Annotated in this window: 47 protein-coding genes and 3 pseudogenes (1 of these 50 running past the window's edge); 21 read left to right on the forward strand and 29 right to left on the reverse strand. The window is 70.9% G+C overall.

Translation table 11 applies throughout. The annotated features are described in order from the left end of the window. Positions 1–88 precede the first annotated feature (88 nt). Positions 89–586 (reverse strand): MarR family winged helix-turn-helix transcriptional regulator, encoded by a 498-nt coding sequence (locus B4N89_RS32825; RefSeq protein ID WP_078980103.1) that lies wholly within the window; start codon positions 584–586, stop codon positions 89–91. A 126-nt stretch (positions 587–712) separates the two neighbouring features. Between B4N89_RS32825 and B4N89_RS32830 the strand changes: the two genes are divergently transcribed. Then, a complete protein-coding gene (locus B4N89_RS32830) occupies positions 713–1,354 on the forward strand; it encodes an NAD(P)-dependent oxidoreductase (protein ID WP_078980104.1) in 642 nt (213 codons plus the stop codon). Positions 1,355–1,472: 118 nt separating this feature from the next. Here the strand turns inward: B4N89_RS32830 and B4N89_RS32835 are convergent, their stop codons facing one another. Together B4N89_RS32835 and B4N89_RS32840 are read right to left on the reverse strand one after the other, a co-directional pair. Then, positions 1,473–2,066 carry a cysteine hydrolase family protein gene (locus B4N89_RS32835; protein ID WP_078980105.1) on the reverse strand — a complete coding sequence of 198 codons (594 nt, stop codon included), beginning with the start codon at positions 2,064–2,066 and terminating at the stop codon, positions 1,473–1,475. Between the two features lie 2 nt (positions 2,067–2,068). Further along, positions 2,069–3,418: an MFS transporter gene (locus B4N89_RS32840; protein ID WP_078980106.1), complete on the reverse strand. Its 1,350-nt coding sequence runs from the start codon at positions 3,416–3,418 to the stop codon at positions 2,069–2,071. Positions 3,419–3,818: 400 nt separating this feature from the next. Between B4N89_RS32840 and B4N89_RS32845 the strand changes: the two genes are divergently transcribed. From B4N89_RS32845 to B4N89_RS32860, 4 genes are all read left to right on the forward strand, one after another. Beyond that, entirely contained in the window at positions 3,819–4,274 is a 456-nt protein-coding gene (locus B4N89_RS32845; protein WP_143658166.1) for a hypothetical protein, read from the forward strand. A gap of 79 nt (positions 4,275–4,353) precedes the next feature. Continuing rightward, positions 4,354–5,322 (forward strand): LysR family transcriptional regulator, encoded by a 969-nt coding sequence (locus tag B4N89_RS32850; protein ID WP_101897443.1) that lies wholly within the window; start codon positions 4,354–4,356, stop codon positions 5,320–5,322. Positions 5,323–5,378: 56 nt separating this feature from the next. Next, on the forward strand, positions 5,379–6,104 hold the full coding sequence (locus B4N89_RS32855; RefSeq protein ID WP_161500899.1) for a haloacid dehalogenase-like hydrolase: 726 nt from the start codon (positions 5,379–5,381) through the stop codon (positions 6,102–6,104). Between the two features lie 89 nt (positions 6,105–6,193). Next, positions 6,194–7,186 (forward strand): ADP-ribosylglycohydrolase family protein, encoded by a 993-nt coding sequence (locus B4N89_RS32860; protein WP_078980110.1) that lies wholly within the window; start codon positions 6,194–6,196, stop codon positions 7,184–7,186. Positions 7,187–7,234: 48 nt separating this feature from the next. On the opposite strand, the gene B4N89_RS32865 is transcribed toward B4N89_RS32860, so the two are convergent. Then, entirely contained in the window at positions 7,235–7,891 is a 657-nt protein-coding gene (locus B4N89_RS32865) for a CGNR zinc finger domain-containing protein (RefSeq protein WP_078980111.1), read from the reverse strand. 86 nt (positions 7,892–7,977) lie between these two features. Between B4N89_RS32865 and B4N89_RS32870 the strand changes: the two genes are divergently transcribed. Then, positions 7,978–8,748, forward strand: coding sequence for an MBL fold metallo-hydrolase (locus B4N89_RS32870; RefSeq protein WP_078980112.1), 771 nt, complete (start codon positions 7,978–7,980; stop codon positions 8,746–8,748). Positions 8,749–9,041: 293 nt separating this feature from the next. Here the strand turns inward: B4N89_RS32870 and B4N89_RS53115 are convergent. Together B4N89_RS53115 and B4N89_RS32880 are read right to left on the reverse strand one after the other, a co-directional pair. After that, positions 9,042–9,659, reverse strand: a pseudogene (locus B4N89_RS53115) (alpha/beta hydrolase); the annotation flags it as partial. 138 nt (positions 9,660–9,797) lie between these two features. After that, positions 9,798–10,448, reverse strand: a complete 651-nt coding sequence (locus tag B4N89_RS32880) for a hypothetical protein (RefSeq protein ID WP_078980113.1) — start codon at positions 10,446–10,448, stop codon at positions 9,798–9,800. A 211-nt stretch (positions 10,449–10,659) separates the two neighbouring features. Here B4N89_RS32880 and B4N89_RS32885 point away from each other — a divergent pair, with 211 nt between their 5' ends. The 3 genes from B4N89_RS32885 to dnaN all read left to right on the forward strand — a co-directional run bounded on the left by B4N89_RS32885 (position 10,660) and on the right by dnaN (position 14,382). Then, entirely contained in the window at positions 10,660–11,730 is a 1,071-nt protein-coding gene (locus B4N89_RS32885; RefSeq protein ID WP_078980114.1) for a DUF4328 domain-containing protein, read from the forward strand. 460 nt (positions 11,731–12,190) lie between these two features. Next, positions 12,191–12,973, forward strand: coding sequence for a sigma factor-like helix-turn-helix DNA-binding protein (locus tag B4N89_RS32890; RefSeq protein WP_078980115.1), 783 nt, complete (start codon positions 12,191–12,193; stop codon positions 12,971–12,973). A gap of 206 nt (positions 12,974–13,179) precedes the next feature. Next, positions 13,180–14,382 (forward strand): DNA polymerase III subunit beta, encoded by a 1,203-nt coding sequence (gene dnaN, locus B4N89_RS32895; RefSeq protein ID WP_161500900.1) that lies wholly within the window; start codon positions 13,180–13,182, stop codon positions 14,380–14,382. Positions 14,383–16,662: 2,280 nt separating this feature from the next. Here dnaN and B4N89_RS32900 read toward each other — a convergent pair. Continuing rightward, on the reverse strand, positions 16,663–17,397 hold the full coding sequence (locus B4N89_RS32900; RefSeq protein ID WP_161500901.1) for an HAD family hydrolase: 735 nt from the start codon (positions 17,395–17,397) through the stop codon (positions 16,663–16,665). A 1,021-nt stretch (positions 17,398–18,418) separates the two neighbouring features. Here B4N89_RS32900 and B4N89_RS50135 point away from each other — a divergent pair. From B4N89_RS50135 to B4N89_RS32910, 3 genes are all read left to right on the forward strand, one after another. Next, positions 18,419–18,559, forward strand: coding sequence for a hypothetical protein (locus B4N89_RS50135; RefSeq protein ID WP_161500902.1), 141 nt, complete (start codon positions 18,419–18,421; stop codon positions 18,557–18,559). Positions 18,560–18,574: 15 nt separating this feature from the next. After that, positions 18,575–19,042 carry a hypothetical protein gene (locus B4N89_RS32905; RefSeq protein WP_020554288.1) on the forward strand — a complete coding sequence of 156 codons (468 nt, stop codon included), beginning with the start codon at positions 18,575–18,577 and terminating at the stop codon, positions 19,040–19,042. A gap of 391 nt (positions 19,043–19,433) precedes the next feature. Further along, positions 19,434–21,335, forward strand: coding sequence for a hypothetical protein (locus B4N89_RS32910; RefSeq protein WP_078980118.1), 1,902 nt, complete (start codon positions 19,434–19,436; stop codon positions 21,333–21,335). A 325-nt stretch (positions 21,336–21,660) separates the two neighbouring features. Here the strand turns inward: B4N89_RS32910 and B4N89_RS32915 are convergent, their stop codons facing one another. Continuing rightward, complete coding sequence (locus tag B4N89_RS32915; RefSeq protein ID WP_078980119.1) at positions 21,661–22,941, reverse strand: hypothetical protein; 1,281 nt, start codon at positions 22,939–22,941, stop codon at positions 21,661–21,663. Then, entirely contained in the window at positions 22,941–23,756 is an 816-nt protein-coding gene (locus tag B4N89_RS32920; protein WP_161500903.1) for a ParA family protein, read from the reverse strand. The genes B4N89_RS32915 and B4N89_RS32920 overlap by 1 nt, the downstream gene beginning before the upstream one ends. Positions 23,757–28,148: 4,392 nt before the next feature. Between B4N89_RS32920 and B4N89_RS50140 the strand changes: the two genes are divergently transcribed. Beyond that, entirely contained in the window at positions 28,149–28,328 is a 180-nt protein-coding gene (locus tag B4N89_RS50140; RefSeq protein ID WP_161500904.1) for a hypothetical protein, read from the forward strand. 1,198 nt (positions 28,329–29,526) lie between these two features. Beyond that, positions 29,527–29,925 (forward strand): annotated as a pseudogene (locus B4N89_RS32925) (dihydrofolate reductase family protein); the annotation flags it as partial. A 210-nt stretch (positions 29,926–30,135) separates the two neighbouring features. Here B4N89_RS32925 and B4N89_RS32930 read toward each other — a convergent pair. Beyond that, a complete protein-coding gene (locus B4N89_RS32930; protein WP_078980121.1) occupies positions 30,136–30,705 on the reverse strand; it encodes a GNAT family N-acetyltransferase in 570 nt (189 codons plus the stop codon). A gap of 206 nt (positions 30,706–30,911) precedes the next feature. Between B4N89_RS32930 and B4N89_RS51845 the strand changes: the two are divergent. Beyond that, positions 30,912–31,292: pseudogene (locus B4N89_RS51845) on the forward strand (nuclear transport factor 2 family protein); the annotation flags it as partial. Between the two features lie 14 nt (positions 31,293–31,306). Here the strand turns inward: B4N89_RS51845 and rox are convergent. The 6 genes from rox to B4N89_RS32965 form a co-directional block, all read right to left on the reverse strand. Beyond that, positions 31,307–32,908 (reverse strand): rifampin monooxygenase, encoded by a 1,602-nt coding sequence (rox, locus tag B4N89_RS32940; RefSeq protein WP_201261046.1) that lies wholly within the window; start codon positions 32,906–32,908, stop codon positions 31,307–31,309. 230 nt (positions 32,909–33,138) lie between these two features. Beyond that, positions 33,139–33,546, reverse strand: coding sequence for a RidA family protein (locus tag B4N89_RS32945; RefSeq protein WP_078980123.1), 408 nt, complete (start codon positions 33,544–33,546; stop codon positions 33,139–33,141). 128 nt (positions 33,547–33,674) lie between these two features. Continuing rightward, entirely contained in the window at positions 33,675–34,835 is a 1,161-nt protein-coding gene (locus B4N89_RS32950) for an MFS transporter (RefSeq protein WP_078980687.1), read from the reverse strand. A gap of 487 nt (positions 34,836–35,322) precedes the next feature. Beyond that, positions 35,323–35,838, reverse strand: coding sequence for a hypothetical protein (locus B4N89_RS32955; RefSeq protein WP_235619052.1), 516 nt, complete (start codon positions 35,836–35,838; stop codon positions 35,323–35,325). Further along, entirely contained in the window at positions 35,835–36,368 is a 534-nt protein-coding gene (locus B4N89_RS32960) for an RNA polymerase sigma factor (RefSeq protein WP_235619053.1), read from the reverse strand. The genes B4N89_RS32955 and B4N89_RS32960 overlap by 4 nt, the downstream gene beginning before the upstream one ends. An 8-nt stretch (positions 36,369–36,376) precedes the next feature. Next, positions 36,377–36,949, reverse strand: coding sequence for a DUF3995 domain-containing protein (locus tag B4N89_RS32965; RefSeq protein WP_078980126.1), 573 nt, complete (start codon positions 36,947–36,949; stop codon positions 36,377–36,379). A gap of 240 nt (positions 36,950–37,189) precedes the next feature. Here B4N89_RS32965 and B4N89_RS32970 point away from each other — a divergent pair, with 240 nt between their 5' ends. Together B4N89_RS32970 and B4N89_RS32975 are read left to right on the forward strand one after the other, a co-directional pair. Continuing rightward, entirely contained in the window at positions 37,190–37,657 is a 468-nt protein-coding gene (locus tag B4N89_RS32970) for a nuclear transport factor 2 family protein (RefSeq protein WP_078980127.1), read from the forward strand. A gap of 159 nt (positions 37,658–37,816) precedes the next feature. Continuing rightward, on the forward strand, positions 37,817–38,206 hold the full coding sequence (locus B4N89_RS32975; RefSeq protein ID WP_235619054.1) for a hypothetical protein: 390 nt from the start codon (positions 37,817–37,819) through the stop codon (positions 38,204–38,206). A gap of 84 nt (positions 38,207–38,290) precedes the next feature. Here the strand turns inward: B4N89_RS32975 and B4N89_RS32980 are convergent, their stop codons facing one another. From B4N89_RS32980 to B4N89_RS32990, 3 genes are all read right to left on the reverse strand, one after another. Beyond that, complete coding sequence (locus B4N89_RS32980; RefSeq protein ID WP_078980128.1) at positions 38,291–38,779, reverse strand: DUF3291 domain-containing protein; 489 nt, start codon at positions 38,777–38,779, stop codon at positions 38,291–38,293. A gap of 83 nt (positions 38,780–38,862) precedes the next feature. After that, on the reverse strand, positions 38,863–39,561 hold the full coding sequence (locus B4N89_RS32985) for a helix-turn-helix transcriptional regulator (protein ID WP_078980690.1): 699 nt from the start codon (positions 39,559–39,561) through the stop codon (positions 38,863–38,865). A 144-nt stretch (positions 39,562–39,705) separates the two neighbouring features. Continuing rightward, positions 39,706–40,599, reverse strand: coding sequence for a LysR family transcriptional regulator (locus B4N89_RS32990; RefSeq protein WP_078980129.1), 894 nt, complete (start codon positions 40,597–40,599; stop codon positions 39,706–39,708). Positions 40,600–40,868: 269 nt separating this feature from the next. On the opposite strand from B4N89_RS32990, the gene B4N89_RS32995 reads away from it, so the two are divergent. Beyond that, positions 40,869–41,699, forward strand: a complete 831-nt coding sequence (locus B4N89_RS32995) for an SDR family NAD(P)-dependent oxidoreductase (protein WP_143658168.1) — start codon at positions 40,869–40,871, stop codon at positions 41,697–41,699. A gap of 190 nt (positions 41,700–41,889) precedes the next feature. After that, entirely contained in the window at positions 41,890–42,648 is a 759-nt protein-coding gene (gene snpA / locus B4N89_RS33000) for a snapalysin (protein ID WP_078980131.1), read from the forward strand. Between the two features lie 295 nt (positions 42,649–42,943). On the opposite strand, the gene B4N89_RS33005 is transcribed toward snpA, so the two are convergent. From B4N89_RS33005 to B4N89_RS33045, 9 genes are all read right to left on the reverse strand, one after another. Then, positions 42,944–45,076 carry a phosphocholine-specific phospholipase C gene (locus B4N89_RS33005; protein ID WP_078980132.1) on the reverse strand — a complete coding sequence of 711 codons (2,133 nt, stop codon included), beginning with the start codon at positions 45,074–45,076 and terminating at the stop codon, positions 42,944–42,946. A gap of 841 nt (positions 45,077–45,917) precedes the next feature. Further along, the gene (locus B4N89_RS50145) at positions 45,918–47,453 is read right to left on the reverse strand and encodes a hypothetical protein (protein ID WP_161500905.1); all 1,536 of its coding nucleotides are present in this window, start codon (positions 47,451–47,453) and stop codon (positions 45,918–45,920) included. A 323-nt stretch (positions 47,454–47,776) separates the two neighbouring features. Beyond that, positions 47,777–49,360 (reverse strand): class I adenylate-forming enzyme family protein, encoded by a 1,584-nt coding sequence (locus tag B4N89_RS33015; protein ID WP_078980134.1) that lies wholly within the window; start codon positions 49,358–49,360, stop codon positions 47,777–47,779. Positions 49,361–49,405: 45 nt separating this feature from the next. Then, the gene (locus B4N89_RS33020; RefSeq protein WP_078980135.1) at positions 49,406–49,762 is read right to left on the reverse strand and encodes a hypothetical protein; all 357 of its coding nucleotides are present in this window, start codon (positions 49,760–49,762) and stop codon (positions 49,406–49,408) included. A 60-nt stretch (positions 49,763–49,822) separates the two neighbouring features. Next, complete coding sequence (locus tag B4N89_RS33025; protein ID WP_078980136.1) at positions 49,823–50,902, reverse strand: D-2-hydroxyacid dehydrogenase; 1,080 nt, start codon at positions 50,900–50,902, stop codon at positions 49,823–49,825. Continuing rightward, positions 50,890–51,783 carry a thiamine pyrophosphate-dependent enzyme gene (locus B4N89_RS33030; protein ID WP_078980137.1) on the reverse strand — a complete coding sequence of 298 codons (894 nt, stop codon included), beginning with the start codon at positions 51,781–51,783 and terminating at the stop codon, positions 50,890–50,892. Before B4N89_RS33030 ends, B4N89_RS33025 begins: the two co-directional genes overlap by 13 nt. Further along, positions 51,780–52,928 carry a thiamine pyrophosphate-binding protein gene (locus tag B4N89_RS33035; protein ID WP_078980138.1) on the reverse strand — a complete coding sequence of 383 codons (1,149 nt, stop codon included), beginning with the start codon at positions 52,926–52,928 and terminating at the stop codon, positions 51,780–51,782. Before B4N89_RS33035 ends, B4N89_RS33030 begins: the two co-directional genes overlap by 4 nt. Beyond that, complete coding sequence (locus B4N89_RS33040; RefSeq protein ID WP_201261047.1) at positions 52,925–53,230, reverse strand: 4Fe-4S dicluster domain-containing protein; 306 nt, start codon at positions 53,228–53,230, stop codon at positions 52,925–52,927. Before B4N89_RS33040 ends, B4N89_RS33035 begins: the two co-directional genes overlap by 4 nt. After that, positions 53,227–53,796, reverse strand: a complete 570-nt coding sequence (locus tag B4N89_RS33045; protein ID WP_078980139.1) for a 2-oxoacid:acceptor oxidoreductase family protein — start codon at positions 53,794–53,796, stop codon at positions 53,227–53,229. Before B4N89_RS33045 ends, B4N89_RS33040 begins: the two co-directional genes overlap by 4 nt. 197 nt (positions 53,797–53,993) lie before the next feature. Between B4N89_RS33045 and B4N89_RS33050 the strand changes: the two genes are divergently transcribed. Further along, complete coding sequence (locus B4N89_RS33050; RefSeq protein ID WP_078980140.1) at positions 53,994–54,665, forward strand: TetR/AcrR family transcriptional regulator; 672 nt, start codon at positions 53,994–53,996, stop codon at positions 54,663–54,665. A 397-nt stretch (positions 54,666–55,062) separates the two neighbouring features. On the opposite strand, the gene ispG is transcribed toward B4N89_RS33050, so the two are convergent. Next, on the reverse strand, positions 55,063–56,232 hold the full coding sequence (gene ispG / locus B4N89_RS33055) for a flavodoxin-dependent (E)-4-hydroxy-3-methylbut-2-enyl-diphosphate synthase (RefSeq protein ID WP_078980141.1): 1,170 nt from the start codon (positions 56,230–56,232) through the stop codon (positions 55,063–55,065). A gap of 792 nt (positions 56,233–57,024) precedes the next feature. Between ispG and B4N89_RS33065 the strand changes: the two genes are divergently transcribed. After that, positions 57,025–57,671, forward strand: partial view of an alpha/beta hydrolase gene (locus B4N89_RS33065; protein ID WP_235619055.1) — the 5' portion only. The gene runs 349 nt beyond the window's last position; the window shows 647 of its 996 coding nt (coding positions 1–647); its start codon is at positions 57,025–57,027; its stop codon lies off the right edge, out of view.

A 57,671-nucleotide genomic window follows, 5' to 3' on the forward strand; every position in this document is an offset into this window, starting at 1 on the left:
TCCCGCGCCTTCCGACGCTGCCGCCTCTTCGCCAGGCGCTCCATGCTTCCGCCCCGGCACCCCCGACCCGACCCGCCCCGACCCGCGCTCACCCCCTCGCGTCGCCGAGGGATTCCAGCAGCACTCGCAGGCCGTCCGCGACGGCGGCCCGTTGTTTGGGGGTGAGCGCGGCGAGGAGGCGTTGTTCGGTGTCGATGTGGGCCGGCAGCGCCTCGTCGATCAACTCCCGGCCCGCGTCCGTGAGGGCGACCAGGACGCTGCGGCCGTCCGACTCGTCGGCGCTGCGGGACACCAGGCCGCGTGCCTCGAGGCGGTCCAGGCGCTGGGTGATCGCGCCCGAGGTGACCATGGACGACCGCATCAGCTCGGTGGGGCTCAGTCGATGCGGCGGCGGGTTGCGGCGCAGGGTCGCCAATACGTCGAACGACGAGGCGTCGAGGCCGTGTTCGGCGAACGTCCGGGTCAGCTCGGTGCCGACCAGACGCGCGGCGCGGGACAGTCGGGCGAGCACCGCCATGGGTGACGCGTCCAGATCGGGGCGCTGCGTACCCCATTGCTCCAGCACAAGGTCGACGTGATCTGCCACGGCGTCAGGCTAGCCGAATCCGCGCGCCCAAGCGGATCGCGACGCCCCTCGCATTTACCTTAGCGGTGAGGTACATTTCCCTTAGCGTTAAGAAATCCAATCGGCCCCGGGAAGGAACACCCCACCATGCGCATCACCGTATTCGGAGCAGCCGGCAGCGTAGGCGGCCGCGTCGTCTCGGAAGCCCTGTTCCGGGGCCACGAGGTCACCGCCGTGGTCCGCGACCCGGCCCGCTTCCCCGACCTGGACCCCCGCGCCGAGGCCCGGGTCGGAGACGCCGCCCGCGCCGACGACGTCGCCGCCCTCGGCGCCGACCGGGACTTGGTGATCAGCGCCACCCGGCCGCCCCACGGCAGCGAACGGGAACTGGCCGCGACCGCCGAGGCGCTGCTGTCCGGCCTGGCCGGCACCGACGTTCGGCTCCTGACCGTCGGCGGCGCCGGCAGCCTGCGCGTCCCGGGCGGCGGCGACACGATGGCGGTCGACGACCCGAGGTTCGTCCCCACCGCGTGGCGCGGCATCGCGCTGGCCTGCAACGCCCAGTTCGACGTCTTCCGCGCCGACTCCGCCGTGAACTGGACCTACCTGAGCCCGCCGGCCCACCTGCAACCGGGCGCCCGTACCGGAACCTTCCGCGTCGGCGGCGACGAACTCCTCGTCGACGACGACGGCGTCTCCGCCATCTCGATGGAGGACCTGGCCGTGGCCCTGGTCGACGAGGCGGAAAACCCCCGCCACCACCGCGCGCGCTTCACGGTGGCGTACTGACATGGGCGGCGGAACGGTACGCCGGCGCCGGCGGAGCGAAACAGGGGCCTCGCCCGCTTCGGCCGGCAGGATCGCCGCGGCGCGACCCTCCCGGCCGCGGATCGGGTCGGCGGCGGGCTCAGCCGGCCCGCAACAGGGTGCGCAACTCGGCGGTGTCGACGACGCAGGCCCGGGTCGGGAACACGTGGTCGAGCAGGGCCCGATGGACCTCGGGATCCGGGTCGGCGACGCCGTCGGAGAGCACGTACAGCCGATAGTCGCGGTCGGCCGCGTCGACGACGGTGGACAACACGGCGCCGCCGGTACTGACGCCGGCCACGACCAGGGTGTCGATACCGCGTTCGCGTAGGCGCCGGTCCAGGTCGGTGGTGGACATCGCGCCATAGCGCACCTTGCGGACCACGATGTCGCCCTCGCGCGGAGCCAACCGCTCGTGAATGGCGACGGCGGGGTCCTCGTGGTGCATGAGCCGGTGTCGGGCCACCGGTGCGAAGGACTTGTTCGCGGCGGGAATCGTGTCCCAGTCCGCCGCGGTGAAGCCGACCCGGACATGGGCGATCATGCCGCCGGCGGCCCGCATGTCGGAGACGATCCCCTCCACACGAGCGAGGAGCGCGGCGCGATGCCCGTACTCCTCCCCGTCGGGCAGCGCGGCGAGGATGGCGGGCTGGTAGTCCAGCACGAGCAGGGCGGTGTGTACGGGATCGAGCATGGTCACGTGGAGGTCTTCCCTTCCGATGATGCGTGGTCGCTGGCCGCCCGATCGGGAGCCAGGCTTCCCGGCACCCGATCGCCGGCTTCGTGGGATGCCTGGTCGGCGGCTTCGCGGAGTGCCGGTTCGACGACTTCACCGGCCTGGGGCATCTCGCACCTGGGAAGCAGCAGCGGGGTCGCCAGGAGCAGCATCCCGGCGACGGCGATCGCGGTGCGGGTTCCCGCGGCGGCGGCCAGCACGCCCGCCGACGCGGTCAGCACCGCGATGGAGGCGGTACTGCCGACCGACCACGCGGTCAGCGTGCGCGCAACCCGCCCGGGATCGGTGTGCTCCAACCGATAGGTGGCCTGTACGGGGTTGAACACACCACAACAGGCCACCAGGCCGAACTGAAGCACGACAACGAGCACCATCCCGGAAACCCCGGGCCGGACGAACGCCAGCCCCACCGGCCAGCACGCGCGCAGCATCCCGGACACGAGCAACACCTCACGCCGCCCGAACCGCGCCACGAGTCGCCGCGCCGACCGCGCACCGACCAGCCCACCCACACACGGTGCCGCGAACATCAGCCCGTACTGCCACGGTTCGAACCGGAGGGGACCCAACAGGAGTACGGCGAGCAGCGGTTCACCGGCCATGATCAATCCGTTGACCACGACCGTATTGAAGAACAGCGGCCGCAATACGGGATGACCGAGGATGTAGCTCCACCCGTCGAGCAGATCACCGGCCCGCAACCGCGACGCGCCGGTCCGCTCGGGAGGCGACTCCGTACCGCCGATGGCGCGAATGCCCAACGCCGACAACAGATAGCTGACCGCGTCGGCCATCACCGTCGTCACCGGACCGAAGTACCCGATCGCGGCCCCACCGAGCGGCGGCCCGACCGTGATGGCGGTCCAACTCGTGGACTCGAAGCGGCTGTTCGCAACGAGCAGGTCGGCCGGCGGCAGCAGCGACTTCAGATACGCCCCGCTCGCCGCCTTGAACGCGATATCGGCGGCGGCCACGACCACCGAAACCACGAGAAGTTGTACAAAGCTCAGCAGGCCGAACGCAAACGCGACCGGAACGCTCGTCAGCGCCGCGAACCGGACCAGGTCCATCGCCACCATGACCGACCGCTTGCGCCGAAACTCCACCCAGGGCCCGAGCGGCACCGCGATCACCGCCCCCACCACCCGCCCGGCAGCCGCCAACACCGCCACCTGAGCCGGCCCCGAGTGCAACACCAGCACCGCAATCAGCGGAAACGCCCCAAATCCGAACGCCGTCCCATACGCACTGACGGCATAGGCCCCCCAGAGCCACCCGAACCCGCGCCCCAACCCCGGCCCACCCGCCATCCACGCCCACCCCTCACCACCCGAACTCCCCAGCACCAGCCCCAACCATCAAAGCGACCAACGACCCCCGACTTCAAACAACAACCCAGCACCCACCCCACAACCAACGGTTGTGCACCAGCCCCCGCCCGCCCGCAGCACCCGCAGCACCCACAGCACCCGCGCCACGCCGGCCATGGCCGTGTAGATGCGCAAGTCGTGCGTCCGACCGGGGACTTCAGGTGGCGCGCGGTGGCCCGTGCTGCAACCCGTACCTAGAACGATGGAATCGACCTCCGCCGGAGCACTTCCTCCGGATCGATGAACGAACCAGCGGCGGAATCCCACCCGTTCGACGGCAGGCCGAGCACCCCGACCGCGATGGTCCGTCGAGCCTTCCCACCGTGCGAAGCTGCACGCCGTGACGCCTTCGACGGTCCGCGGACTTGCCCTCCCCACCCCATTGACCTCTCTCATCGAGCGCGGCCTCTGGCGGCATCCCGGCGATGCCGTATTGGCGGAAGTCATCCCGTGGTTCGAGAGCCCGCTCGTCTTCGTATCGGGCCCGGAGCAGATGGAGTTCGAGTCCCAGTCAATGGACATGTTCGCCGACGACCCGCACCGCGCCTTCTTTCGCGAGGCGCGCGGAAGCACCTCCACCGGCCCCCTCGAACTCCCCTGGCTCGACGTCGAACAGGCAGTGCTGATCGCCGTCAATCGCAACCCTGGCGACGACATCGCCTTGGCGCTCGACTACCGGACCGACCCAACGGATCCCCGCGTCGTCGGCAGTGACTTCTGGACAAACCCCTGTATGTGCGAGTGGCGGGTCGCAGCACCCACCTTCTCGGCCTTCGCGGCGAGGTTGGGCCTGTAGATCCGGCCGGTCCCGGTGGCATCGGGTCGGGTCGCGTCGCCTGGTGTCGATTCGGCGCGCAGGGCCTAGCATGCGCCGGGTGGATCTCGATGCCGTTCGGACCTTCGTCGCCGTCGTGGATGCGGGGAGGTTTCGGGACGCCGCCGCCGAGTTGTCGGTCACCCAGCAGGCGGTGTCCAAGCGGGTCGCCGCGCTGGAGAAGTCCCTGGGCGTACGGCTGTTCACCCGCACCGCGCAAGGCGCGAAGCTCACCGTCGACGGGCAGGCGTTTCTGCCGCACGCCCGCGACGTCGTTCGGGCCGAGGCGCGGGCGGTGGCCTCCGTAGCCCCCGGTCACCGCCCCCTGCGCATCGACGTGATCGGTCGGCGCCTCGCCCCCGCCGGGCGACTGGGCGAATTCCATCGGGCGCACCCCGGGCTCGAACTCGACGTGGTGACGCTCTTCGACGCCGACGCGGCCATCGCCGGCATCCGGGCCGGGACGATCGACGCGTCCTTCCGTGCCGTCACCATGCCGGGCCGGCGACTCCCCGACGACATCCGGGCCACCCGCGCCTTCGCCGAGCCCATCGAGTTGCTCACGGGACCGGACCACGAGTTGGCCGGCGCCCGCGCGGTCACCCCCGCCGACCTCGCCGGGCACCGGATTTGGATGCCCGGCATCGTGGCCGGAACCGAGTGGGCCGCCTACTACGACGCGCTCGCCGCGACATTCGGCCTCACCATCGAGGTCACCGGCCCCGACTTCGGCACCGAGCCCTTGCTCGACACGATCGCCGACTCCCGGACCCTGGCCACCTTGGTCGGCGAACAGACCCGCCTGGTGTGGCCCGCCGATCAGGGCCTACGCCGCATCCCCGTACGGGCGCCGACCCCGATCTACCCCCACTCCCTGCTCTCCCACCGCGACAGCCCACACCCGACGGTCACGATGCTCCGTACGCACCTCCACACCCGCCGCCCCACCGACCCCGACGCCGAAACCTGGACCCCGGCGTGGGCAAGGTGGCCGCGCCAAACCCGGAACACGGCCTCGACGCCGGGGTGAACGGGCAGGTCCGGCCGACGTCGGCGACGTCCCGAAGACCCAAGGAGCGCACCCCCGTGCCCCACGTCCCATCCCCTCCCCGCCCCGTCGCCGTCTTCGATCTCGACGGCACCCTCGTCCGAGGCGACACCTTCACCCATTTCACCCGCGCGCTGCTGCGCCGATCCCCTTGGCGCGCCGTCGCCGCGACCCTGTGCGTACCGATACTCGCCCCCCTGTACGCCCTCCACCCCACCCGTCGCCGCGCCTTCGCCCTGCTCCTCCGACTCGCCACCATCGGGCTGCCCCCGCACCGATTCGCGGCGCTCGCAACGGAGTTCGCCGCCGAACGCGCATCCGACGGCAACCGAATCCCGCACACCGTCGACCGCGCCCGAGCGCACCTCGCCGCCGGCGATCGTGTGGTGATCGCGACGTCCTGCGCCGAACCCCTCGCCGCCGCCATCTGCCGCGAACTCGGCCTGGCCCCGGTGGACGTGATCGCCTCCCGGCTGACCGCGAGCCGCACCGGCATGCGGCCGCTGCCGGCGTGCCGGGGCGTCCGCAAGGTCGAGCGGATCCGCGCGGCCGGCATCACCGGCCCGATCACCCATGCCTACACGGACAGTTCCGTCGACCTCCCCCTGCTGACCACCGCCGCCCACCGCTATCTCATCGACCCCTCCCCCGCCCACCTCACCCGGATCCACACCCACCTCGGCCCCACCTACGTGGTGCTGCGCTCCCCCGGACCGTCCGAACCAGGCGCACCGCCCGCGCCGCCCACGCCGCCCGCGCCGTAGCGCGGACCGCGGCGACCCCCGACCGCCCGGCGCCGGTCATCGCACACACCCCCGAACCCGACCCGCGCGTCGACCTCTACGCTGCCCGCATGGACATCACCCAGCGCGCCGCCGGGGCCGTCGTCGGCTCGGCGGTCGGGGACGCGCTGGGCGCGCCCTTCGAGTTCGGCCTTCCGGGCGGCTTCGGCACCCGGTTTCCCCAGGCCCCGCCCGGGAGTTCGCGGGCCGAGGCACGCTACGCGAACGAGATGTGCGGTGGCGGCGGTTGGGACGCGGGCGAGGCCACGGACGACACCCAGATGGCCGTGCACGTGGCGTACTCCCTCCTGGAACGCGGTGAATTGGACCCGCCCGACATCTTCGACCGCTTTCGCCGCTGGGCCCGTTCCGAACCCAAGGACATCGGTCTCCAGACCGAGGACGTACTCACCAACGGCCTGCCCTGGGACCTCGCCGCCGGCGTGCACTTCCAGACCACCGGACGCGCGGCCGGCAACGGCTCGCTGATGCGCGCGACCACCCCCGCCGTCTGGTTCGCGGCCGACGGCCGTACCGCCACCATGGCCGCCGCCCGCCGCATCGCCGCGCTGACCCACGGCGACCGCGCGGCGTGGGAGGGCACCGCGATCTTCCACGAGCTGCTGCGGGTGGCCCTGGACGGCGACGACCCGGCGGCCGCGCTGCCCCCGACCCTCGACGAGGTACACCCCGACCATCGCGACCGCTACGCCGTCGTGCTGTCTCCGACCTGGCATCCCGCCGACGCCACCGAGTTCAACGGCGCGGTCTGGCCCTGCCTCGGCTCGGCGGTCTGGGCGCTGCGGACGACGACGTCGTACGAACACGCCCTGCGCGCCGCCGTCGACCTCGGCGGCGACACCGACACGGTCGGCGCGGTCACCGGGGCGCTCGCCGGCGCGGTATACGGCCTCGCGGCCATCCCGACCCGCTGGACCGACCGGCTGCATGTACCGATCCCGGGCTCGGCCGGCGAAGTCCTGCGCCAGGCCGACCTGTTGCGCCTGTCCCACGACCTGCTGAACCGTACGCCGCGCGACTCGCCGACGCCGCCCGTGAGCTGACGCGGGCCGCCGGGCAACGCGGCCCACGGCCCGCCGGCCGCCCGCCGTCTAGTCCGCCTTGCCCTGGGTCCGACGCGCGTAGGCCCGCGCTGCCCGGACCCGGTCGCCGCATCGCGTCGAGCACCACTGCCGGGACGCGTGCGTACGGACCAGGAAGCGGCGGCAGGGGGTGGCGCCGCACGGGGTGAGCCGTGCTGCGTCGGGCGCGGTCAGCAGGTCTGCGGCGTCGGCGGCCAGCACGGCGATCGCGTGGTTGACGATCTGGTCGATCGGATGCGCCTGGGCGCGATACGGGCCCCGTACGTCGTCCCAGTGCAGCAGCGCGGCCGACGGCGCGCCGGTGAGCGCGTCGTTGACGGCGCGTACCGCGTCGGCGGGCGCCACCACATCCTCGACCCGAGCCGACAGCAGCGCTCGCACCGCGTCGCGAAGCGCCCGCAGGCGTCCCGCGCACACGTCGTAGAGCACGGTCTCCGCCGGTGCCAGCTCGCGCGTGATCAGCCACTCCCTCGCCGACTCGGGCGTGCCGAGCAGATCCACGTCCCGGCCGCCGGGGAAGGCGAGATCGCTGTTCGCCAGGTCCAGGGCCAGGTATCGCTCCGCACCCGGCGCGAGCGGCGGGCCCGAGCGCGCGGGACGGGCGGCCGGGTCGGCGGCGCGATCGGCGGCGGGGTCGGCGGGATCGACCGGCGCGGTCTCCTTCATGAGTCTCATGTTAAGCCTTGCCGTTCTCCATGAGAATCGGCTAGCTTTTCTCACGGCAAACACAACCATTATCCGTGAGGTGTGCAGTGACCGGTATCAATGCGACCAACGAGCAGATCGCCATTCGGGTCTTCGGCGGCCCCTCCGCCCTGATCGAGTACGGCGGCCTCACGTTCCTCACCGACCCCGCCTTCGACGCCCCCGGCGAGTACCCCGTCGGCGACGGCCGCGTCCTCACCAAGACCGCCCCGGCCTCGGTCGACCCGGCCGACCTGGGCCCGATCGACGTGGTCCTGCTCTCCCACGACCAACACCCGGACAACCTCGACCACTCCGGCCGCGCGCTGCTCGCCGACGTCCCGCTCGTACTGACCACCCCGGGCGGCGCGGGCCGACTCGGCGGCACCGCCCGCCCGCTGGCCCCGTGGGCGACGATCGAGGTCCCCCGCCCCGACGGCGGCACCGTGACCGTCACGGCCACCCCCGCCCAGCACGGTCCGGACGGCTGCGAGCCGATCACCGGCGAGGTCGTGGGCTTCGTCCTGACCGCCGCCGACCTCCCGACCGTCTACGTCAGCGGCGACAACGCGTCCCTGCCCGTGGTCGAGAAGATCGCGGCCCGCGTCGGCCCGGTCGACACGGCCGTGCTCTTCGCCGGCGCCGCCCGCACCCCGCTGTTCGACGGCGCCCTGCTCACCCTGGACAGCGCCCAGGCCGCCGAGGCCGCCGCCATCCTCGGCGCGCGCCGAGTCGTCCCGGTCCACTTCGACAGCTGGGGCCACTTCACGGAGGGCCGCGCCGCCCTCGTCGAGGCTTTCACCGCGGCCGGCCTGATCGACCGCCTGCAACTCGCCTGAGCACCAGGCGAACCGGCCGGCGCGGCGCCGAATCGAAACAAGCCGCCCGCGTCACAGGGTCCGGTGCACGAAGTGGTCGGCCCCGAAGCCCGGTTCGCCATGCGGGTTTCGGGGCGGTCCGGCCAGGACGGCATCAAGGAACTGAGCGCGCGCCGCCGCGTTCGCCCGGAACCACAACCCGAGCTTGTGATCCGCCTGTGGGAACACCAGCCGGGTGAACCGCGAAGCCGACGCACCGAGCGCATCCGCGATGGCCTCCGTGACGGCCTCGGGGATGACCTCGTCGACCGCCGGAGTCGAATGATCTCGGTGAAGCCCGCCGCGAACGGAACACTCCACGCCTCGGCGGCATAGACGGCGGGCGTGCACAGCCCGATGGCACGCACCCGGTCGCCGTAGTGGGCCGCCAGATCCGCAACGGTGTGACCGCTCATGCTGAACCCGACCAGAATCAGCCGGTGATCCGCAGGCACAACCGCGTCGACAACCGCGCGGGCCTGTACGAACCGGCGTTCCAGGCTCAGTTCACCAAGGGCCCCGGAACTGTCGCCGTGCCCCGAGAAGTCGAGCGCGCAAGCGGCGAAGCCGCGACCGGCACAGTCGCTCATCAACTCGACGAAGTGCCCTTTACTCCCGGCCCCGGCACCGTGCATCAGGACGACAGGCGACGACGGCATCCCGAGATCGTGCGCACCCTGGACCGCAGCACCGGGAACGACTCGCACACAACTCAGCCGCTCACCATCGCACTCCACCACGAAGCGTTCGAACACCGCCGAACCGCCCGGGGATTGCTCACCGCTCACGCAGGCTCTCCTCCGTGGAATCCGATCGTGCCGAACACGATCGTTCCACAGCAATCTCAGACATCGAGATATCCAGACATCCGGATATCCAGATATCCCAGACATCTCGACGCCCAGCGGCAACCCGGGAGCCCGAGCGGTCCGGGTGGCTCAAGCAGCCGGAGCAGCCGGAGCAGCCGGAGCAGCCGAAAGATTCCAAACGGCCCAGCAACTCTCAGGGAAGCCCGACCGACCCCCGCCCCCCTACCTCACTCCACCACCCAAACGCTCGGCCCGCCCCGCGTTCCCCACCGCCGCCCGGGCAACGGCGTGCCCGATCCGCTCGGTCAAGGTGCCCCACGGTCGGCATTCGACGACGGGCAGCCCATACCGGGCCGCCTCCTCCGCCAGCCAGCGCGAGTATCGAACCCCGACCTCCGCCCGCTGCGTCTGGACCCCGCCCTCCGGCTCCCGCTCGGCGTAGTTGGCGACGATTCGGGCACCGTCGTCCTCGTGCAGGAACACCCCCCGCACGCTGCGCCCGGCCTCGACGCCCTCCCGCATGGCCTGGGCCACGGCGGCCGGCGTGAGGTAGTCGCCCTCGACCACCGCCGGGACATCGACGGTGAGCCGATTGCGCACCACGCCGACGACGGCGGGTTCCAGCGCTCGGGCGGTGGCGATCTGGAGTTCCAGTACACGACCGACATCGAGCCCGTCGACATCGGCGATCCCGTCGAAGAGATGCAGCCCGGGATGCCCCTCGGCCGTCGTGATGTGCTGCACCGCGCTCACCACGTCATCGAACTCCACCACGAACGCCCCGGCCGACACGGCCAGTTCCGCCGCCGCACGACTCTTGCCCACCCCGGAGGCCCCGCCGACGAGCAGCACATCCCACCACGTCCCGATCACCCCCCGACCGTACCGCCAACCACCCATGTCGTTACGCACCCCCGCGGTGTCGCGCGGTGCGATGTACCGGCGTTGTCGCCACGCCCATCACCGTGCGTATTCGCGGTTCTTCGGATCGTGACATGGGAAGGTACTCACGGCATGATGCCCGTTACGCGGCGATGCCGGTGCGGTCGGCCGTGATGGCGTCGCCCGCCGGCTCGTCCGGTCGGTGCCGAGGACTGTCGACGGGGGATACGAACTCGTGTTGTGCTCAGCCTGCGGTGCCCGATCGACGTTGCCGGATCGCTGTACCAACTGCGGCCATCGCGAGTACGCCCCACCCACCGCCCCGACCGACGCCGCCCTCGACGCGCGTTTCGCCCGGTTCGGGCCCGCCGGGACGCCGGTGCGGGTTCCGCGGCTTCGGCCCGGTCCCATCTTCCGGTCGCTGCGCGGGCCGGCCATCGCGCTCTACGTCCTGTTGGGCGTCACGGCCGTCGCCTGTCTGCTCGCCGCCATCGCGTTCTTCCACCGCGCGAGCCTGGTCGACCAGTTGTTGCGCAGCAAGTGGTCCGCGCCCGATGCGGACGGGGCGAACCACTCCATCGCCGTGTGGTGGGGGCTCGCAACCCTGGCCATGGTCGCGAGTGCGGTGGTCTTCGTGGTCTGGTTCCATCGCGCACGGCGCAACGTCGAGCTGTTCCCGCCGTCCGTGCAGCGCCTGTCCGGCGGCTGGGCGATCGGCGGCTGGTTCTGCCCGGTGGTCAACCTGTGGTTCCCGCCGCTGATCGCACACGACATCTGGAAGGCCAGCGATCCCCGTGCACCGATGCGCGGCGGTGCCACTCCCGGGCGGCATCCGCTGCTCTGGGCCTGGTGGTCGACCTATCTCGCCGCGAACGTCGTCCTCGCCGTCGGCCTGACCGGCCGCGAGAGCGACGGCGGCGACGCGATGACCGGCAGTGACGCGTGGGTCGCCTACCACGAGTCCTACCGCACCGCGGACACCGCGGCGGGCTGGGCCTTCCTTTTGATGATCATCGCCGCCGGCACGGCCATCGCGGTCGTGGCCCGGATCACCGGGTTCCAGATCGAGCGCGAATACGCCTTCCTCGTGCCGCCGACGATGCACCCGGCGCACCCCATGCATCCGATGCACACCCTGTACGCGGCCCAGCCGACCCACCCCGAAGTCGCCCCATCCGGCCCGGTCCCCGGCTCGACGCAGCCCGCGGCACCACCGATCCCACGCCAACCACCACCCCCGCCCCGCCCAAAGGACCCACCCGCCCCGCTCTGAACGGACAGGCACCGACTCCCCTTCTCGAGCGGACCCCACCCGGCACGCAGCGCCCGACCGGTCAGGCTCCGCGCCGCGTCGGTGGCCGCAGCGATCTCGCGCAGCGCGTGCATCGCCGCCTCGATCGCCGCCGCCGGGGCGCCCCGCCAGACCTCGGCGTGCGACGCGACGGCGTTCGCCCGGACCGCGTCCTCGGCGACCCGTATCCCGTGCGGCGTCAGACACATCAGCGCGCCCCGACCGTCACCGTGATCCGGTGCGGCGCACGACTCGACTTCATCGGCTTGAGCCATTACGGCGCGCCCGCACGCCGAACTGGGCCGGGGTCAGGCCCAATTCGGGCAGTCCACGGCGGGCCTGGCCTCATCCAGGTCAGCCGCGAGCAGCATGATCCGCTTACTCGACTCCGTCGTCGCATCGACCACGTCGGCAGTTCCGCCTGCCATATCCCCCACCCATCATGCTGCCGAGCTTCGCCGACACCCATCGCCACGTCCGGCAATCCGTACTGCACGCGGTGGCCGTCGACAGCGACCCCGGCAACCCGCTCGCCACGCTCGAATGCCTCGACGGCGGCATCACCACGGTTCAGGACTTCTCCCACGTACGGCACATGCGGCACCGGGCCGCACACGGCACCGCGGCGGTGCACGGACTGCGCGCCGCAGGCACCCGGGCGGTGTCCGGATACAGCTACCCACCGTTCAACCCGGCCACCCACAACCCACAACACGTCCGCAACCTGCTCAAACGGGCCGGCCTGCGGCTCGCCCTGATCGCCGCCCTGCAATACCTGCCGCCGAGGCAGCGTGCCGTACTCATCCTGCGCAACGTACCGGCGCTGCGCGCGGCGGAAGTCGCCGCCCTGCTCGGCTTCTCCGCCCCGGTGGCCAAAAGCACCCTGCAACGCGCGCGCACCCGACCCGGCCGAGTAGCGCCCTCCCAGGACGACACGTTCGAGGTCTTCGGCGCACGCGAACGGGAGTTGCCCGACCGCTGTGTCGCGGCGTTCGAAACCGCCCACGACAACGCCCTGACGGCGCTGCTCCCACGGACGCCATCCTCGAAATGCCGCCCACTGCCTCGTGGTTCGCCGGTCGCGAGTCCATCACCCGATGCCTGGCGTCCAGGGTTCCCACCGCGCCGGGCGCCTTCCGGATGGTCCCGACCTCGGCGAATGGCCGGCCCGCTTCCGCGATGTACCAGCGCGGCCCGGACGGCGTCCACCACGAACACGCGCTGACGATCCCGACCACCTCCGACGCGGGCATCACCCGAATCTGCGCGTTCCGCGAGCCGGGCCTGTTCGAACTCTTGTCGTGCTGTCCGGCCTCGGTGGGCCGGGCGCGCTGTCCGAGCGCCACGGTAGTGTCGCCCTTCCTGAAATCGAACAAATATTCGATCACTCCGCGACCATCCTCCTCGTCGAGTTCTCGGAAAGGGCCCGTTGTGAAGGTTCGAATAACACGCGACCGCCTCGTCGAGGGCATCGCCTGGGCCGTCCGCGCCCTGCCCGCCCGGCCGGTCGTCCCCGCCCTCGCCGCCTTCCGACTCGAGGCGGACGGCGCCACCCTCACGATCTCGGCGTACAACTACGAGGTCTCGACCGGGATCGAGGTCCCGGCCGAGGTCACCCGCCCCGGGAGGATCCTGGTCCCGGGGCGACTGCTCGCCGAGATCGCCCGATCCCTGCCCCGCGAGCACCCTGTGGACCTCACCGTCGACGCGAGAAGAGTCACCCGCTCGTCGTCGCCGTCCCCGGCAAGTCGGGCCCGACTGACCTGCGCCGGCGCATACTTCGCACTACCCCTGACGGCCCTCACCGACTATCCGGCCACCCCGCTGCTCCCGGAAACCGTCGGAATGGTGGGCGCGTCCGCCTTCGCCGAGGCCGTCGCGCAGGTGACGATCGCGGCGTCCCGAGACGAGAGCGTGCCCGTACTCACCGCCGTCCGACTCCACCTGACCCACGACTCGCTCGTCCTGGCCGCCACCGATCGTTATCGCCTGGCGATCCGCCGCATGCCCTGGCTGCCCATCACCGAGGACCCCGCCCGCACCGCTTTGATCCCGGCCCGAGTCCTGGCCGAACTCACCCGCAACCCGGACGCCGGCGCTGACCTGCGCCTGGCCCTCGGTCCGGAGGCCGGCCGCCGCGGCCTGCTCGGGCTGGTCTCCGCCGGACGGCAGGCCACCACACGGCTACTCGACTACGAGTTCCCGCGCTACGACTGGCTGTTCGACAACGAAACCACCGCCGTGGCGACCATCGACACGGCAGCGCTGATCGAGGCAGTACGGCGGGTATCCCTCGTGGTCACCCGCAACGCGCCCATCCGACTGACGTTCGAACACGACGCCCTGCGAGTGGAGGCCGGCACCACCGACGAGGCCGAGGCAGGCGCAACCGTCCCGCTACACCTGACGGGCGAACCCACCAGATCCGCCTTCAACCCGACCCACCTCCTGGACGGCCTGACCGCCCTCCGCACCCCAACCGCCCAAATGCTGTTCAGCACCCCAACCAAGCCGACAGTACTCACAGAAGGCCCACCAACAACCCCAAACCCCCAAAAAACCCCCACCCAAAACACTACAAACAAACACACCCAGGACTATCGCTACCTACTAATGCCAATGCGCACCACATGACCCCCAGCCACCCACACACCCCCTCCCTTATATAGGGACGCACACAACACCCCACCCACGCACACCCAGCCGGACGCACAGCGGCCCATCCGTACACGTATATGCGGCCGATCATCGCGTCGAAGCGCGCCGAAGCCCACCCCCACCAACCAACACCCACAGACGCACGCGCCCCACCACGACCCCACCGGCCGTCACAGACCCCGTCCCAAACCGAGTCCCCACCAGACACCAAACTCACCTTCACGCAAGCCCAACCCACCGCCATCCAAGCTCCGCCGCGCACCGATCCCCCTGCTGGGGTTTGCGCTGTCGGTTGCGGGATGCTGGTGCGGGGGCGGGTCCAGCACGTGGGTGGGCCGCCGCCGACGTTCGGGACTCCGAGACCGGGGATTCCCAACGAGACGGGCACATCGGTCGGCGAAAAGGCGGCCGGCAACGGGTGGCGGGGAGGGCGGTTCGGTCGCGTCCGCCGAGGAGCCTTCCTGGCAAGTCAGGGCGTTTGCGAGAATTTAGGATCCAAATTCGGTTGTGATGAGATGGCCTGGCGTTTCCTCTGTCCATGACCTGCGGTTTTGCGATGCAGGCGCGGTTGGGCGGCTGTCGAGTGCCGGTTTCGTGTGCTCCGCCTCGTGAACGCCGCTGCGGGAACGGAAAGCGCCCAGCGGGACTCGGAACCGGTTCTCGAAGCCCTCGAAACCGCGCCCTCACGCGCCGACCTGCGGTTTCCGAGCGCCACGCGACCGCAGCACCCCGCGCAATCCGGGTTCGTAAACCCGAAACCACCCCCATGCCCACCGCACGCCGAAGACACCCCACCCACTCGAAAACGCTCCCCGGCGAACTCAACCCGACCACCCTCCCCGCCACCCGCTGCCCGCCGTTTTTCCGCCGAGCAACGCGCCCGTCCCGCCGGGACCCCCCGATCTCAGAGCCCCGAACGCCAGCGGCGGCCCACCCCACGTGCCGAACCAACCCGCACCGGCACCTCGCAACCAAAAGCACAAACCTCAGCAGTGCTCCCAGCGAGACGAGCGCGTTGCTTAGCGAAAACCGGCCGGCAGCGGCGGAGAGGGCGGTCCGGTCGAGTCCGTCGAGGGACCTTCCGGACGGGTCGGGGCGTTTCGGAGGACTTTTCGAGAGGGACTGGGTTTCGAAGCCGGATCTCGGCGCGTGGTTGCGGACTTCGGGCTTCGGTGACCTGCGTTTTTGTGGTATCGGGTGGAAAGTCGGGCGTCGGGTGCCGGCTTCATGCCTCAACACCGGGACGGGGACCGAAACACCCAGTTGGAGCCCGCTGCGGGCACTGTGAACCACAGAGACCAGCCGTCGAGAAGTCCGAGTGCTCAGCAGGAGCCATAACCGGTTCCTGGGACCCTCCCACCAGCCGCCCGCTCGCGCTGACCTGCGGTTCTCTCTCAGACCGAAGCAACAGCACTCCACACGATCCGGTTCCGCAATTCGTCGTCACCCACACGCCTACCGCTCCCCCAAGCCACCCGACCCACCCGGGAGGGCACCTCGGAGGGCTCGACCCGAGCCCTTTCCCGCTCCCCCGCTGCCGGCCGGTTTTCGCCGAGCAACGCAGTCGTCTCACCGAAACCCCAGGTCTCAGAGCCCCAAACACCGGCGGCGGCCCACCACCGACTCGGACAAGCCCCGAACCGGCCACCCACAACCAAGCGCGCAAACCTGGGTCGCCACCGCACACAACGGCCGATCCACACGCGGCCCCGCCCTCACCACCGCCTCGGCTACAAGCCCCGCCCCGAGCGCGATCTCCACCGGACATGCATGCAACGCCTCGACGGCGCAAGCGTGTACGCCTCCCCACCGCTTCGGCCGCCGTCACCAAGCCCCGACCCGAGTCCGGAACGCTCAGGCCGCGCAAGCAAGCCCTGCCCACCACCGCCTGGATCGCGCCACAAGCCCGGCCCGAACCCAGCCCCTACCAGGCAACCAACTCAACATCTCGGTCGCGCACGTATTTACGACCCACCACCGCCCCGTCGCCCCACCGCCCCCAAACCGCGGCTCGAATCAGTCCTCACCGGACGGGCAGCGAACCCAACACCCCTCGGTCGCCGCCACAAGCCCAGCCCGAACCCACCCTCCACCAGGCGACGAACCCCACATCTCGGTCGCACACGTATGTACGGCCCACCGCCGCCCACCGCGCACCGACCGTCGCCAAGCCGCGCCCCGAACCCGTCCGCACCGAGCAGCGAACCCGACACCCCGTCCGCGCAGCCGGGCCGCCCACCACCGCCTCGCCCGCCGTCACCCTCCCGAGCCGCGACCCGGCCCGCCGCCCAGCAGCGCACTCAGCACCTTCTCCGTGTCGGCGAGGTCGGTGAGGACGACATCGGCACCCGCCGCCGTCAGCGCGGCCGCGCTCGTCGAGCCGGTCGCCACCGCCACACATCGCGCGCCCGCCGCGCGGGCCGTGGCCACGTCGCGCAGGGTGTCGCCGACGATCACGGTGTCGGCGCCCACGTGCCGCCGGCCCAAGTGCTCCTCGGTCCGCGCGAACGCCCTGGCCGGCAGGTCGATTCGCTCATAGGCGTCCTCGCCGTACGCGCCGACCCGGAAGTCCACGTGGTCGGCCAGGCCGAAGACGTTCATCTTCAATACGGCGAGCGTGTACAGGTTGCCGGTCAGCACCGACTGCCGCACATCGGACATCGTCCCAAGCGCCGTCAGGGCCTCCAGCGCCCCCGCCAACACCCGCCCCTCCGCCGCCAACTCGGCTTCACGCTGCCGTAGTTCGGCAACGATCAGGTCCAGGAAAGCAGCCAACAGGCCATCCTCGGGCGACAGGCCGTGCAGCCGCAGGACCTCGCTCGCCGCAGCCAACTCGGTACGGCCGTCGAATTGCCACGGTTGTTCCAGAGCCCGCCCGGCCACCTGCCGAAACGCGGCCGCGTACGCCCGCCGCGACACCTTCCCACCGTCGATCAGGGTGTGATCGATGTCCCACAGCACCAGCCGGGGGCCGGATCCACCAGTCGCCATCAGTACTCCGATCCTCCCGACCACCCCGCGCGGCCACTGCCCAGAGCATCGCATCCGCCCACCCGAGGCGGACCCGCCGAGCCGACCGCAGTCGGAAAACGCCCCGCAACGGGCCATCGGATGAAACGGAGGAGGCACTGAAACCCAACCAACTGTTTTTTGACAGTGGCAGCACGAGCTCCGACACCGGAATCACCGCACAACCGGTCCACCGGCACGTCGCGACATCACGCCCGCCGCTCGCCCCCTCCCACCCTCCGAGCCCGCGCCCTTCTCGAGAGCCCAACCGCCCACCCTGCCCCCAAGCCCCGTACACGGCAGCACACCGCGACACGGCAGCCCGCCCCAACCGTCCCGTCGGTTCGTTGTATGCCATCCATCCCTTCCACCACTTTGTTCCTGAGCCGACCTGCCGTCCTCTTCCCAGTGACGGCAAAAGCCGGCTTCCCTACCTTTTAAGGTGATTTTCACTCCCGTCATAATTCCTCTCCCCAGCCCTCGGAAGCCCCTTCTTCAAGCCCTCCCATCGCTTCAGCGGGCCGTTCCCGCAACGCCCTCAAATAGCTTTTGACCTGCAACTTGCATGGCAAGTTGTCCGGCGACCCGGAGCGGGATCTGTGCGTGTTGCTGTGCGGTGAGATGTCCTTTGATATGTCCGGCACAGTGCAGCCCAACACGTTCGTCAATCCGCAGCGCTGTACGGGCGGGTGTGCGGGCGGATGTACGGCGCGAACGACGAACGCTCGGTGTCATGGGCGGCCGGCCGGAGCAGTGGGCGGAACTGCGGCCCGCGCGCTGAAGCCGCCGATGGCTCCGGCGGTGGCTCTCACGCCGGCTCTGACGACGGGCCACGCAGTGGGCGTGGCAGCGGATCGCACGATCGGTCGCACGGTCGCTCTCGCGATAGTCCGAACGGCGGAACCGACGGCCGGTCGAGCACTGGATCACGCGACGGAACACACACTCGACGCCTGGGTATTCATGCGTGACAGGGGATGGGTGGCTGGGCAGATCTTCCAACATGCAGATCGAACACACCGGTAATGCCTTATTTTCCGGGCTTTTGTGCCGCCGCCGTGCCGGCTTCACTGCATTGAGCGACACGCCGACTCTCCTGACAGGAAGTTATTTGCCGGAGATCGCGATAGGCTTCGGTCGTTGACACGAAAGGACGGTCATGGCCACTTCCCGGGAGCGTTGGACCGTGGCAAGGCTCGCGGCCATCGCGGGTCTGCCCAGCAAGGTGGGCTACGAGGCACGGGACCGAAACGTGCTGCACCCGACGGTGCTCTCGCCCAGCGATGTATTGCCCCTGCTCACCTTCGAGGCCCTGCGAAGGATCAGCTGGCCGGGTGAGAACTATGCGCGCAACACACCGCAGCGCCTGCGCCTCTGGGAGCACCTGGCCATCGAACACTCACGCGTCGGCGACCTCGCCGACGTCGACCCGATGACCGGCCTCTACGTCCACCCGTCGGGTGCCGACCTGGCCGTTCGACCGAGTGAACACGCCGCGCTCGCACTGCGGTTCGTCGAGGAGAACACGCCGTACCAGTACCTCACCCTCGGCGCGTGGGCCCAGCAGGCCCTGCGCGCCCTGGCAGCCGAACAGGAACAGGTCGGACGACGGCATGGTGCGGCCTGAGCGCCGGGCAGCGCCGTCGGAAGTCCACAAAAGCAGAGCGAGTGGCCTAGGAGTCCAGCCCTAGTCCACTCGCTCGCAGCTCAGCGCCCCTAGGGGCGCCGTCGGAGAAAGGAGGCCTGCCGGCCGCTTACACAACCGAACAGTGAGACCCAGCCGTTCCGGTACTTCCACGCGCCGAACGGTCGGGTCGCCCATACCTCTTTCTCTTCACCAGCTTCAGGAGCAGATCATACCTGCGATCCCCGAGGCAGGCCCAGTGCTGTCTTCAGCCAGGTCCTTGCCCTCTTCAAGTGTGCCCGAATCCTCTGGATTCACGATGCAGGCTCGGGTGCGTGCCGCCTTGCGTGCGGCCCGAGTTCGGGTCAGCGGTGCCCGCGGCATCGACCCGACCATGCCGGACTCGGTCCGCCGTGCCTCGGTCAAGGTCCCGCTGCGCGTGGTGACCGGCGAGGCGTACAGCGACCTGGCCTTCGTCTTCGCCGCCAAGGTCGGCCACCTGGCGGCCGGCCCGAACCAGCCCGGCTGCATCGCCGACCTGACGACCATCGCCCGCTACCTGGGCCTGACCGTACGCTCGGTCACCCAGCCCGACGGCCGCATCGCGCTCAAGGCCCCGTCGTCCCTGTACGCCGCGCAGAAGCAGCTCACCGCCGGCGAGGAACTGACCGTCGTCCGCCGCACCAAGCCCTCCGGCACCGGGACCTCGGCCGTACGCCGCCTGCGCACCCCGGAAAAGGGCGAGCCGTGGGTGATGGTGCCCGTCGCGCTCCTGGGCGCGGTCCCGCATCGGCATGCCCGGGCGTACGCCGTCATCAGCTACGCCCGCGCCCGCGGCCACCACCTGACCTACGCCGAACTCGCCGACGTGCTGCGCCACCAGTCGGGACGTCGGATCGGCGAGCCGGTGAGTGTACGCGCCGCTCGTGGCGTGGTGTCCGACCTGGAGCGATGGGGCTGGGTCGAGGTTGGCCGCCGGGAGGGGTGGCAGGGGCGCAACATGATGGTCCCGCTCCGACCGTTCGAACCGGGGAGCGACGACGAGTCGATCGCCGAGGCCGGTGTGGCTGACATGACAGGCGTGGCCGGTGTGGCGGCCAAGGCCGATGAGGCGGATGAGACCGCGGACATCTTTGCCGGGCATGCGTTCGGGGAAGCGGACGAGGCGCCTGCGGAGGCTGGGACGGACAAAACCGGCGCGGCGGCAACGGCGGGGGAGACCTCGGCGGACTCGCGGTCCGACCGTCCGGTCGGCCTCGGCGCGGCCTTTCACGTGGGCACCGGAACAGCGGGCTTCCCGACCCTCGGGTCAATCATCAACCAGGTTGTCGAACCGCCTGCCGGAGCACTGTCCGAGGCCGCCTCGGGAACCGTCGTCCGAACGTCGTCCAGGCCGTCGGAGAACGGCATTTCGGCAGCTCAAAACCCAGGTGCGGAGGGTCAATGGACGTCGGGTCCGCAGGGGGTTCGGACCTCCGTCACGTATAAGGAAGACACTCCGATTGACCTACAGATGAACGCGGCTTCCCCAGGGGGTTCCGCCCGAAGGGCGCTCTCGGTGGTAGACGTGCCCCAGCCCGCGAACAACGGCCGAACCGGCTTCGCGACGCTTCCGGCGAACGAGGCGCCTGCGGCGGAACCCCGTCGATTGCGACACGTGACGGTCCCGAACCATCGGACCACCATCTCCCCGGCGGCGGCGAGGGCGTTCGCCGGAATCAGGCCGCTGGTGGAGCGGATGAGCATCGGCCAGCGGGTCGTGGCGGCGGCTCTGGTGGACCGCGCCGTGGCCGAAGTCGGCGACGCGGACCGGGTCTTCGCCCGGCTGGCGGACCGGTGGCGGACGCAGCACGGGCCCGTGGGCAGCCCCATCGGCTGGCTGAGCGGCCGCGGGCTGCCCCGGCGGGGGTGCGCCGACCCGAACTGCGAGGACGGCCGCCTGTGGCTGCCCACGGCCGGTCCCGGGGTGGGCGTGGCGGACGACCCGTTCGCCTGCCGCAACTGCGCCCGGCAGGACCAGGATCGGCGGGCCGCGGCGGACGAGCGGTTCGGCGCGGACCGGCGGGCGGCGAACCGGGCCCGGACGGGGCAGGAGCCGATCGCGGCGATGGGGCCGGCGGTCGGGGCGATGGCCCACCGGGCGGCCGCGCCGGCGCCGATCGGGACCTGCGACGACTGCGACCGGGCGGTCCGGGGCCTGCGGGCCGACGGGGTGTGCGCCGATTGCCGGGAGGACCGGGAGGCCGCCGCCGTGGCCGCCGAACGGACCTCCGGAGCGCTCCAGGCGGCGTTCTGAGCGCCTGTGGAGCCGCCGGCGGGTTGATCGACGGCCGGCGGACTGCGGAGCCGCAGGAGGACCGCTCAGCGACTCGGCGACTGGTGGGCCTGCCTGGAACTCCGGCGAACAGAACGAATCGGACGGAGTGTTCGAAGCCGGCGGGGCAGCAAGGTGCCAGGCGGCAACGTGTCGGCGACGCAGACGCAGGCACGAGCACGGCTACGGCCGTCACCGGAAGCGGAGACCGCGGCCTGCCACGCCGTTGTCTCCGTCCCGACCCCGCACGCAAAACGCCGTCGGCGGGCGCGGGGGACCGAAGCCCTCCACGCCCGCCGACGGCGGATTACTGCTGGGGCGAGAAGATCTCGGGCCGACCGAGGGCGCCCTCGGCGTCGAGGCGTTCGAGGAACAGTTCGACGGCGGCCGAGAACAGGTACACGACCAGACCGCGCTTCTCCGTCGCGGTGAGTTCGGTGTCGAGATCGCGGGCGAGTTCGTACACGGCCGGGCTGACCCGGTAGCTGGAGGACTGGCTGGGGTCGGTGATACCGCCCCTGGCACGCAGGAACGAGCGGATCATCTCGATCTGCTCGTCGTTGTTCTCGGGAAGTTCGAGCAACGCGGCGTTGAGGTAGTGCCCCAGCGCCAGGCGCCGATTCTGCGACGAACGCTTGTCGGCGGTGAGCCGCTTGCCCAGGCGCGCCTTCACGTCGGGCAGGAGCCGGAATCCCCAGGTTTCCCAGCCCTTGGAGTTTATCCGCGCGTCGAGAAAGCTCTCCAGGAGCGCGGCATGCGCCGACTGCTCGTCGGCGGAGCCGGCGGCGACCGGAGCCGGCGCGGCAGGCGCGGCAGGTGTGGGAGCGCTGCGCCGGGACGCACGCGGAGCCGGGGCGGCCTTCGCGGACGCGGACGCCTTCGCGGGCTGGGCGGACGAGGCGGCCCGCGTCGGTGCGGCCGCTCGGGGCGCGGGTTCGGGGGCCTGTTCCGACGTCCGCTCCGCCTGCGCGGCCGGCGCCGGAGCCGGGGTCGAGACCGGCTCCGGCCGCGGCGTCGGAGCCTGGGCCGACTCCTCGCGGGCCACCTCGAGCCGGGCCAACTGGGCGAGCGGGGCCTCCTCGTCGGGTTCGATTTCCCGCCGAGGCCTGGGAGTCGACGCTTCGGCAGGCACGGACGACACCGAAACCGAGGCCGCAGCCGTGGACGCCGCCGCGCGCGCGAATTCCGGCTCCGGAGTCGACGCCTGCACCGATTCCGAAGCCGCCACGGGCTGCGTGTCCGACAGGGGCTCCACAGCCGGCTCCGCGCTCGCCGGCGCGGCCTCGACGACGGACGCGGCCGCGGCGGGTACCGGCTCGGGCTCGGGCTCCGGTTCGGGCTCGGCCGCCGGTGCCGGTACAGCGGCCGCGGCGGTCTTGAACGGCGGCCCCGAGGACGTGGCGCCGGAACCGCCACCGCTGCCGCCGCCGCCCATCTGGGCCAGCAGCGCGGCCGTCGAGTCGGTGCCCGAGTTCAGGAAGCTGCCGTTCATGGCGTCCTGCAGCGCCGCCGCCAGGACGGACGACTGAACAGCGGGTGCCTTCCTCGCTTTTGCCTTGGACTTGGGCACGGGCTTCTCGTCGGTCATCAGGCGGCCTGCTTCACACGGTCGAACAGTTCGATGGCCAGCTCGGTGTAGGCAACGCTCGCGGCGATGTTCGGTTGCTCTATGCAGACGGGGCGCCCGATCTCGTACGCCTGCGAGATCCGGCTGTCCCGGCGGATCTGCGTCTGGAAGGGGTCGAGGCCGTAGTCGGCCAGCCGCTGCTCGACCTGGTCGTCCTCGCTGGTGCGCCGGGACGGGGCGTTGGCCTTGTTGATCACGGTGCCGAGGAAGCGCGGCTCACACTCGCCGAGGGTGCGCTCGGAGGTGGCGGCCGTCAGCCCCTTGATCACGGCGGCGCCCTGAACGGTCGCGTACAGCGGTTCGCACACCGCGACCACGAAGTCGGCGGCGGCGAGCGCGACGGCGGACAGGGCGCTCACGCTGGGCGGCGTGTCGATCAGGATGATCGTCGGAGTCCGGCGGATCGGCTCGAGGATGCGGCGGAGAATCCCGGTGGTGGAGAAGTCCATCCCGGCGATCTTGCGCTCGGCGTCGACCATGGTGCTCTGCACCGAGCCGAAGAGGCTGAGGCTGCCGGTGGTCTCGAACGACTTGAGCAGTTCGCTGCGGTCGAAGATCATTTCCGGCACATCGGGCGTCATGCCGTTGAGCTGGGCGTAGAGCGCGAAGCCGACCGAGCGCTGAGGCTGCGGCACCACACCGAGGGCAACGCCGGCCTGCGCCTGCGGCTCGAGGTCGACCACGAGGGCGTGGAAGCCGTTGATGGCCAGAGCACTCGCAAGGTTCACCGTCGTCGTCGTCTTCCCGGGACCCCCCTTCTGGCTGGCCACCGCCACAACTGCACCCATCGTGCGTCCTCTCGGAGTAGAGCGGCCGAACGCCTGCGTGAGCCGGGGTTCCGCCCGGTGGCCTGTCAGAGCCGTCCACTGAACCTGACAGGGAAGACGACGTACCTCCGGGATAGCTGCTCGATACTTCCGCCGGAAGCCCGAAAACGCAACGAACCAGGATCTAGCGGGCAGAACCTCCAAGGTGTCCTTGAGGGGTCCGACCTAAGTTTTGTCTGTCAGGTTAGCAGCGGAATCCCAAAATTCACTGTGACACTCGGAAAACCCACCCGTATGTCCCGGTTAACCCGTTTGGTCGGCCCGATCTACGCCCCCAACAGACTCTTTTGGCGCACCAATTCCCCTCAACCTCTCGTTTTCCGAACCACCTGTACGACATATCGAGACACCCAGCCGACCCTCTCCGGCCCCGACCGTCGCCGCCCCGGCCCGCCAAGCCCGGAGCCCTACCCCGCCGGCTCGCTCCCGCGGCCCACCCACCCGAACCAAGCGCCCAAGCGCCCAAGCAACGAACACCCGACCCAGCACGCGGCACCGCAGCCTCCCCGCCTCGGTCTGTGCATTCCTGGCGTGTGCATTCCTGGCGTGTGCATCCCTGGCTTGCGTGTCCTCGGCCTGTGCGTCTCGGCTTGCGCACCTCGTACCCGGCCCCGCGGCCTGTGTGCCTTTGCCCTGCCCGCGCCTGGCTGGCTCGGTCTGCGTGTGCTGCCCCGCGCGTCCCTGCCCCTGGATGGCCTGCCCGCTGGCCCTCGTCTGCCGGCCGCGCTCGTCCCGACGCAGGTCCACCGCCGTTGCCTGCTCGCCTCAATGCGGGCCCACCCCTGTTGCGCGCGTATCTCGGTGCCAACTCCCGCCTGCCGGTGGGCTCTTGGCCACCTCGCATGGGGGATGCCGGTGGGGCATCGCTGTCCCACACGGCGTGCCGGATGGCGCTGCTGCCTGCTGTTCGCCCAATGCCACGTGCACCCGCTACCGGCTGCTCGCCGTCTGCCGTCTGCCGTCTGCTGCCGGTCACCTGCTGCCCGCCTGCCGAGCGTCGAGCGCTGCCCCACCGCTCGCCGTGCTCACCCACTTCGCCCGTTAGGTGCGCCCACCCTCCACCCGCTCTCCGGCATACCGCTGGGCCATTGGTGTCGCGCACGGCGTGTCGAACCGCAACGTCATCCCACCCGGCCGCCGACGGGTGGCTGACCGGCCCGGTTGCCTGTTGGCCGCAGGCTGGCCGCCTATGGCCTGTCGCGCGCCGGCCCCACCCGCTGCCCGTGTCTGCAACTCGTGGAGTGTCCCGTCCATCGACCCGCCGCTCGCCTGCCACAGGCGCCCTACCTGGCGACCGCTCACACCCGGTCCCGGCATACGAAGACCGCCCATAGGCCGCCCGCAGCCCGCGCGGCCTGCGCAAAGGCAGTCGACCCACTGCCGGCCGGGCCGTGGCTCCGCCTCCTGCCTCATTCGCTACCTGCTCGTTGAACTGCCTGGTGGCCGTTCGCTCGCCCGTCGTTGGCCTGTCGTCGCCCGCCTTCGCGGGCAGTGGCCCGGCCACCGCAAGCCCGGCCATTCGACGTCGGCGGTTCGTCGTGCGCCACGTTGTTTGCGGCTCCGGCCGCTCGACTCCCGCATACCGCATCGGGTGCGGACAGGGCGAAGCAGCCGAGTCCACGCGGAGGTCATTTCCGGAGGAAGTCGCGATGTCCACCGGACCCATCCGTCAGCCACAAATCGTCAACTTACGTCCGTAGGGCTGTCGAAGACGCACTGACCGCGCCGTCCCACGCCGTGCCGGCAGCATCCCGTCGAGCGCATCCGCTCGTCGGGGTTCCCCGGCCGGGCCGAGCAGACGGATTCGGATGTTGTACTCCGCCGAGTCGTCCAGGCCGCGCCGGCCCATCCGTCCCGACACGGCCTCACCCGGTTATCCGGGGCACCGGTCCCGACACACCTGATCCGGTCCTCCAACCAGTCCGCTCCGACGCAACCTTGCTCGGCCGCCCCGTCCGGCCCGCCCGCTCTCCGTCAGGCAGCCTGGCTTGCGGTCCCAGCGGTCCAGGTGGACCCGGTCGTCCAGGGCGCCGGTTTTTGGTCCGCCCATTTTGTGGCGGGGCGATGTTGTGCGTCGGGCGGTTCGGGTGGGCGCGTATCCGGTGATCGGGGAAGCGGGGCTCGAGCGGCCGCTCGCGTGCCAGGTGACGTGTTTTGCCGAGCCGGCAACGTCCCGTGCGGGGCTCGGTGAGGTTGGGGAGGCGGCCGAGAAGCCGCGTGCGGGGCGCCGTTCGGCCCGAAAGTCACATGTGCGGTTGCGACGCCGGACGTTCGCGGGATCGCTCTGTCGGCCCTGAGAGGCGCGGTGTGTGCGCTCGCTTGCTCGTGGGTGCCCGCTGCCCGAACGTCCCGGCACGGAGCCGCTGAGAGGTCGTCTCGGCCACGGATCCACCCGCCGGCGCGTCGAGTGTCGCGACCGCATGCCGAGTCGTTGCCGGATCCGCGCGCCCGCGCGTTCGTCCACCGAACCTTCGTGCGCGCCGAAGTCCGAGCGTTCCGCAGCTTTGACCGCCCGGTGGGCCGTAGCCGGATCGTGTGTGGGAGTGTCGGAGCGCACCGCAGGCAGACCGTCCCGAAGGCAGGTCCGCCCGGGGATTCGGCCACCCACCGCGCGGTCCGGGGGCAGACCGATCGGCCCACCGGCCGCCACAGCCGACCGGGCATCCACCCGCCGCTTCACCGAAACACCCAGGACTTCGGCCGCCCGTCCGTCGCTGCGAATGCAGACCGGTCCGCCCGCAGGACCGCCCGCCCGTCCGACCGTCGAGCCAGCGCTCTGTCTGATCGAATGCCTGCCCATCGTTCCGCACACAGGAACACCGAGGCCTCGGCACACCGACCTGCCCGCCGTACGCTCCGGCCGTCTGCCCGTCCATCCGTAGTTCCGGCCGTTCATCGATACGTCCGCCCAGCCGTACATCTGTCGTTCGTTCCGACCGTAGAGCTATGTATCCGTCGTTCGATCCATCGTTTCGACCATAAATCCGAACGACCACCGATCGATCCGCCCAGAGCAACGCCCGTTGTTCTATCCATCCAGCTATCCATCCATCATTCCGTGCACCCGTACATACATCCATGCGCTCATCGATAGATCTAGCCGTACGTCCGTTGTTTGCTCTGCCCAGTCATCGCTTCGAACGCCCAACCATAGTTCCATCCATCCATCCCAACACCTGGAGATCCATCCATGCATAGCAACATCCATAGCAAGACCCCTACCTACATCCACAGATTGAGCCATCCGCACACCTCTACGTCCGTCGAAACACCTGTACAGCTACCCACCCATACAACCAAAGACAGTTCCGTAGATCCGCTTACACATCGCTCTACCTATCCGCCGATCCGACCGTTGCTCCATCCATGCAGCAATCCACCCGTCGGTACGCCCCAACACCCGCCGTCAGAGACACCCGCACACCCGCACATACAGGCGCCGTTTTAGTGTTGCAGCTTCTCGAACTTCTTTTGTTGCAGTGAAACGAACTTGTTGTGTTCTATGATCCAGCACCTACTGCCATGCAGCATACGTTGCAGCTGCCTATATATCTTGATGAATATGTAGCCGTGCGTGCTCACGTGCAACTGGCGCTACATATTGACGGACATCATGCGTTGTATGAGTTGTGAACTTGTGAAAGTAGCAGGTCAGGAGCCATCATCCGATGCGAAGGAAGGTTTCTGCTCTGAGGAGCGCTAGCCCGAAACTTCACTCCAGGCTCGCGGATCCAACGGCCTTCGTTCACATTGAACGGTGACTGGAGTGTCGATCTGGCAAGAGTCGAATCGCGTAGTAGATGGACAGCCTGGGGACAGGCACGAGCTCATGTGAGTTGCCAGAGTGCACCAGAGAGAACGGTGCTCACGGGCGTGCGGGCTGCGGAGTGTACCTCGATGGGATTCCATGATTTCGTCATCGGTTCATCGGAGCGGATGGGGTCTGACGAGGGCGCAGACGAAGAGGTGCCCTTGAGTGGAGGTGCGGGAAAGCGGACGTGGCTTTTCGGTTTCGTTCCTGGCGCTTACCGAGGTTTGCGCTTTCGGTTGCGGGGTGATGGTGCGGGGTGTGTCCGAGTTGGTGGTGGGTCGCCGCTGGCGTTCGGAGCTCGGAGACTTGGGGCTTCGGGCGGGGCGGGTGTGTTGCTCGGCGAAAATCGGCTGGCAGTGGTGGGTAGGTTGGGCGCCCGAGTTGAGTCCGCCAGGAAGGGTTCCCGGGTGGGTTGGGGCGTTTCGCGGGTGTTGGACATCAGGGCTCGAAGCCGGATCTCGGCGGGGTAGTTGGGGGTTTCGGGCTTCGGTGGCCTGCGGTTCCGTAGTGTCGGGGTGGAGAGTCGGGCGTTGAGCGTCGGTTTCGTGTGCTCCGATTCCCTGGACGCCTGCGTGGAGAGCGAAATCGTCCGGTGGGATCCTGCTTCGAGCACTGTGAGCCGTGCAGAGGCCGTCGAGGCGACCGATAATGCCCAGCAGAGTTCAAAACCGGATGCCGAGGCGCTCGAAGCAGTTATCCGTCAGCGCTGACCTGCGGTTTTCTCTCAGGCCGAGGCGACAGCATCCTGGGCGATCCGGACTTGTACCCCTTCGTCATCCACACTCCCACCGCACCTGAAGCCACTCGACGTCCTCGGGAGGCCCCTCGGAGGTCTAGACCCGGGCGCCCTCCTGCTCCCCCGTTGCCGGCCGGTTTTCGCCAAGCGGTGCGGCTGTGTTACCGGGAACCCCGGTCTCGGAGTTCGGAACGCCGGTGGCGGCCATTTGCCGACTCGGACAGAACCCACACCCCACGTAGCCAAAGGCGCAACGCGCACCGGAGGCGCCCGGCCCATTCGGAAAGGCCCCACAGGCGGCTCGACTTGGCCCGCACCTGCTCCCTTGTTGCCGGCCGGGTTTCGCCGACCCGTGCGCCCGGCTCGTCGGAGGCGCCGGGTCTCGGAGCGCCGAACGCCTGTGGCGGCCCACCACCGACTCGGACAGACCCTGCACCGGCGCCCCGCGACCAGGAGCGCGAGCCTCGGTAGGTCAGGCGATCTTCGGCCCCGCGGGTGCTGCCGTTGTGCGTGGTAGTTCCGAGTATTGGGTGCGTGAGGCGGGATGGGGCCGGTCGATCGCTGACTGGGACTGGTTTGTGTTTGGGGCCGGGCTGCCGGAGAAGCGGCTTCGGGTGCCGTGGGTGGGTGTTACGAAGGACGTTTGCGTGCGATGTGTGCGGCGAGCCGGCTGTGGTTGGCCACACCCCTTGCTGGTGATGTTCCGGGAGTGGTCCGTTCGGAGAGTTCGGGATCGCTTGTTGTATCGATGTCGGACGGTTCGACTTGCGTGGCGGCCTCCGCTCCCCTGCTGCCGAGGCCTGTTCGCGTGATGGTGGCGGCGGTGTGCTCCGGTGTCTGGGTGCTCCGGGTTCGGGCTATGGGGGCGGGTCGTTGTTGGCTATGGGGCGCCGGGCGGAGACTTGGTCGTCGCTGTTGCCGCTGGCACCCTGTCTGACCTGCGCATTTGCGGGAATTCGCTGGTGAGCCACGAAATCTCATTGCCTGGCATGATCGGATGCACATGATCTTGTTCGGCCCTTAGAACGCCGTCTGTGGCATCGTTGCAGGTCAGCGGGTTGCTCTAGCGGGGGGAAGGGCGTGCTTGGCCAGTTGCCCGGCTGAGCGTGATGGTTGGTCAGGTCGTTTCCCCGTTCCTCCACAGCGCGGCGCCGACGAGTTTCTTGCTCCCGTTCGGCCCCGAGAAAGAGGCGTCCGTCGATGGGCTCACGCGGGTGTTGAAGGTGGTGTTCTCCTCCTCGTTCGAGGAGCCGCTGACGTGGGCCAACTCCACGCTCGTCCGCGACGACGCCGTCGAGACGGTCCGCGCGATGAAGTCGAGCGGCTCGGGGCTTCTCGGAACGATCGGCAGCCTGAGCCTGTGTCGGTCCCTGCTGCGCGCCGGACTCGTCGACCGCTTCCGGGTCATGATGTTTCCGGTAATCACCGGGGCCACGGGCGAAGAACGCATCTACGACGGCTACCCGGACGTCGCCCTCGAGATGATCGAGCACCGCACCTTCGACAGCCGCAGCCGACTGGTCGAGTACAAGCCCCGCGTGCTCGCGCACCCGCCGCTTGGCATTCCTGCGCGACGTTGCTCCTTGGTAGCGCTCTGGATGGTTGCCAGGCCGGTGCCGACCGGACCGGGGCAAGAACTTGGTAGGGCGAGCGGCCCACGTCAGGTTGCTCGGCCCGAGCGGCTGCGAATCGTTGCAGGTCGGCACGTGCGCGTACGTAGGGTTGGGTTCCGTGGCCGAGGTGCGGTCGCGGGGCACGGTGGAGTTTGGGCGCACCGTCTCCTATCGGCTCTGCGGTTGGTGGTCGGACTCTGGCTGTGGGTTCGGGTTCCAGTCTCGGGCCAGGAGTCCGAGTAGGGTCTGGTCGAGGAATTCGCCCAGGACCCAGGCGGAGGAGCGCAGTACGCCCTCGCGGACGAAGCCGTTGTGCTCGGCGGAGCGCAACATCGCGGTGTTGTCCGCCAGCGTCTCGATCTGTAGTCGGTGCAGGCCGCGCACGGTGAAACCGTAGTGGCACAGCACCGCGACCACGTCGGTGCCGTAGCCCTTGCCGCGGGCTGCCGGGAGTAGTCCCAGTCCGATGTGCGCGGACCGGTTGTGGGTGTCGATGCCCCATAGCGTTGCCATGCCGATCAGCGTGCCGCTGTCGAGCTCCACCACGGAGAACGGGACGAACCCCGGATCGTTGTCGTTGACCATGAGTCGTGAGTCTTGCGAACCGGGCGAGATCGGTCGCCAGGGCCGGCCCTCCGCCCGCGAGCCGTTGACCACGTCGTCGTAGAGCTCGGTTCGCAGGATCGGGATGTCGTCCTCGTGTCGGGCCCTGAGACCGACTGTGTTGCCCTTTAGCATGCACGATTCCTATCCGGGCGGGTTGGTCGGTGGCAAGCCGATATGGCAAGCCGCGGTTGTTGAGCGTTGTCCCTGGACTTCACGCCTGTTCGGACGTGCGGATCAGGCCGGTTGGGTGGGGTGCTGACATTCGGGTGGCTTGTTTTGTCATACCGGGTGGGGCGTCGCGTCATCTGCGAAGTCCGAATGGGCCATGGAGGGGAACGATGAGGGATCTTGACCCGAAGCTCGAGAGCATTGCCGATCGGATCGAAATCGCGGCGTTGTGGGGCGAGTTCACCGATGCCGTGATGGTGCGCGACTACGACCGCCTGGCGTCGCTGTTCGCGGACGACGGCGTGTGGCGGATTCCCGAGGCCCACGTGGAATTCACCGGTCGGCGGGAGATCCGTGCCGGGATCGAGCGGTTGCAGGGTGCGTGGGAGTTCTTCGTACAGACGGTGCACCCCGGCGCGATCGAGCTGGACGGGGATACGGCGTCCGGCCGGGCGTACGTGCAGGAGCTTGGACGTATGCGTGATGGCAGGTCCGGGTTGAACTACTCCCTCTATCGCGATCGTTACCAACGGACCCCGGACGGGTGGAAGTTCACGGAGCGGGTCTATGAGGTGCGGTATCTCGACATCACGCCCTTGGCCGGCTCGGGTTGGTCGCCGGGCTCGGGTTCGGAGGGGGAGGTGGTTGCTGCGCTGGAGGCGGAGGTGAGGGGCGGCGGGGGCGAGGTGGCGGTGTCTTGACCGTGATTCACAGTCGGTGCCGATTGCGCAGCTCGGTTCGTGGCGGCGCCGAACCACTCGGTGAGGGGGCGGAGCAGGTCGTGCTGGTCGTCGCCGACCCACACCACGTGGCCGTCGGGGCGCAGTAGCACCGCCGGTACGTCGGGTTCCTTGCCCGCGTCGACGACGTGGTCGACTCGATCCGCCCAGCCCGTCGCCGACAGCCGGCCGGTACGGTCGAGCAGCAGGCCGCGTCCCCGGTGCATCAGTTCGTAGAGGCGGCCTCGTTCGAGTTCGACGTCCCGCAGTCGGCGGCCGAGCAGTTCGTGGCCCTCGCCGACGTCGTAGCGGATGTCGACGGCGGTGGTGATCCCGGTCAGGTAGCGGTTCGCCTCCTCGCAGTCCAGCAGCCTCGAGAGCAGGTTTCGCAGTGCGGCGGCACCTGGTTCGGTCCCCAGAAGGGTCATTTGGGCGCGGGCGTTGTCCAGCACGCTCGCGCCCACCGGGTGGCGTTCGGCGTGGTACGTGTCCAGCAGCCCCTGCGGTGCCCGGCCGTGGACCTCGGCGGCCAGCTTCCAGCCGAGATTGAACGCGTCCTGGATGCCGAGGTTGAGGCCCTGTCCGCCGGTTGGCGGGTGGACGTGCGCCGCGTCGCCGGCGATCAGTACCCGGCCGACCCGGTAGTGCTCGGCCTGCCGTGTCGCGTCGCCGATCCTGGACAGGTGGTGGGGCGAGTGCACGCCGAAGTCGGTGCCCGCGACGTCGCGCAGCCGCTGCTTGAACTCCTCGAAGGTCGGTGCGCTGCGGTACTCGGCCACCCCCTCGGCGGGTACCACGAAGCGATATACGCCTTTTTGCCCTTCCGTGTCGGGAATGGCGCCGAACCACAACTGGGTCCTGCGGACTTCCGTGACCACGGCGGCGATCGTTGCCGGGTCGTCGGTGGCCCGCATGTCCCCCAGCAGCGTCTCGACGGTGGAGGGCTCCCCGGGAAAGGCGATCCCGAGTCGCTTGCGTACCGTGCTGCGTCCGCCGTCGCAGCCGACCACGTAGCGAGCGTGCAGAAACGTTCCGTCGGCTAGCTCGACGGTCACCTGGTTGTCGTCCTGGCGTACGTCGACCACTTCGTTGTCGCGTCGGATCTCCGCGCCGAGTGCGAGGGCGTGGTCGGTGAGCAGTCGTTCGGTGACCGGTTGCGGGATGGTGAGGCCGTAGGGGTGCGCCGTGTCCAGGTGCTCCGGCCATTCCTTGTGAATGCCGCCGAAGAAGGCGCCGACCGAGAACTTGTTACCGGCCGCGAGGAATCGGTCCAGCAGGCCGCGCTGGTCCATGATTTCCACGCTGCGGGTGTGCAGTCCGCGTCCCCGGGAGTGGCCGGACGGCTCGGCCGACTGCTCCAGGACGACCGTGTACACGTCGTGCAGCCGCAGTTCGGCGGCCAGCATCAGCCCGGTGGGTCCGCCGCCGACCACGATCACGTCAATCATCACAAGGCCCATTCATCGAGATTGGATTCCGGTCGGGCGGTCATTCTGCGGCATGGCCGGGACCTTGCCGCAAGGCCCCGGGGGCGCTATATGTTGAAGAGGGCAGGGAGAGGGATTTCTCCTCGCCCCTTTTTTGTTCCTATACCGAACGCGCCGTGGCCCGACATCGCAGGGTGTCGGGCCACGGCGCGTGTGGTGAGTCCAATTGGACTCGGATCGGTTCGTCGGCGTTACGGGCGGACCGCTACCGCGTCCACCTCGAAGAGCATGTCGGGGAGGGCGAGGGCGGCTACCCCGAGGAGGGTTTGGGCCGGCGGCTTGTCGCCCCAGATGCGGGTGATGACCGCGAGCAGGGCTTCGAGCCTGGCGTGGTCGTGGTCGACGATGTACGTACCGAGCCGGACCACGTCACGGAAGCCCAGTCCGGCTGCGGCCAAGGCGGCGCCCAGGTTGGCGAAGGAGAGTTCGACCTGCGCTGCGAAGTCCGGTGAGGCGACCGCGCCGGTGGGGTCGGAGCCGTACTGGCCGGCAACGAAGACCAGGCCGGGGGCCGGGACGTCGACCACGTGGCTGTAGCCGTAGGACACGGGGTTGTGCAGGTCGGACGGGTTGGTGATGGTGAACGAGGTGTCGCTCATGGTCGAGGGCTCCTTGGTGCGGTGATGGCTTCGGCCGCGGTGATGGCTTCGGTCGTGGTGGTGCTTGCGGTCTTGTGCGGGTTGGTCACGACGGCGGGCGTGGTTGCGGTCGTTGGTCTGCGTGGCCGTCAGTTGCCGGTTGGGCGGCGGACCGTGCCTGCGGTCAGTGCGGTGAGGAGGGTGAGTCCGGCGGCGAACCACAGGGCTGCCGTGGTCGCGATGCCGTCGACGGCGAGTGCGCCGAGTAGCGCGCCGAGGGCGATGGACAGGTTGAACACGGCGACGAACAGGGATGTCGCCGCCTCGGCTGCCTTGGGCGCGGCGGTGAGCATCCAGGTCTGGAGGCTTACCGGTGCGGCGCCGTAGGCGAGGCCCCACACGATCAGCAGCACGATGCCCGCCGCGGCGACGTTCTGGAGGGCGGCCTGCAGGGTCAGTACGGCGGTCAGGCCGCCGGCGATGGTGAGCAGGGTGCGGCGGGCGTCGCGCGAGGCTCGGCTGCCCGCCGCGAAGTTGCCGACCACGCCCGCCAGTCCGTAGCCGAGGAGCAGGAGGCCGATCAGGCCGTCGTCGACACCGGATATGTCGCGCAGGATGGGCCGGACGAAGGTGTACGCGACGAAGTGGCCGGTGATCAGCAGGAACGTGAGTGCCAGTCCGGCGCGTACGCCCCGGTTGTCGCGCCCGAGCCGGGCCAGGTCGCGGAACGTCATCGGCCGGGCGGACGCTGCGCTCGGCAGCGGAGGCAGCAGGACCACCAGAACCACCAGGGCCAGGAGGCCGAGCGCGCCGACGGCGGCGAAAGCGGTCCGCCATCCGGTGAGTTCGCCCATGAGGGTGCCGGCGGGGACGCCCAGGACGGAGGCGGTCGAGACGCCGCCGAAGACGATCGCGGTTGCTCGAGCCACCTGCTCGGGCGGGACCAGGCGCAGAGCCAGGCCGCCCGCGATGGCCCAGAAGCCGCCCACGCCGACGCCGACCAGGATCCGGGCGATCAGCACCACGGCGAAGTTCGGCGCCGCTGCGCTGACCAGGTTTGCGGTACCGACCAGGGCGATCAGCGCGGCGAGCAGGAGCCGACGGTCGAGCCGACCGGCCGTCACGGCGATCACCGGTGCGGCGAAGGCGGCGACGATGCCCGGCGCGGTGACCATCAGTCCGGCGGTGCCCTCGGAGACGTCCAGCGTGGTGCCTACGGGAGTCAGCAGTCCGACGGGCAACAGCTCGGAGGTCATGAGCGAGAAGATCCCGAGCGCGACCGCGCCCACGGCGAGCCAGGCGCGGAACATCGACCGAGGGGGCGGCGGCGGCGCGGGCGGCTTCTCGTGGGGTCGTTGGCGGGGATCGGTGGCGCGCTCGGGCGTCGCCGGTTCCGTGTGCGTCCCGGTGGGGCCGGGTTGGACTCGGGTGGCGATCAGGGCGTCGGTCAGGGTGTCGGTCAGGGCGCCGGTCCGATGGTTGGGCTCGGGGTCGAAGTGAGTGTCGAGGTGGGAGTCGGGGCGGGAGTCGACGAGGCGGTCGGGGCGAGGGCGGGGCGTTTGCATATTCACGATGTTCTATATCCAGAATCTGCCTCGTGAGACGCCTCTCCCGAGGAAAGACGCCCTCCCGAAGAAAGGGGTGCGGACGGCGGCTCCCCCGAACCGGGGTGGTGCAGTTGCGGTGGCCGGGTGGACCGTGGTCTCTATTCTGGATGTCCTTTGTCCAGAACACAAGCTCTCGGAACCCCGCCCCCGCCGCAACCACCCTGCCCGCAGCCCGATTTCGCCGGGTCCGTCAGCCTTCCTTCACCGCCCGTCCCAGCCGGACCAGCCCCCGGCGCAGTTCGCGCGTCGCGCCCACCGGCACGATGGCGGCGCGGCCGGGGATGCGTACGCCGCCGGTGAGGGCTACCCGGGTCCTCCCGTGCTCGGGGACGGCCGCCATGCCGATGATCACGAACCTGCTCTGCAACCAGCACCACCCCGGGCGCAGGACACCGTCGAAACGGGCCCGCATCCCGTACCGGCTGCGGGCGTGCGCCTCTATACGATCGCCGTCGTGGCGCAGCACCCGAACGTGGCGCATGTCCGGTTGGAACCGGCCGAAGCCGTGTTCCAGGTCCCCCATCACCGCCCATACGTCGGCGAACGGCGCGTCGACGATCCCTTCGACGATGCGTGCGCCGGGGATCCCGGCGATCAGCACCCGAAGTCGACCCACCGCGTCGATCGGCTCGGTGTCGGTATAGGTGTAGGTGTCGGCGTTCGTGTCGGGAGGTTCGATGTCGTCGGGTTCGCGTGGTGTGCTCATGCCGTCCACATCCTTCGGAATCCCGCCCGGGCGCGGTGCAGCCGGGACTTGACGGTGCCTTCGGGGACGCCGAGCAGGTCGGCGGCGGTCTGTTCGTCCAGGCCCTCGATGTCGCGCAGGACCAGTACGGCGCGGTGTTCGGGGGAGAGTCGGGCCAAGACGTCGTCGATGTCGGCGGCGAGTTGCGGGTCGCCGGGGGCGGGCGGGTCGGCCCACTCGGTGGGGACATCCCGGATCGCCCGCCGCGCGATGCGCACCGCCTCGCGCACCGCGATCGCCCGGACCCAGCCGTACAGCGCCTCGGGTTCGTCGAGGGTGCGCAGGGCGCGGAAGACCACGACGAGGGTTTCCTGGACCGCGTCCTGCCGGGCGTCCAGCGCGATCGGGCCGCAGATGGTGGTGACGTAGGGGATCAGGTGGTCGAGCAGATCGCTCATCGCGACGGTGTCGCCGCGGCGGGCGGCGCGGGCCAGGGCGACGCCGCGCGCACGGCGCTCGGCGGCTCGGTCCTCGGTTCCACGCTTCGGCACGGTGGTGATCATCTCCCGGCGGTCCGCGTTCGGAGCAGCCGACTCGGCCGCCGGACGATGCCGTCCAGTGCGACGCGCGCGGCGGTATACCCGAAGACCACGCACACCGGGGTGTAAACGGCCAGGTTGAGTCGGTAGAAGGTGCTGCCCGGATCGGCTCCGACACCCAGGGCCCAGATCACGCCCGCCCCGGCCCGCACGGTGAGCCCGGTGGCCACGGCTACGGTGACGAGTGCGGTGAGCCTGCCGCCGCGGCCTCGGCTGTGCGCGTATATGCCGACGGCGGCGGTGGTGAGCAGTGCCCACAGCGGGAGCAGGACGCGTGGGGTGAACGGGACGTCGGCGTTGAGCAGTCCCTGCGACAGGGCCTCGGTGCTGTCGGCCGGCCAGGTCGCGCCGGTCGCCCAGAACGCGTGGACGAGCGCATCACCGGCCAGCAGCGCGGCGACGGCGGTGCCTTTGCGCCGGCGCGCGGCGGTGGCCGAGGCAGCGGTGGCCGGCGCGGCGGTAGCCACATCCGTGACCGCGGTCGTGTCGGCGGCGGTTCTCGTGCTGCCTGCGGCTTCGGCGGCGTTGTGCATGGCGCGATCCCCTTCCCGGGCCGACGAGTTGTCGGCCGATCGCCAGGAAGAGGACGCCCCCAGGGGAAAGGTTCCATGTGACGGCGGACACATCCCCTGACGTCGCGCCGTCGGCCGGCGAACAACACACCCTTCGCCGCACCCGAGCCCGTCGGCCGACCGAACACCCGCGACCCGGGCCCGAAACGCGACGACCGATTGCCGCCGGCGGCCCCCCGCGCCCACCTCCACGATGGACCCGTGACCACCGAGAACACACCCCCCTCCCCCGCACCCCGGCCCACCGCCGACGCCGACACCCGCGCCGTCCTCGCGCGGTTCTTCGCCGCGGAGGCCGCGTACGTCGCCGCCGGCGGCCGAGGCAAGGCGAGCTTCGCCGACCTCGCCGCGTGCCTCGACCCGGACGTCGTCATGTACCAGTCGCCCGGCCTCCCCTACGGCGGCCCCCGCTACGGCCCGGAGGGCATCGAGGACTTCATGGCCGCGATGGGCGAGGCGTGGCGGGACATGGACTTCCTCGAACAACGCTTCGCCATCGACGGCGAGCGGGCCGCCATCCTCAACCACGGCCTGCTCACCGCGCGAGCCACCGGCCGCGTCCTCGACACGTGGGTGATGCAGATGATCACCATCCGGGACGGCCTGATCACCGAGATTCGGCCGTTCTACTGGGACACCAAGGCGGTCGACGCGGCTCTGACCCCGTGAAATTCCCGCACCCGGCGCGAGCCGGTCCGGTAGCTTGCGACGTATGGAGACGACCGGCGGCGGACGGAAGCGCCCGGGGCGGGATCGGGCCGCCGGCGCGCACGGGTTCCGGTAGGTACGCCAGGTGGAAGAACCTGGCGGTGCACCGACGGAGTTCCCATGTCCCGCACCGCGCATCACCCGATTCCGCGTCGCATCGAACGGGGTCGCGACTCGGCTTTTCCCGGACGACCGTGGCGATCCGTCCGGCGTTTCGATCTGCGCTACAGCGCCCGAATCCTGGCGGAGGCGGACCGCGGGGGGCGGCGTCCGCGTCCGCAGCGGATCGTTCGGCGGGTCGACGTGTACGCCTGGGGGCGGTACAACGCGTCCCATGGCGGGATCGGCGTGGCGGCTTCCCTGGCCGAGCGGCGGGAGCGCGCGCGGCTGCGGGCGGGGGTCGTCCTGATGCGGGCGCTGGTCAATGCCGGCGGGCTCGACGTGGCGGCGGCCGAATCGGTGGATGTACCCGCCGCGCGGCATCGACGGAACGAGCTGTACCAGGCCTGACGTGCTGCCCGGCCCCCGTCGCCTCGGCATTCGCGCGAGGGCGATCGACGACGGGCGCCGTGACGCCGTGGTGTGCGCGAGCCGTCAGGCCACCGCCGCCTGCTCCTCCGCCTCCCCCGTCGGCGCCGGGAAGCGGTTGCGGAAGGTGAAGGCGTACGGGGTGGGGCCGTGTTCGCGCAGGTGGTCCAGGCGCTTTTTGCCCTCGGCGACGGTCGGGATGGTTCCCGCCGGGAGCCACCACACCACCTGGGTGATCTCGGCGAGGTGGTGGAACCAGTCCTGGCGCCGGCGCAGGTATTCCAGGTGACCGCTGCGGTAGACGAACTCCCAGAGCAGTTCCGGGGTTTCCCACACCGACATGGTCACGATGGACTCGGGGTCGTAGGGGCGGATGTCGGTGGAGGAGGGCACGCCCTCGTCCTCGCCCGTCAGGCGCCAGACGAAGCCGGGCGCGCCGTCGGCGAGTTCGTTGACCGGGTCGAGACCGGCGACGAACTCGATCATGGTGGGCGTGTCCAGGGGAGCGAGCATTCGCGCGACGTTGAACTGGGCGATGTGGTGTGTCGTCGGCATGGCATCACCTCACCAGGTCGCGGAGAATATGTCAATGAGAATTGTTTTTAGAAGTCGGCGGCGGTGAGACGTACTTTCCCTCCCTACGCCGTGCGTTCGACCACCACGCAGCAGCGCCCGGGTACCGAGTCCAGGCGGGCGCGATGGCCGGGTGCGTCGACGCCGTCGAGCAGGCCTTCGAGCAGGGCCAGGTTCATGCCGCACACCAGTGGCGGAAAGTCCTCGGCCAGTTGGTGGAACGGGCAGTTGCGCAGCAGGATGCGGGACGCGTCCGGGACCGGCTCGTAGCCGCGTGCCGTCAGGGCCGCCAGCACCCGAGCGTGCTCGTCGGCCTCCTCCGTCGCGGCCGGCCCGCCCCCGAGGGCCCGGCCGGCCACGCGCCCGGCGTCGTACGCGGCCGCGTGTACCGCCCGGTCCGCGCCGGCCCGCTCGATCGCGTCCGCCAGGATCTGGCCGGCCGTGTCGTAGGCGCGCGGGGGCAGCGTCACGCTCGTCTCGACCGGGTTGCGGCGGTACAGCTTCGCCGGCCGGCCCGCGCCGGGGCCGCCCTTGCCGGCGGGCCGGGCGTACTCCGTGGTGAGCAGGTTCGCCTCGACCAGCTTGTCGAGGTGGAAGGCCGCGAGCGTGCGCTGGATGCCGACCGCGTCGGCCGCGGCCGCCCGGCCGACGGGACCCTCGGCCGCGACGACGTGGCGATACAGCGCCCGGCGCACCGGATCGACGAGCACCCCGACCGCGTCGAGCGCGTCGTCACCGGGCGGGGGAGAGGAGAGGTCGGACACAACCGGAGTGTAGGCGAGCCCACCCCAACCCGACCCGTCCCGGTGCGTCGCGTCGTCGCCCGCCCCGCCGCGGCCGAGGGGCACCGTGCGCCCGGTACCACCGCCGGCCCCACGAAGGCCGGCCCCCGCCCCACCGCCGTGGGATCAGGACTCGGCCGCCGCCAACGTGTCCTCGGCCGCTCGCGTGAAGGCCCGGGCGAGGGGGGAGAGGGCGGCGGTGCGGTGGATCAGGGCCCAGGACAACACGGGGGAGTCGTGGATGGGGATGTACGCGATGTCACCGCGGGGGAAGTACTTGACCGCGTGCAGCGGCACCGGCGAGATGGCCAGGCCCGCCGCGATCGTGGTCAGCGTCTCGTGCGCCGTCGAGCTGACCGGGCCGCGCGGGATCGGCTTGCCACTGGGTGTCTGCGCCGGGTTGATCGCCTCGGCCCAGTAGGCCGGCACCGAATCGTCGAAGCCGAACACCGGCCCCACCGCCAGGTCCTCGAGCGAAACCGACTCGCGCCCCGCGAACTCGTGCCGGGCGGACACCGCGAGCACCAGCGGTTCGGTCAGCACGATCGGACCCACCGTCAGGTCGGGCTCCTCCACCGGCAGCCACACCAATTGGAGGTCGACCTCGCCGGCCCGCAACAGCCCGAACGGATTGCCGATGTGCGCCTCGCGGATCCGCACCTCGCAGTCGGGGTGCCGGGTCCGGAACGTCTCCAGGATCTCCGGGATCTCGGCCAACGTGGCATCCATCGTGCCCAGGCGCAGCGTTCCGGTCAGGCCGCGCGCGGAGGCGGCGGCGCGTTCAATGCCGTCCTGAATGCGCTGATAGCCCGCCGCCAGGTCCTCGCGCAGCTGCTCTCCGATCGGGGTCAGCGCCACACGTCTGCTGGTCCGTTCGAACAGCGGTGCGCCGATTCGGCGTTCCTGCTGCTTGATCGCCTGGCTGACCCGCGCCGAGGAGATCAGCAAACGATCCGCGGTGCGGCCGAAGTGCAACTCCTCGGCCAGCGCGAGGAAGATCTCGATGTCCCGCAGCTCCATACGCCCCCGCCGTTCGTTGCCATATCGTCGTGCCGTACCGCCGTACCGCCGTACCTCGTCGCCGAGCCGAGCCGAGTCCGGCCGATCGCCCCCCGCGAGGCCCCGCATCGTTAACCCGAGAGTTAACGCCCATTGCCGGCATCGCCGTTGTTCCGACCCTCGCCTCGGCACGATCGTAGACACACGCCGGTCCGCCCGGTCGACTCCACCCGATTCGGCCGGCGGTGACCCGTGCCACGTACGACGGCTCGACGGAATCGGGGAGTGCCATGTCCAAAACCGCCATCGTCACCGGGGGGACCGGGCGACTGGGCCTGGCCGTGCTGCGCGGGTTGTGCCGCCGACTCGCCGCCGACGACGTCGTCTACCTCACCGCCCGTGACCTCGAACGCGGACGGGCCACCGTCGACCTGCTGCGCCGCGAGGGGTTCGCGCCGCGCCTGGCCGCGCTCGACCTGTGCGATCCGGCCGGCGCCGAGGCGTTGGCCGACACCGTCGCCGCGCGGCACGGCGGCGTGGACATCCTGATCGGCGGCGCCGGCGCCCGGATCGATCTCGCCACGCGCAATCAGGACCAGGTCGGGGCGTACATCGCCACCAACAACCACGGCACCCGCCGGCTGATCGAGGCGTTCGCGCCGCGGCTGCGCGACGGGGCCCGGTTCGTGTGTGTGGTCGGCGACCTCGGCGGTCTGCGGCACCTGCCCCATCGGCTGCGCGCGCGCTTCGACGTGGACCGGGTCGGCCTGGCCGACCTGTCACGGGTGATGGACGACTACGTACGGGCCGTCCAGGACGGGCGGTCGGCGGCCCAGGGGTGGCCGGCATGGATCGGCGTCCCCTCCGCGATCGGCACCGTGGCCGCGGTGAAGGTGCTGGCCCGGGAGCTGGCCGAGGACCCGGCTCGGCGCGACATCGTGGTCAACGTCGCGTACGTCGGTCGCCCGGATCCGGCCGCGCCTGGTGACGCGGCCGCGCGGGAGGAGGCGCTCGAACGGGCTGCCGCCGACGTGGTGTGGCTGGCCACCCTCCCGGCCGGCACCCTTACGCCGCACGCCGAACTGGTCCGGGAACGCACGGCGTTGCCGTTCCGGGCCTGACCACGCGGGCGTACCGGGGGCCGGGTGTCGCGGGTGGCGGGCGCCACCGGATCCGACGGAGCTATCACCCACTGGCATCATCCGCGCTCGTCGTCACCGGGGACAGACTCGCCCTGACCGGAATCCCCCCGGCGAGTCCCCGGCGTCCCACCGGCGACCGCCGATTCCCGGCATGAATGGAGTCCCCCAGATGAATCGACCGCATCGATCGCGTCACCCGAGTTTCCCGAGCCGGCCGAGCGACCCGAGCCGGCCGGAGCGCCCGCGCCACGCCGGCCGCCGCAGGACGGTGTTCTCGGCCGCGCTCGGCCTCGGCCTGGCCGCCGTACTGACCGCGGTGCCGACGTCCGCCTCCGCCTCCCCGTCCGCGTCCCACCACCCCGTACCGAGCCACCACACCGCCTCCGCCTACGCCGGCTCGCCCGCCGATCAGGCCGGCAACAAGGCGTTCTTCGACGCGGTGATGAGGTCCGTCAGGGCCAAGCAGGCCGCCAACCCGGGTCTGCTGAGCGTCACCATCACCTACGACGCGAGCCAGGCGCCGTCCTTCGCGTCCGAGATAGCGCAGAGCGCGCAGATCTGGAACGACGCGGTGAGCAATGTGCAGTTGAGTGAGGGCGGGGGCGGCGGCGCCGACTTCGCCTACTACGAGGGCAGCGACCCGCAGGGCTCCTACGCCGACACCGACGGCCACGGGCACGGGTACATCTTCCTCGACTACGAGCAGAACCAGGAGTACTACTCGGTCCGCGTCGCCGCGCACGAGACCGGCCACGTGCTCGGCCTGCCGGACGACTACTCCGGTCCGTGCAGCGAACTGATGTCGGGCGGCGGGCCCGGCCCGTCCTGTACGAACACACAACCGGACGCGCAGGAGCGCAGCGACGTCGAATACCTGTGGGAGAACGGCCTGGCCGCGAACTCCTCGGTGTTCAAGAGGGTCCACTGACCGTTCGCGGGATCGTTCCGACCGATAGCCGAGGCTGAACCGCCCCGTCACCCCGGCTCCGACCCCGAGCTTCGCTCCCGACCTCGGCCTCGACGACCCACCGGTGGGTCGTGGCGACCGAGGTCGGCTCGCGTTCGGCCCCGCGCCCGCACCCCCTCGCACGTCCCGGCGCGGGGAAGTGCGCCGGGACGTACGGGGTCGTGCGGGCGCGGGCCCCGCCGTGGCGAGGCGGGCCGCCCGGAGACGCCGCGCCGGCCTCCGGGCGACCCACGTCGCGCGTCGAGTCGGTCGCGGGTCAGCCGCTGACGCTCTCCCGGCCGTTCTCGATGTGACCGGCCAGACGTCGGACGAAGCCGTCGGCGCCCTCGAGGGTCACCGTGACGTCGTACCATCCGTCGGCCGAGCCCGTCGACCAGTGCACCGTGCGGTCGCGGCCGGGCTTCAAGGTGATCGTACGCTCGCGGTCGGAGCAGCCCTGCCCGTAGGCGTTGGGGGTGAGCTTGAAGGTCACCGACTGCTTGCCGTGGTTGACCAGTTCGAGGTCGAGCATGCGCCCGGTGGACCGCACCCGCGAGGTGACCTCGGCACCCGCCCCGGGCGCGGTCGGCGCGGTCGCCCCGGCGAACTCGCGGCGGAAGCCGTTCGGGCCGATCAGCGTCAGGTCGTAGCGCTCGCCCTTGAGCGCGATCGTGTCCGAGCGCCGGCCGCGCACGTCGTAGTGCTTCGGCTTGGCCAGGTCCCCGGAGTACGGGAACAGTTGCAGGTGCACGCTGGACTGCCCGCCGTTGGCGAGGTCGAGCGTCAGCGTGCGCTTGGAGGCGTCCAGCCGCGCGGAGGCGTCGGGCTGGTACGGCAGCGGCCTGGCCGGGCGGCGACCGCGCTCCGGCTCGGGCAGCTTCTGGTTCGCCGGCGGCGCGGGCCGCCAGCGCGAGGTGAACGCGGGGGCCGGCGCCGGGCGCGGCGGCACCTGCGAGCGGCGGGCCCGGTCGAAGTCGAACACGCCGGTCAGGTCGCCGGATACGGTCCGCCGCCAGGCGCTGATGTCGGGCGCGCGTACGCCGGTCCAGGTCTCCAGGAACCGGGTCACCGAGGTGTGGTCGAAGATCTCCGACGAGACGTAACCGCCGACGGTCCACGGCGACACGATCATCATCGGCACACGCGCGCCGAAGCCGATCGGCAGCCCGTTGTAGTACTCGTCGGTGACCTCCGCCGGCGGGCAGGGCGCCGGCACGTGGTCGAAGAAGCCGTCGTTCTCGTCGAACGTGAGCAGCACGACGGTCGAGTCCCAGATCTCCCGGTTGGACGCGATCGCGTCGAGCACCTGGTAGGTGATCGTGGCGCTGGCGGCGGGCGAGGAGGCGCTCGGGTGCTCGGAGTCGGCCGCGGAGGGCACCAGGTAGGACACCTCGGGCAGGGTCCCCGCCGCGATGTCGGCGCGCAGCGCGCCGGCGAGCGAGTGCGGCCGGCCGCGGCGCAGGCCGCGCTCGTAGAGCACCCGCTCGGCGGGCGACAGCGTGGCGACGCCCTGTTCCAGCTTGGCCAGCATGGCGTCCTGCTCGGCGGCGGGTACGCCGGCCAGCTTGCCGTAGAACGAGTCCAGGCTCTTGAAGCCGCCGGCCGCGGCGAGCGCCTTGCGGGCGACCTGCTTGAACGAGACGTAGAACTCCAGGTTGTTGTCCTGGTAGTTGTCCCACTCCTGGTAGACCTTCCAGGACCGCCCCGCACGCTGCAACTGCTCGGCGTAGGTGGTCCAGGAGTAACCCGCGTGGGTGTCCTCGGAGTACGCGGCGTTGTCGATCGCCCGCCGGGTGGTGCTACCCGGCTCGTAGCCGGTGTAGCCGCTGACCAGGTAGTTGCGGTTGGGCGAGGTCGACGACGGCAGCGCGCAGTGGTACGCGTCGCAGATCGTGAAGGTGTCCGCCAACTCGTAGTGGAACGGCAGGTCGGTGCGGTCGTAGAAGGCCATCGTGGCGGGCGACTTGGCGCCGATCCAACCGTCGTTCCAGCCGTCGTTCCAGGCCTTGTGGCCGCCGTCCCAGCTGTGGTCGAGCGCGCCGATGTACTGGAGGTCCTTCGACGCGTCCTGGGCGGCCTTGCGCACCGGGAAGGGCAGGACGTGGCCGGCCGTGCCGCCGGGCTGCTCGAACACGCTGCCGCCGTCGCGCAGGCGGATCGCGTTGCGGTCGCCGAAGCCCCGGACGCCGCGCAGCGTGCCGTAGTAGTGGTCGAAGGAGCGATTCTCCTGGACCAGCACGACCACGTGCTTGATCGCCTTCAACCCGCCGCGCCGGGGCGGGGAGGCGAGGGCCTGCTGGACGGACGGCGGCAGGAGGGAGCCGGCGACGGCAAGACCCGCGCCGCCCGCGCCGAGCTGGAACAGGCGGCGGCGGGATACGCCGGAGGGAGGCTGGGGGGAGGCCGACACGAAATGCCCTTTCGAGGACGCGGAAAGCCGGACGCTCGCGGTCGTCGACGGGGGTCGGCGGTGCGGGCCCGGCGGGAGGGGCGGACGTACGCAGTTCATCGCTCCGCGCCCTACCGGGGAGCGGATCGCGGGTGACGGGCAGGCGAACATCCGCCGGCTTGATGGCCTGTGACCTGCCCCATGGGCGGCCGATTGTCACCCCCGGAGGGCCGGCCCCGCCGCTATTGCGCGGCACACACGGCGTACACCTGCCCGTTCGGGCACGGCGGGGGAAGGCGGGGCGGGGAGAGGCGACGCGACGGGGACGAAGGCGGCGGGTCGGCGTGACGCGGGGAGAGACACGGCGGGGACGAAGGTGGCAGGGACAAACGCGGCGGGGAGAGGCGCGGCGGGGAGAGGCGCGGCGGGGAGAGGTGCGGCGGTGTGCGAGCGCTCGGGGATGTCCGAAAGCTTGGGCCGATGGCTCGGCAGCGCTCGTGTCATGGCCGCCGACACGCCGCCCGGGGACACGCCGGACCGGTACGCGATGCCGAGGGCGCCGGTGCGGGCCGTGCCGGGCGCGGTGGCGGACATGGCCGCCGCTCCTTGTAGCCGATTGCCACCAGCAGGTCGAACTTCCGGCGTTTGCGGACGGGGTCCATCGGCTCGGCCGTCCCGACCCGGGGGAATCCAGCCGAGTCGGGTCGGGCTCTTCCCGGCCTACCCGGACCCGGAAGCGGCCCCGGAACGGCGCGTGAACCCGGACGCGGCCCCGGCACGGGGCGCGAACCCCGGCGCGGGCTCGGGCGCGAACCCGGACGCGGAACGGGCAGGTTCGCGTGCGAGACGCGAAATCGTCGTCTCAGGTCGTCGGCTCGGCCGGGGGCGTGGGCTGTTCCTGCGGCACGGACTCCGCCTCCGCCGTTTCCGCCGCTGCGGCCGCCGCTGCCGCCTTGGCCGCCGCCTGGAGCGTCTGTACCGGGGTGTTCGTGCGCAGGGCCTCGACGAAGATCAGCTGATCCGGCCCGAGTCGGGCGTGCAGCATGCCCTCCTCGACATGGGCCTCGGTCAGCCAGCCCTCGGCCACCAGCACCTCGGCCGCCGCCACCACCTCCTCGGGGGTGCTCGCGGTGAGGCCGGCGAGGAAGTCGAGCTCGGCCCGGGCCGCTCCGTGCGCATCGCAGTGCGAGGTGATGCCGAGTGCGGCCAGCCGTACCCGCGCCGGTTGTTTGCGAAGCTTCTTGTGTGCGATCACCCGGGCCACCCAGCCCGACGACCGGGTCCGGGGCAGCTTGCCCAGGGTGAAGCCCTCCGCGCCGGGCACGCCGCAGCCGATCGGGTCCTCCTCGGTGGCCAACAGGTCCTCGACGTCGACGCTGAGCCAGCCGGACGCGGTCAACTCGCCGACCGCCGACTCCGCCTCCTTGCCGCACACGCCGCGCAGGTCGGGGCCGGTCAGGTTGGCGACGCCGGTGCCCACCCCGCGCAACAGGCAGACCAGCGCGAGCAGTCGGGCCACGGGCGCGGTGCCGGGAGCGGTGCGGCCGATGTAGTTCAGCGCGCCGCGCACCGGCTCGCCCAGTCCGCTCACCGCCCAGTGCCCACCGGGCTCCGCGCCGGGGCGGGCGCTCTCCCACGGGATGCCCCGCTGCTGGGCCAACTGCTGCAACGTCGTCTCGTGCGCCCGGCGGGCCCGCTCCGCCTCGGCCCGGACCAGCCCCGTGCCCAGCGGATACGGCACCTCGGCCCACACCGCGAGCGCGGCGGCCTTGCGCTTGGTCAACTCGGCGACCACCGTCAGGTCGGCCACCCCGGAGGCCTGATGCGCCCGGAAACCCTCGACGATCGAGGACAGTTCGGCCAGCAGCGCGTCCGGCAGCCCCGGCGGCACGGTCAGCACGCCGAAGCGGCGCAGCCCGGTCTGCTCGCCGTCCCTGGCGCCCTTCGGCTCACGCGGCCGGCGCGCCTCCTTCGACAGCCGGGGCTCCGGCACGGGCCGCGCACCGCGGGCCTGTTCCGGCACGGCCCCGGGCGCGACCGGCTCGCGCAGCTCCGGCATGGTCGGCGACATCGGGCGCGGCAGCACCGGTTTGCCGGCGCCCTCCGTCGTGCTCCGGCCGGCCACGGACACCTCGATCGGCGCGTCGAGCCCGACCGAGGCCAACGGTGGGGACAGGGCGAGCAGACCGCTGTCGACCAGATCGCCGGCGATGCTCATCGCACTGCGCGAGCCGATCGTGCGCCCGTTGGGCCCGGCCAGTCCGGCCACCTCCCGGATGGTGACGCTCTGGCCGGCCGCGGCCGCCGCGGCGAACAGGGCGAACACCCGCAACTCCACCGGGGCCATACGATTCACATCCATCGAGCCGACCCTGGCGGCACGCGTCTTCAGAGGCATGCCCCCTTGTCTACCGCACCGAGCCCGGGCCCGAAGCCCCATTCGAGCCCAACACCCGAAAGGACTAACCGAACACCCCGCAAACAACCCGAGAACTCCGGGGCCGACCCCGACCCGATTGCCGCACCGAGCAGCCGGAACACCCGATTTCCGCGCCACAGCCACCTGTTGCCACTGCCGACGTCACCGCCGGCGGGGGCGGTCGGGTGGGTCGGGGGTCACGAGAGGTCCGGAACAGACCGGTTGTGGCACGGTAGTTGCTCGACCCATCCGTGTGCACGAGGGTAGGGGTCGACCGGGGCCGATGTGGGCGGTTCGGTGGTTCAGGCGCGGGAGGGCGGCGGGGGCGGCGGTTCGCCTTCGGTCAGGCCGTCGGTGATGCGTTCGGTGATGCGTGCGGTATCGCGTGCGGTGATGTGTTCCACCAGCCGGCGGCGCTGGACCTGGCCGGTGGCCGTTGTGCGGGGCAGTTCGGGGACGTGTACCACCCGGCGGGGGTGTTTGTGGCCGGCCAGGCGGCCGGTGCAGAAGGCGCGCAGCGCGGTCGGGTCGGGCGGGTTCGTCGGGTCGACGGGGACCACGACCGCGCAGATCAGCTCGCCCCAGATCCGATCCGGCAGGCCGACCACGGCGACCTCGTGGACCCCTTCGGCCCGCGTGAGGACCGCCTCGACCTCGCCGGGGTCGACCGCCTCGCCGCCGGTGCGGATCAGCTCGCCGACCCGGCCGGTGATGGTCAGGTAGCCGTCGGCGTCCATCGTCGCCAGGTCACCGGTGTGGTATCGGCCCTCGCGCAGCACCGCGCGGGTGGCCGCCGGGTCGTCGAAGTAGCCGTCGAACAGCAGCGGTCCGCTCACGTGCACCTCGCCGTCGGCGGTGAGCCCGACCTCCTGGAACGGGCTCGGCACGCCGCAACTCCCCGGCCTGCGGACGAGGTCGGCGCCGTCGAGCGCGGTCACGTTGCCCGCCTCGGTCGAGCCGTAGAAGACCCGCAACACGGCATGGGGAGCGGCCGCGGCGATCGCCGCGAGCAGTTCCGGCGGAGTGCGGGAGGTGCCCGTGTCGGCGAACCGCACCGTGTCCAGCACACCGGCGCCGGGCCCCGTCTCCGCCGCGAGCGTGTCCAGGACGCGCCGCCAGACGGCCGGTACGCAGTTCAGCCGGGCCGCCCGGTGTCGGCGCACCGCCGCGACGATCTCCGCGCCGTCGGCCCGGGCGACCAGCACGAGCGTGTCCCGGGCCTGCCACTGCTGCAACGCGATGGTCCAGGCGCCCATGTGGAACAGCGGATACGGGCACACCATCGCGCCGCGCGCTTCGAGCTGCGCGCCGGGATGGGTGCGGAGCACGTTGGTGCGGTGGGAGAGGATCACGCCTTTGGGGCGGCCGGTGCTGCCGGAGGTGAAGAACAGGACGTGGGGGTCGGTCTCGTCGGGGCCGGGCGTGGTGTCCTCGGGTGCCGACGCAGGCGCAGGCGCGGGTGCGGGTGCCGGTGCCGCGCCGGCCGCGGCCGGCAGGGTGTCGAGGCCGAGCACCGGCACGCCGCCCGCCGCGCCGACGGCCGCCCCCGGCACCGTGTGGTCGGCGATCAGCAGTGCGGGACGGGCCGTGGCGATCGTCGCCCGCGCCTCGTCGGCGGTCAGGTCCGGGTTCAGCGGGACGTACACCGCACCGATCCGGGCCAGCGCGGCGAATACCGGTATGACGTCCAGTGTGGTCCGGTTCCAGCACACGACCCGGTCGCCGCGCGCGACCCCGGCCGCCCGCAACGCGCGGGCCGTACGCGCCGCCGCCGCGTGCAGCGCGCCGAACGTCAGCACCTCGTCGCCGAGCACCGCCGCCGCCCGATCGGGCACCGCCCGCCCCGCGCCGGCGAACACCGCGCCGATGACCAGCCCGCCCGTCATCGCCCCACCCTCCCGGACCGCCGCGCCGACCCCATCGCGGACGACCTACCGGTCCTTCAGCTCGACGATGATCTCGTGATACCGCCGCTCACCGACGTTGACCGCGGTCTCCACCCCGCCGCGCCGCATCGGCACGACCGCGCCGGGGACCACGTCGGCGGCGAAGTACTCGCGGTACTCGCCCGCGCTGTCCGGTTCGGGCTCGACCGCGATGCGATCGCCCGCGATCTGGACCAGGTAGTAGTCGAGTTCGTGCCGATGCACGTCGCTGCGGGCGCCGGGGGCCAGTTCCAGCTCCCAGATGCGGACCCGGTCGTCCTCGAACAGTACGCGCGTGCCGATGCCGCCGAGTGTGCGTTCGGCGCTCGACTCGCCCGTGTCGGGCACGGTTTCCTCGCTCATCTGATCCGTCCTCGGGTCGATGGGGTTTCCCGCGGAGGTGCGGGTTCCGGTTTCGCGTGTTCAGCAGCCCGCGGCCGGGTCGATCGTGTTGCGCAGCTCCTCGCCCGCCAGGTAGCGGCCGAGGTTGTCCCGGAACAGGCGGAACACCTCGGTGAAGTGTTCGAGGGCCGCGCTGGAGCAGTGCGCGGACAGGTACAGGTTCGGTGCCGTCCACAGCGGATCGTCGGCCGGCAGCGGCTCGGTGGCGACCACGTCCAGCGCCGCGCCGCCGAGCCGGCCGCCGCGCAACGCCGCGATCAGGTCCGGCTCGACTACGAACGAACCCCGCCCGACGTTGCAGTAGAAGGCGCCCTCCCGCATCGCGGCGAACGCGCCGGCGTTCATCGTGCCGACCGTGTCCGCCGTCTCCGGCGCGGCCGACACCACCGCGTCGCAACCCGCCAGCATCTCGTGCAGGTCGTCCGGGTGGTAGAGCCGATCCACATGCTCGGCCGGCAGCTCCACCCGACGCCGCGTCGCGTGCACCCGCATCCCGAACGCCTGTGCCCGGCGGGCGATCTGGGTACCGATCCCGCCCACGCCGATCAGGCCGAGGGTACGGCCCTGGACGAGCCCGCCGAACGCCGGCTGCCAGCGCCGGGCCCGCTGCGCCGCGTCCAGGTCGCGGTGGCGTTTGACGAAGGCGAGCAGCCGGGCCAGTACGAACTCCGCGATCGGCGCACCGTTGACGCCGGCCGCGCTGGTGAGCCGGATGCGCTCGGTGGGCAGGCCCGCCGAGAGCAGTTGGCCGTTGCCCGCCGCGCAGCTCTGCACCCAGCGCAGGTTCGGCGCGAGCGCCGCCACGTCGAACGGCAGGTCGGTGACCAGGGCGATCTCGACGCGGGCCAGGACGGCGCGTTGTTCGGCCGTCAACTCGGGGGCGAGCGACCGCAGTTCGGGCCGCCCGGTGGCGCCCGGTCGACCGCGGGCGGTGCGCAGTTCCTCGGGTTCGAGATAGCGGCAGTCCACGATCTCGATGCGCGGATCGAGCGCGCGCACCGCGTCCAGATCGGCGGCGAGCGCCTGCGCGGGGCGGATGTCCCAGGCCGGGGGGTACATGATGCCGACCACGATGGGTGCCGCGGGGTTCAGGCCGGCCATGCGGTGGTTCCTTCCGGGGCGGCGTGCGGGCCGGGTGCGCGGGCCGTGTCCTTCAGGACGCCGAGGGTGTGCGTCGCGGCATGCGTGTTCGCGAGGTAGGCGGGCGCGGCGGCGGTGTCCACGAACCAGCCGGTCGGGCACATGGTGAGGATCTCCACGAACGAGAATCCGTCGCCGCGCAGTTGGGTGCGGAAGGCGTTGCGGATCATCCGGGTGGTCCGGGTGATGTTCACGATGTTGTCGACCGCGCCGCGCGCCACGTACGCGGCGCCGTCCAACTCGGCGATCAGGTTCGCCAGCCGGATCGGATGGCCGTGCCGGGCCGCGTCGCGTCCGTCCAGGGTGTTCTTGGTGCGCTGGCCGAGCACGGTGGCGGCGGTCATGTGTCCGCCGGTCTCGCCGAACACCCCGTTGTTGAGCATCAGGCAGGTGACGTTCTCGCCGCGCGCCGCCGTGTGCAGCACCTCCTGCAGGCCCTCGTTGACCATGTCGCCGTCGCCCTGCACGGTGAACACGAGGGTGTCCGGGCGGCAGCGCTTGACGCCGGTGGCCAGGGACGGGGCCCGCCCGTGCAGGGCTTGGAGCACCTCGATGTCCAGGTTGTTGGAGTAGGCGGTGTAGCAGCCGATGCCGAACACCGCGATCGCCTTGTTCACCTGGCCGAGTTCGGTGACCTGTTCGACCATCGAGCGCATCGCGATCGGCTCGCCGCAGCCGGGGCACAGGTGGTGCGCGCCGACGTCGATCAGATCGGGGGTGAAGTCGTGGACGAGGCGGGCGCCGCAGGTGGGGGGTTGGTGGGTGGTGGTCAGTATGGGCAACTCGCGGCGGCCCGCGGGGGTGGGGGCATCGCGGTCGCGGCCGGCTTCCGAGGCGCTCATCGGGACGGCGTTTCGTGCGCGGGTTCGAAAAGTGCTTCGACGCGGTGTCGCATCGCGCCCACGTCGAGGTCGGGAGCGATGCCGAACCCCGAGGGGTCCAGGCTCAGTCGGCCGATGAACCGCACCGGCGCCGCGCCGAGCACGGCCAGGCGCACGTCGTCCACCATCTGACCTCCGCTGTTCTCGTACACCGCGACCACCCGCGCGTCGGCCGCCGCCGCGCGCACGATGTCGCTCGGGAAGGGCACGAGCGTGATCGGGCGTACATAGCCCACCCGCCGACCGAGCGCGCGCAGGTCGGACACGGCCTGGCGGACGTACAACGCGGGCGTCCCGTACGCGATCACCACCACTTCGGCGTCGGCCAGGAAGCCGGTCTCCGCACGGGGTTCGGTCTCGGCGACCATACGTTCCAGGGCCGCGCCGCGCCGGACGTAGAACTCGGCCAGGTCGTAGCCGGCGTCCGCGCGATCGCCCGCGTGGCGTTGCTTGCGGTCGGACAGCGGTGAGATCAGCTTGGCCGCACCCGTTCCGCCGCTCGACCCGTCCAGGGCCCAGTCGCGCGGCGGCAGCGGGCCGAAGTCGGTGGGGCGTACGTCCACCGAGACGTGGGTGTGTGCGAGGTAGTAGTCGCCCATCACCAGGACCGGGCTGCGCCGATACTCGGCGAGGTGGAAGGCGTACCCGGTCAGTTCGACCGCCTCGCGCACATCGCACGGCGCGAGGACCAGGTGCCGGTAGTCGCCGTGTCCGCCGCCGCGCGTGGCCTGGTGGTAGTCGCCCTGCGCGCGGGCCATGTTCAGCACCACCAGCGGGAGCCGGGCGTGCACGATCTCGGCCAGCGACTCCTGCATCAGGGACAACCCCTGACCGGTCGATCCGGTGGCGGCGGGGGTGCCGGTGGCGGCGGCGCCCCACGCCATCCCGATGGCCTCCGACTCGCTCTCCGCGTTGACGCAGACCCCGCCCACCTCGGGCAGTCGGGCCGCCATGTGTTCGAGCACCTCGGTGAACGGTGTCATCGGGTAGCCCGCGAAGAACCGGCAACCGGCGGCGATCATCGCCTCGCCGATGGCGGCGGAGCCGGCGAGGACGGTGGGGCGGGCGGCGGGTCGGGTGGTGGCCCCGGAAGTGGATGCGCTCATCGGCCGGTTCCTCCGGTCTCGTCGCGGGGTTCGTCGTAGCGGTAGACCTGGAACACGAAGTCCGGACAGATCGCCGAGCACGCCTTGCAGGCGATGCAGCCGGGGAGCAGGCGGGGGTAGCGGTAGCCGCGGTCGTTGACCTCGGAGACGGTCATCCGCAGGACGTCCGCGGGGCATGCGTCGATGCAGAGGTCGCAGCCCTTGCAGGCGTCGATGTCGATGACCAGGGTGCCGCTGCTGAGCGGGGGCGGTGTGGGGGCGGGCGAGAGGGCGGGCGTGAGTGCGGGTTCGCGGCCGGTCACGAGTACACCGGCCAGGCTCGCAGCGCCGGTCCGGCGTGTGCGTATCCCATCCGCAGTGCGGCGCGGATGCCCTCTGCGTGGTGTTGCCGGTACGGCGGCAGTACGTTGGGGGCCGTTGCCAGGAGGGTGTCCAGGCCGACCACGGCGGTGGCGGCGACGTATGCGCCGAGCGCGATCATGGTCACCGCAGCCGGGTTGCCGGTGCTCGCGGCCGACTCCGAGGCGGGGACGGGCACCAGCCGGCCGGCGTGGGGCGTCGCGCCCGGATCGCACAGGCTGGTGTTGAGCACGAGCAGGCCGTCCTCGCGCAGCCGTGCGTACACGCCGGCCGCGTGCGCGGGGTGCAGCACCAGGGCCGACCAGGTCGAGCCGATCGTCGGCGGGCTCTGCACGGGGGCGTCGCCCAGGACGAGCGTGGTGTCGGAGTTGCCGCCGCGCATCATGCCGCCGTACGCCCCGAAGTACATCGCGTGCCGGCCCTCGACCACCGCCGCCGCGGCGAGCAGCGCGGTGGCGAGTTGGATGCCCTGGCCGCCGATTCCGGTCAGTAGAACCTCGCGTTGCATGCGGTGCCCCTTCGAGTCGGGGTGGCTGGGGTGGAACAGTGACCGCACGTGTGAGAACGTTGTTCCGGATAGTAGGATGCGGCGTTCCAACAGACAAGAGCGTCGAGGATCTCGAGGATCTTTGGGGTCTCCGGGCCTCCGGGTCTTTGGTCCCCGGGAACTCCGGGGATCTCGCGGATCGAAGGTGGGTGCCGCCGATGGACGGGATCGAACCGGCGGTGGATTCCGGCGGGTTGGTGGGCAACGCGGTACGCCGTCCGCTGGAGGCGCGGTGGGCGGTGTACGCGCAGGAGGTGCGTCGGCTGGTCGACGCGACCTATCGGGTGGTCGAGCGCACCGGCAGCCTCGATCCCACGATGCGCGACATCCTGCGCGAGTCGGGGTTGTCGAACCAGGCGTTCTATCGGCACTTCCGGTCCAAGGACGAACTGCTCGTCGCGCTGCTCGACGACGGGCGGCGGCGGATGGCCGCGTATCTGGACCACCGGATGTCGGCGGCCGACGACGTCGCGGGCAAGGTGGTGGCTTGGATCGAGGGCGTGCTGGCGCAGGCCGGCGATCCGGTGGCGGCGGCGCGTACCCGTCCGTTCATGGCCCATCAGGACCGGTTGGCCGAACTGTTCCCGGCCGAGCAGCGGGACTCGGTGGAGGCGATGATCCGGCCCCTGCGCGAGGCGTTGGCAGGGGGCGAGGGGGCGGCGACGGCCGGCGATGTCGAGGCCGATGCCCTCGCGGTGTACCGGCTGACGCTGGCAACCCTGCACGACCACCTGCGCGCGGGCACCGCGGTCGGACCGAAGGACACAGCGCACACGGTGCGCTTCGCCCTGGCGGGGTTGGCGCTGGAAGCGGGGCCGCAGTCGGAGTGACCGGCCGAACAAAGGCGCCGCAACGACCACACCCGGACGCCACCCGACACCGACCGGGCCGGCTCAGCCGTTGTGCGGGATGGGAAACGGTTGGGCGCTCGCCCTCGGGGGTTCGGGCGGGTCTCGATCGACGACCCGGGTCGGTGGCCACGCCCTTTGCCGAACGCCGGCCGCCGGCCGTGGGACTGCGCCGGGGTGAGCCGCGCGACCCATTCGGTCTCGGTTGTTCGGTGAGCACGTCGAGGACCGCCGACGAGCAGAGGAACGGCAGCCGACGGTGCTCGGGTGGACTCCCCAGTCACCCGAGCATCCGTCGGCGCCGGCGGGGGTCGCGGGGCGTCGCCCGCGACCCGGCCGATTGCGGGGCCGGATCGGGTCAGGCAGACAACCGGCTCGATCAGCCCGGGCCGACCGAACCGGCCTCCGCTCCTCGGACCCGCCCGCTCCCCGGAGGCGACACCGTCGACGCGAGGTTCAAGGCCTCCTCCAACAACGCCTCGACGATCCTCGATTCCGGCACGGTCTTCACCACCTCACCCCGGACGAAGATCTGGCCCTTGCCATTGCCGGAAGAGACGCCGATGTCGGCTTCGCGGGATTCGCCCGGCCCGTTGACCACGCAACCCATGACCGCGACGCGGAGCGGGATGGGGAAGCCCTCGAAGGCGGCCTCGACCCGGCGGGCCAGCCGGTGGATGTCCACCTGGAGCCGCCCACAGCCCGGGCACGAGACGATTTCCAACCGACGTGGCCGCAGGCCCAGCGATTGCAGGATGTGGCAGCCGGCCTTGACCTGTTCGACCGGGGGAGCGGACAGCGATACCCGGATCGTGTCGCCGATGCCCTCCGCCAGCAGGATGCCGAACGCGACGGCGGACTTGATCGAACCCTGCAGACTGGGCCCCGCCTCCGTCACCCCCAGGTGCAGGGGGTAGTCGCAGCGTGCGGCCAGCAGTCGGTACGCGGCGATCACCGTGCGCGGATCGTGGTGCTTGACCGCGATCTTCAGGTCGCGGAAGCCGTGTTCCTCGAACAACGAGCATTCCCACAGCGCCGATTCGACCAGTGCCTCGGGGTTCGCGTGGCCGCCGTGCCGGTCCAGTACGCGTGGATCCAGCGACCCCGCGTTCACCCCGATCCGGATCGGCACGCCCGCCGCGCCCGCCGCCACCGCGATCTCGCGTACCTTGTCGTCGAACTTGCGGATGTTGCCCGGGTTCACCCGTACCGCCGCGCATCCCGCGTCGATCGCCTGGAAGACGTAGCGCGGTTGGAAGTGGATGTCGGCGACCACCGGGATCGGCGATCGGGAGGTGATCGCGGGGAGCGCGTCCGCGTCGTCCCGGGACGGCACCGCGACACGGACGATGTCGCATCCGGCGGCGGTCACCTCGGCGATCTGCCGGAGCGTCGCGTCGACGTCGGCGGTCGGGGTGGTGGTCATCGTCTGCACGCTGATCGGCGCTCCGTCGCCGACCGGGACGCGGCCGACGTCGATGCGCCGGGAGTGGCGCCGAAGCGGTATGTGCGCGGGAACCTCGGGCAGGCCGAGGTCGACGGCGGTCATGCGGGTGCCTCCTGTGCGAATCGGCACGCCCCTCGCGGTCGCGTGGCACCGCCGTGCGCGACGCGGCCTCGCCCGACGACCGGTACGGCGGCTGATCGAGGCGTGGTCCCCGGTGGCCGGCCGAGTGCTGAACGTAGGTGCATGTCCCTCCCGAGTCCGAAGTGCGGTACGCCGGAACCGAGTCGCGGCGCCGTACGGTGCGCCGCGTGCCACGTCGTGCCGTGCCGCGCGGCCCGTGTACCGGCGGTGCCGGGACGCGGGGTCGGCCCGTGTACCGGTGGGCCGGCCGGGACTGGTCCGGCTCGATCCGCTCCGGCCGGCCCGGCCCCACCCGGATCCGGCCCGGCTCACTGCACCCGTCCCACCTCCGGCAACTGGCGTACTGATCGCAGTTTTCCCGACCATCACACGATCCATAAGGCGTGAACCCAGCCCCGCTGACGCACCGATGATCACGCCCGCACGCCGGGTGGTGCGAATACCGACCACGGCGCGATCGAACGCGCCCCGGCGGACATCCCGAGCGCCGGTGGCGCCGACCCGAACCAGTCGAGCCACCTCGCTCGCCCGCCCTGACCTGTGGTTTTCTCTCGCACCGAGAAAACGGCGCGCCACGCGACCCGGGTTCGTGCACCTTCGTCACCCACATGCCCACCGCACCCCGGGCCGCCCGGGAAGGCCCCTCGAAGGACTCGACCGCCCCCGGCGGCCCACCCCTGTTGCCGGACCAACCCCGCACCGGCACGCCGCAGCCGAAAGCGCAGACCTCGGTTGGCCGGCAGGGTTGGGTTCATGGGTGATGCGGGTCTTGGTGGACTGGCTGACGGTGAGCTTGCGGCCTTTGTCGGTGCTGAGCGGCTTGATCGTGGGCCCTCGGTGCGGGAGTTGGGTGTGGTCGAGGTTCGGCGGCGTCAGGCGGTGCGGGTTGCCGGGCGGGCGGCGGGGCCTGGGCTTGCCGAGGTTCGGGACGTCGAGGTCGGTCGCCGGGGTGTGAGTGGGATGGCGTCGGGTGGGTTGACCGGCGTCGAGGTGGGGCCTTCGGTCGGGGCTCGGCTTTATCGGCCGACTCTTGGTGCGGTGCCGTTGGTGGTTTATGTGCATGGCGGGATGTGGAGTATCGGTGGTCTGGAGTCGCATGATCGGCTGTGTCGGCGGCTTGCTGCTGCCGCGCGGGTTGCCGTGTTGGCTGTCGACTATCGGTTGGCGCCCGAACATCCCTGGCCTGCCGGGATCGATGATGCGGTTGCGGCGTTTCGGTGGGCTGCCGAGCATGCGGGTGAGTTGTGTGGTGCGGTCGGGGTGCCGGCGATTGCGGGGGACAGTTCCGGTGGGCATTTGGCTGCGCTTGTGTGTTTGCGGATGCGTGGCGCGGGTGGGCCGATGCCGGCCGCGCAGTTTCTAGCGTTTCCCAATACCGATCTGACGTTGTCTCGGCCGAG

The organism is Embleya scabrispora (assembly GCF_002024165.1).
Taxonomy (GTDB): Bacteria; Actinomycetota; Actinomycetes; order Streptomycetales; family Streptomycetaceae; genus Embleya; species Embleya scabrispora_A.

Excerpts from the sequence above, each read along its gene's own strand:
- B4N89_RS32965 (WP_078980126.1), bottom strand. The coding sequence starts at position 36,949 with ATGCACAACGCCGCCGAAGCCGCAGGCAGCACGAGAACCGCCGCCGAC.
- B4N89_RS32860 (WP_078980110.1), top strand. The coding sequence starts at position 6,194 with ATGGACATCACCCAGCGCGCCGCCGGGGCCGTCGTCGGCTCGGCGGTC.
- rox (WP_201261046.1), bottom strand. The coding sequence starts at position 32,908 with ATGATTGACGTGATCGTGGTCGGCGGCGGACCCACCGGGCTGATGCTG.
- B4N89_RS32950 (WP_078980687.1), bottom strand. The coding sequence starts at position 34,835 with ATGTTCCGCGCCTGGCTCGCCGTGGGCGCGGTCGCGCTCGGGATCTTC.
- B4N89_RS32980 (WP_078980128.1), bottom strand. The coding sequence starts at position 38,779 with ATGCCGACGACACACCACATCGCCCAGTTCAACGTCGCGCGAATGCTC.
- B4N89_RS32890 (WP_078980115.1), top strand. The coding sequence starts at position 12,191 with ATGCTGCCGAGCTTCGCCGACACCCATCGCCACGTCCGGCAATCCGTA.
- B4N89_RS32915 (WP_078980119.1), bottom strand. The coding sequence starts at position 22,941 with ATGACCGACGAGAAGCCCGTGCCCAAGTCCAAGGCAAAAGCGAGGAAG.
- B4N89_RS33035 (WP_078980138.1), bottom strand. The coding sequence starts at position 52,928 with ATGAGCGCATCCACTTCCGGGGCCACCACCCGACCCGCCGCCCGCCCC.
- B4N89_RS50145 (WP_161500905.1), bottom strand. The coding sequence starts at position 47,453 with ATGCCTCTGAAGACGCGTGCCGCCAGGGTCGGCTCGATGGATGTGAAT.
- B4N89_RS33015 (WP_078980134.1), bottom strand. The coding sequence starts at position 49,360 with ATGACGGGCGGGCTGGTCATCGGCGCGGTGTTCGCCGGCGCGGGGCGG.
- B4N89_RS32865 (WP_078980111.1), bottom strand. The coding sequence starts at position 7,891 with ATGAAGGAGACCGCGCCGGTCGATCCCGCCGACCCCGCCGCCGATCGC.
- B4N89_RS32945 (WP_078980123.1), bottom strand. The coding sequence starts at position 33,546 with ATGAGCGACACCTCGTTCACCATCACCAACCCGTCCGACCTGCACAAC.
- B4N89_RS50135 (WP_161500902.1), top strand. The coding sequence starts at position 18,419 with ATGCAGATCGAACACACCGGTAATGCCTTATTTTCCGGGCTTTTGTGC.
- B4N89_RS33030 (WP_078980137.1), bottom strand. The coding sequence starts at position 51,783 with ATGAGCGCCTCGGAAGCCGGCCGCGACCGCGATGCCCCCACCCCCGCG.
- B4N89_RS32900 (WP_161500901.1), bottom strand. The coding sequence starts at position 17,397 with ATGGCGACTGGTGGATCCGGCCCCCGGCTGGTGCTGTGGGACATCGAT.
- B4N89_RS33045 (WP_078980139.1), bottom strand. The coding sequence starts at position 53,796 with ATGCAACGCGAGGTTCTACTGACCGGAATCGGCGGCCAGGGCATCCAA.
- B4N89_RS32930 (WP_078980121.1), bottom strand. The coding sequence starts at position 30,705 with ATGCTAAAGGGCAACACAGTCGGTCTCAGGGCCCGACACGAGGACGAC.
- snpA (WP_078980131.1), top strand. The coding sequence starts at position 41,890 with ATGAATCGACCGCATCGATCGCGTCACCCGAGTTTCCCGAGCCGGCCG.
- B4N89_RS32905 (WP_020554288.1), top strand. The coding sequence starts at position 18,575 with ATGGCCACTTCCCGGGAGCGTTGGACCGTGGCAAGGCTCGCGGCCATC.
- B4N89_RS32830 (WP_078980104.1), top strand. The coding sequence starts at position 713 with ATGCGCATCACCGTATTCGGAGCAGCCGGCAGCGTAGGCGGCCGCGTC.
- B4N89_RS32995 (WP_143658168.1), top strand. The coding sequence starts at position 40,869 with ATGTCCAAAACCGCCATCGTCACCGGGGGGACCGGGCGACTGGGCCTG.
- B4N89_RS32835 (WP_078980105.1), bottom strand. The coding sequence starts at position 2,066 with ATGCTCGATCCCGTACACACCGCCCTGCTCGTGCTGGACTACCAGCCC.
- ispG (WP_078980141.1), bottom strand. The coding sequence starts at position 56,232 with ATGACCGCCGTCGACCTCGGCCTGCCCGAGGTTCCCGCGCACATACCG.
- B4N89_RS32840 (WP_078980106.1), bottom strand. The coding sequence starts at position 3,418 with ATGGCGGGTGGGCCGGGGTTGGGGCGCGGGTTCGGGTGGCTCTGGGGG.
- B4N89_RS33020 (WP_078980135.1), bottom strand. The coding sequence starts at position 49,762 with ATGAGCGAGGAAACCGTGCCCGACACGGGCGAGTCGAGCGCCGAACGC.
- B4N89_RS32910 (WP_078980118.1), top strand. The coding sequence starts at position 19,434 with ATGCCGGACTCGGTCCGCCGTGCCTCGGTCAAGGTCCCGCTGCGCGTG.
- B4N89_RS33050 (WP_078980140.1), top strand. The coding sequence starts at position 53,994 with ATGGACGGGATCGAACCGGCGGTGGATTCCGGCGGGTTGGTGGGCAAC.
- B4N89_RS32955 (WP_235619052.1), bottom strand. The coding sequence starts at position 35,838 with ATGAGCACACCACGCGAACCCGACGACATCGAACCTCCCGACACGAAC.
- B4N89_RS32975 (WP_235619054.1), top strand. The coding sequence starts at position 37,817 with ATGTCCCGCACCGCGCATCACCCGATTCCGCGTCGCATCGAACGGGGT.
- B4N89_RS33025 (WP_078980136.1), bottom strand. The coding sequence starts at position 50,902 with ATGGCCGGCCTGAACCCCGCGGCACCCATCGTGGTCGGCATCATGTAC.
- B4N89_RS32990 (WP_078980129.1), bottom strand. The coding sequence starts at position 40,599 with ATGGAGCTGCGGGACATCGAGATCTTCCTCGCGCTGGCCGAGGAGTTG.